This window comes from Enterobacter chuandaensis, assembly GCF_003594915.1.
In the GTDB taxonomy this organism is placed as follows: domain Bacteria; phylum Pseudomonadota; class Gammaproteobacteria; order Enterobacterales; family Enterobacteriaceae; genus Enterobacter; species Enterobacter chuandaensis.
On record NZ_QZCS01000005.1, the window covers coordinates 57,672 to 115,128 of the forward strand.

54 protein-coding genes (2 of these 54 only partly in view) are annotated in these 57,457 nt (G+C 57.2%); 10 read left to right on the plus strand and 44 right to left on the minus strand.

Annotation, left to right across the window (positions count from 1 at the left end; translation table 11 throughout):
- From nirB to nasR, 5 genes are all read right to left on the minus strand, one after another.
- A protein-coding gene (gene nirB, locus D5066_RS09845) for a nitrite reductase large subunit NirB (protein WP_119915831.1) crosses the window boundary here: on the minus strand, positions 1-2,535 show its 5' portion. Its footprint begins 1,452 nt before the window's first position; 2,535 of the gene's 3,987 nt are visible here — the first part of the coding sequence; the start codon lies at positions 2,533-2,535; its stop codon lies off the left edge, out of view.
- A gap of 13 nt (positions 2,536-2,548) precedes the next feature.
- Complete coding sequence (locus D5066_RS09850; RefSeq protein WP_006810903.1) at positions 2,549-3,337, minus strand: ABC transporter ATP-binding protein; 789 nt, start codon at positions 3,335-3,337, stop codon at positions 2,549-2,551.
- A 9-nt stretch (positions 3,338-3,346) separates the two neighbouring features.
- Entirely contained in the window at positions 3,347-4,225 is an 879-nt protein-coding gene (gene ntrB, locus D5066_RS09855) for a nitrate ABC transporter permease (RefSeq protein ID WP_119915832.1), read from the minus strand.
- A 2-nt stretch (positions 4,226-4,227) separates the two neighbouring features.
- Positions 4,228-5,475, minus strand: coding sequence for a CmpA/NrtA family ABC transporter substrate-binding protein (locus D5066_RS09860; RefSeq protein ID WP_119915833.1), 1,248 nt, complete (start codon positions 5,473-5,475; stop codon positions 4,228-4,230).
- Between the two features lie 228 nt (positions 5,476-5,703).
- On the minus strand, positions 5,704-6,888 hold the full coding sequence (nasR, locus tag D5066_RS09870) for a nitrate regulatory protein NasR (protein WP_119915834.1): 1,185 nt from the start codon (positions 6,886-6,888) through the stop codon (positions 5,704-5,706).
- A 71-nt stretch (positions 6,889-6,959) separates the two neighbouring features.
- Here nasR and D5066_RS09875 point away from each other — a divergent pair, with 71 nt between their 5' ends.
- From D5066_RS09875 to D5066_RS09885, 3 genes are all read left to right on the plus strand, one after another.
- Entirely contained in the window at positions 6,960-7,313 is a 354-nt protein-coding gene (locus D5066_RS09875) for a DsrE/DsrF/TusD sulfur relay family protein (protein ID WP_080329368.1), read from the plus strand.
- 106 nt (positions 7,314-7,419) lie between these two features.
- Positions 7,420-9,204 carry a methyl-accepting chemotaxis protein gene (locus tag D5066_RS09880; protein ID WP_119915835.1) on the plus strand — a complete coding sequence of 595 codons (1,785 nt, stop codon included), beginning with the start codon at positions 7,420-7,422 and terminating at the stop codon, positions 9,202-9,204.
- A gap of 195 nt (positions 9,205-9,399) precedes the next feature.
- Positions 9,400-9,639: a DUF1883 domain-containing protein gene (locus tag D5066_RS09885; RefSeq protein WP_010432930.1), complete on the plus strand. Its 240-nt coding sequence runs from the start codon at positions 9,400-9,402 to the stop codon at positions 9,637-9,639.
- Between the two features lie 29 nt (positions 9,640-9,668).
- Here the strand turns inward: D5066_RS09885 and D5066_RS09890 are convergent, their stop codons facing one another.
- Together D5066_RS09890 and chaB are read right to left on the minus strand one after the other, a co-directional pair.
- The gene (locus D5066_RS09890) at positions 9,669-10,364 is read right to left on the minus strand and encodes a gamma-glutamylcyclotransferase (RefSeq protein ID WP_119915836.1); all 696 of its coding nucleotides are present in this window, start codon (positions 10,362-10,364) and stop codon (positions 9,669-9,671) included.
- A 177-nt stretch (positions 10,365-10,541) separates the two neighbouring features.
- Entirely contained in the window at positions 10,542-10,772 is a 231-nt protein-coding gene (gene chaB / locus D5066_RS09895; RefSeq protein WP_014884191.1) for a putative cation transport regulator ChaB, read from the minus strand.
- 269 nt (positions 10,773-11,041) lie between these two features.
- Between chaB and chaA the strand changes: the two genes are divergently transcribed.
- The gene (gene chaA, locus D5066_RS09900; protein WP_080329370.1) at positions 11,042-12,142 is read left to right on the plus strand and encodes a sodium-potassium/proton antiporter ChaA; all 1,101 of its coding nucleotides are present in this window, start codon (positions 11,042-11,044) and stop codon (positions 12,140-12,142) included.
- A 94-nt stretch (positions 12,143-12,236) separates the two neighbouring features.
- On the opposite strand, the gene kdsA is transcribed toward chaA, so the two are convergent.
- The 6 genes from kdsA to hemA are packed head-to-tail and all read right to left on the minus strand — an operon-like array spanning position 12,237 to position 17,540.
- Complete coding sequence (kdsA, locus tag D5066_RS09905; RefSeq protein ID WP_119915837.1) at positions 12,237-13,091, minus strand: 3-deoxy-8-phosphooctulonate synthase; 855 nt, start codon at positions 13,089-13,091, stop codon at positions 12,237-12,239.
- A 36-nt stretch (positions 13,092-13,127) separates the two neighbouring features.
- A complete protein-coding gene (gene sirB1, locus D5066_RS09910; RefSeq protein ID WP_008499515.1) occupies positions 13,128-13,937 on the minus strand; it encodes an invasion regulator SirB1 in 810 nt (269 codons plus the stop codon).
- A gap of 3 nt (positions 13,938-13,940) precedes the next feature.
- Positions 13,941-14,333, minus strand: a complete 393-nt coding sequence (sirB2, locus tag D5066_RS09915) for an invasion regulator SirB2 (RefSeq protein WP_080329372.1) — start codon at positions 14,331-14,333, stop codon at positions 13,941-13,943.
- Positions 14,330-15,160, minus strand: coding sequence for a peptide chain release factor N(5)-glutamine methyltransferase (prmC, locus tag D5066_RS09920; protein WP_119915838.1), 831 nt, complete (start codon positions 15,158-15,160; stop codon positions 14,330-14,332). The genes sirB2 and prmC overlap by 4 nt, the downstream gene beginning before the upstream one ends.
- Entirely contained in the window at positions 15,160-16,242 is a 1,083-nt protein-coding gene (gene prfA, locus D5066_RS09925) for a peptide chain release factor 1 (RefSeq protein WP_021240360.1), read from the minus strand. The genes prmC and prfA overlap by 1 nt, the downstream gene beginning before the upstream one ends.
- Before the next feature lie 41 nt (positions 16,243-16,283).
- Complete coding sequence (hemA, locus tag D5066_RS09930) at positions 16,284-17,540, minus strand: glutamyl-tRNA reductase (protein ID WP_048208560.1); 1,257 nt, start codon at positions 17,538-17,540, stop codon at positions 16,284-16,286.
- Positions 17,541-17,741: 201 nt separating this feature from the next.
- Between hemA and lolB the strand changes: the two genes are divergently transcribed.
- The 4 genes from lolB (at position 17,742) to dauA (ending at position 22,096) form a co-directional block, all read left to right on the plus strand.
- The gene (gene lolB, locus D5066_RS09935; RefSeq protein WP_080329374.1) at positions 17,742-18,353 is read left to right on the plus strand and encodes a lipoprotein insertase outer membrane protein LolB; all 612 of its coding nucleotides are present in this window, start codon (positions 17,742-17,744) and stop codon (positions 18,351-18,353) included.
- Positions 18,350-19,219 (plus strand): 4-(cytidine 5'-diphospho)-2-C-methyl-D-erythritol kinase, encoded by an 870-nt coding sequence (gene ispE, locus D5066_RS09940; protein ID WP_119915839.1) that lies wholly within the window; start codon positions 18,350-18,352, stop codon positions 19,217-19,219. The genes lolB and ispE overlap by 4 nt, the downstream gene beginning before the upstream one ends.
- A gap of 125 nt (positions 19,220-19,344) precedes the next feature.
- Entirely contained in the window at positions 19,345-20,292 is a 948-nt protein-coding gene (prs, locus tag D5066_RS09945; RefSeq protein WP_003856663.1) for a ribose-phosphate diphosphokinase, read from the plus strand.
- Between the two features lie 124 nt (positions 20,293-20,416).
- Positions 20,417-22,096: a C4-dicarboxylic acid transporter DauA gene (dauA, locus tag D5066_RS09950; protein WP_119915840.1), complete on the plus strand. Its 1,680-nt coding sequence runs from the start codon at positions 20,417-20,419 to the stop codon at positions 22,094-22,096.
- On the opposite strand, the gene D5066_RS09955 is transcribed toward dauA, so the two are convergent.
- Together D5066_RS09955 and ychH are read right to left on the minus strand one after the other, a co-directional pair.
- The gene (locus D5066_RS09955) at positions 22,082-23,140 is read right to left on the minus strand and encodes a MerR family transcriptional regulator (RefSeq protein WP_119915841.1); all 1,059 of its coding nucleotides are present in this window, start codon (positions 23,138-23,140) and stop codon (positions 22,082-22,084) included. The two genes, dauA and D5066_RS09955, sit on opposite strands and share 15 nt — an antisense overlap.
- A 121-nt stretch (positions 23,141-23,261) precedes the next feature.
- Positions 23,262-23,537 (minus strand): stress-induced protein YchH, encoded by a 276-nt coding sequence (gene ychH, locus D5066_RS09960; RefSeq protein WP_008499505.1) that lies wholly within the window; start codon positions 23,535-23,537, stop codon positions 23,262-23,264.
- Positions 23,538-23,811: 274 nt separating this feature from the next.
- On the opposite strand from ychH, the gene pth reads away from it, so the two are divergent.
- Together pth and ychF are read left to right on the plus strand one after the other, a co-directional pair.
- A complete protein-coding gene (pth, locus tag D5066_RS09965; protein ID WP_119915842.1) occupies positions 23,812-24,396 on the plus strand; it encodes an aminoacyl-tRNA hydrolase in 585 nt (194 codons plus the stop codon).
- Between the two features lie 126 nt (positions 24,397-24,522).
- Positions 24,523-25,617, plus strand: a complete 1,095-nt coding sequence (gene ychF / locus D5066_RS09970; protein WP_010432886.1) for a redox-regulated ATPase YchF — start codon at positions 24,523-24,525, stop codon at positions 25,615-25,617.
- Positions 25,618-25,673: 56 nt separating this feature from the next.
- On the opposite strand, the gene D5066_RS09975 is transcribed toward ychF, so the two are convergent.
- The 29 genes from D5066_RS09975 to tssM form a co-directional block, all read right to left on the minus strand.
- Positions 25,674-26,093, minus strand: a complete 420-nt coding sequence (locus D5066_RS09975; RefSeq protein ID WP_119915843.1) for a hypothetical protein — start codon at positions 26,091-26,093, stop codon at positions 25,674-25,676.
- Between the two features lie 71 nt (positions 26,094-26,164).
- Entirely contained in the window at positions 26,165-26,953 is a 789-nt protein-coding gene (locus tag D5066_RS09980; RefSeq protein WP_119915844.1) for a macro domain-containing protein, read from the minus strand.
- Positions 26,910-31,268: an RHS repeat-associated core domain-containing protein gene (locus D5066_RS09985; RefSeq protein ID WP_119915845.1), complete on the minus strand. Its 4,359-nt coding sequence runs from the start codon at positions 31,266-31,268 to the stop codon at positions 26,910-26,912. The genes D5066_RS09980 and D5066_RS09985 overlap by 44 nt, the downstream gene beginning before the upstream one ends.
- 3 nt (positions 31,269-31,271) lie before the next feature.
- Entirely contained in the window at positions 31,272-31,712 is a 441-nt protein-coding gene (locus D5066_RS09990; protein ID WP_119915846.1) for a DcrB-related protein, read from the minus strand.
- Between the two features lie 76 nt (positions 31,713-31,788).
- Positions 31,789-32,865: an Ivy family c-type lysozyme inhibitor gene (locus tag D5066_RS09995; RefSeq protein ID WP_119915847.1), complete on the minus strand. Its 1,077-nt coding sequence runs from the start codon at positions 32,863-32,865 to the stop codon at positions 31,789-31,791.
- 3 nt (positions 32,866-32,868) lie between these two features.
- The gene (locus tag D5066_RS10000) at positions 32,869-33,423 is read right to left on the minus strand and encodes a hypothetical protein (RefSeq protein WP_244288138.1); all 555 of its coding nucleotides are present in this window, start codon (positions 33,421-33,423) and stop codon (positions 32,869-32,871) included.
- A 94-nt stretch (positions 33,424-33,517) separates the two neighbouring features.
- Positions 33,518-34,024, minus strand: coding sequence for a hypothetical protein (locus D5066_RS10005; RefSeq protein WP_244288139.1), 507 nt, complete (start codon positions 34,022-34,024; stop codon positions 33,518-33,520).
- A 1-nt stretch (position 34,025) separates the two neighbouring features.
- On the minus strand, positions 34,026-36,611 hold the full coding sequence (locus D5066_RS10010) for a type VI secretion system Vgr family protein (protein ID WP_119915850.1): 2,586 nt from the start codon (positions 36,609-36,611) through the stop codon (positions 34,026-34,028).
- A gap of 65 nt (positions 36,612-36,676) precedes the next feature.
- On the minus strand, positions 36,677-38,095 hold the full coding sequence (locus D5066_RS10015) for a serine/threonine protein kinase (RefSeq protein WP_119915851.1): 1,419 nt from the start codon (positions 38,093-38,095) through the stop codon (positions 36,677-36,679).
- A gap of 24 nt (positions 38,096-38,119) precedes the next feature.
- Positions 38,120-40,735 (minus strand): type VI secretion system ATPase TssH, encoded by a 2,616-nt coding sequence (tssH, locus tag D5066_RS10020; protein WP_119915852.1) that lies wholly within the window; start codon positions 40,733-40,735, stop codon positions 38,120-38,122.
- 35 nt (positions 40,736-40,770) lie between these two features.
- Positions 40,771-41,814, minus strand: a complete 1,044-nt coding sequence (gene tssG / locus D5066_RS10025; RefSeq protein ID WP_119915853.1) for a type VI secretion system baseplate subunit TssG — start codon at positions 41,812-41,814, stop codon at positions 40,771-40,773.
- A complete protein-coding gene (tssF, locus tag D5066_RS10030) occupies positions 41,811-43,682 on the minus strand; it encodes a type VI secretion system baseplate subunit TssF (protein WP_119915854.1) in 1,872 nt (623 codons plus the stop codon). Before tssF ends, tssG begins: the two co-directional genes overlap by 4 nt.
- 2 nt (positions 43,683-43,684) lie before the next feature.
- Positions 43,685-44,248 carry a type VI secretion system baseplate subunit TssE gene (tssE, locus tag D5066_RS10035; RefSeq protein ID WP_028013485.1) on the minus strand — a complete coding sequence of 188 codons (564 nt, stop codon included), beginning with the start codon at positions 44,246-44,248 and terminating at the stop codon, positions 43,685-43,687.
- Positions 44,241-45,053, minus strand: coding sequence for a type VI secretion system accessory protein TagJ (locus D5066_RS10040; RefSeq protein ID WP_080329388.1), 813 nt, complete (start codon positions 45,051-45,053; stop codon positions 44,241-44,243). The genes tssE and D5066_RS10040 overlap by 8 nt, the downstream gene beginning before the upstream one ends.
- A gap of 9 nt (positions 45,054-45,062) precedes the next feature.
- Positions 45,063-46,055, minus strand: a complete 993-nt coding sequence (locus D5066_RS10045; protein WP_119915855.1) for a hypothetical protein — start codon at positions 46,053-46,055, stop codon at positions 45,063-45,065.
- A 16-nt stretch (positions 46,056-46,071) separates the two neighbouring features.
- Positions 46,072-46,869, minus strand: a complete 798-nt coding sequence (locus tag D5066_RS10050; RefSeq protein WP_023336024.1) for a PP2C family protein-serine/threonine phosphatase — start codon at positions 46,867-46,869, stop codon at positions 46,072-46,074.
- Positions 46,866-48,626, minus strand: a complete 1,761-nt coding sequence (gene tagH / locus D5066_RS10055; RefSeq protein WP_119915856.1) for a type VI secretion system-associated FHA domain protein TagH — start codon at positions 48,624-48,626, stop codon at positions 46,866-46,868. Before tagH ends, D5066_RS10050 begins: the two co-directional genes overlap by 4 nt.
- A gap of 110 nt (positions 48,627-48,736) precedes the next feature.
- On the minus strand, positions 48,737-49,135 hold the full coding sequence (locus D5066_RS10060; RefSeq protein ID WP_119915857.1) for a hypothetical protein: 399 nt from the start codon (positions 49,133-49,135) through the stop codon (positions 48,737-48,739).
- 1 nt (position 49,136) lies between these two features.
- The gene (locus tag D5066_RS10065; protein WP_119915858.1) at positions 49,137-50,126 is read right to left on the minus strand and encodes a hypothetical protein; all 990 of its coding nucleotides are present in this window, start codon (positions 50,124-50,126) and stop codon (positions 49,137-49,139) included.
- Positions 50,127-50,176: 50 nt separating this feature from the next.
- Positions 50,177-50,530 (minus strand): T6SS amidase immunity protein Tai4 family protein, encoded by a 354-nt coding sequence (locus D5066_RS10070; protein WP_119915859.1) that lies wholly within the window; start codon positions 50,528-50,530, stop codon positions 50,177-50,179.
- Complete coding sequence (locus tag D5066_RS10075) at positions 50,527-51,018, minus strand: type VI secretion system amidase effector protein Tae4 (RefSeq protein WP_023330611.1); 492 nt, start codon at positions 51,016-51,018, stop codon at positions 50,527-50,529. The genes D5066_RS10070 and D5066_RS10075 overlap by 4 nt, the downstream gene beginning before the upstream one ends.
- Positions 51,019-51,098: 80 nt before the next feature.
- Positions 51,099-51,506, minus strand: coding sequence for a putative T6SS immunity periplasmic lipoprotein (locus tag D5066_RS10080; RefSeq protein ID WP_080329394.1), 408 nt, complete (start codon positions 51,504-51,506; stop codon positions 51,099-51,101).
- A complete protein-coding gene (locus D5066_RS10085; RefSeq protein ID WP_119915860.1) occupies positions 51,497-52,039 on the minus strand; it encodes a hypothetical protein in 543 nt (180 codons plus the stop codon). Before D5066_RS10085 ends, D5066_RS10080 begins: the two co-directional genes overlap by 10 nt.
- 57 nt (positions 52,040-52,096) lie before the next feature.
- Entirely contained in the window at positions 52,097-52,579 is a 483-nt protein-coding gene (locus tag D5066_RS10090; RefSeq protein WP_008502640.1) for an Hcp family type VI secretion system effector, read from the minus strand.
- Positions 52,580-52,953: 374 nt separating this feature from the next.
- The gene (gene tssC / locus D5066_RS10095; RefSeq protein WP_014884232.1) at positions 52,954-54,453 is read right to left on the minus strand and encodes a type VI secretion system contractile sheath large subunit; all 1,500 of its coding nucleotides are present in this window, start codon (positions 54,451-54,453) and stop codon (positions 52,954-52,956) included.
- A 3-nt stretch (positions 54,454-54,456) separates the two neighbouring features.
- The gene (gene tssB / locus D5066_RS10100) at positions 54,457-54,981 is read right to left on the minus strand and encodes a type VI secretion system contractile sheath small subunit (protein WP_008502644.1); all 525 of its coding nucleotides are present in this window, start codon (positions 54,979-54,981) and stop codon (positions 54,457-54,459) included.
- Between the two features lie 75 nt (positions 54,982-55,056).
- Complete coding sequence (tssA, locus tag D5066_RS10105; protein WP_119915861.1) at positions 55,057-56,073, minus strand: type VI secretion system protein TssA; 1,017 nt, start codon at positions 56,071-56,073, stop codon at positions 55,057-55,059.
- 11 nt (positions 56,074-56,084) lie between these two features.
- Entirely contained in the window at positions 56,085-56,801 is a 717-nt protein-coding gene (tagF, locus tag D5066_RS10110) for a type VI secretion system-associated protein TagF (RefSeq protein WP_080329397.1), read from the minus strand.
- A 16-nt stretch (positions 56,802-56,817) separates the two neighbouring features.
- Positions 56,818-57,457: the final stretch of a type VI secretion system membrane subunit TssM gene (gene tssM / locus D5066_RS10115; RefSeq protein ID WP_119915862.1), read on the minus strand. 2,981 nt of this gene lie beyond the right edge of the window; 640 of the gene's 3,621 nt are visible here — the last part of the coding sequence; its start codon lies off the right edge, out of view; it ends in the stop codon at positions 56,818-56,820.

Below are 57,457 nucleotides of genomic sequence, written 5' to 3' on the forward strand. Positions count from 1 at the left end.
CTGCTTAACAGCGCCGATATCCGCTGCACCCGCGCTCACCGCCCGGCAGATATCGCCTTTGCTGACGTTATGACACGAACAGATCTGCGCGCTCTCCGGCAGCGCCGCCACGCCCAGCGCTTTCGGCGCGCTGCCTGAAAACGCGGGTAAGATCAGCGTTTCCGGCTCTTTCGGCAGGCTGATGCCGTTAAGCATCATCTGCACCAGCGTGGCGTATTCGCTGGCGTCCCCCACCAGCACGCCGCCGAGCAGCGTTTTGCCGTCGTGGCTGACCACGATTTTCTTGTAGATTTGCTGCGGGCCGTGCGTCCACTGATAGCTCAGCGCGCCCGGCGTGCGCCCGTGAGCATCGCCGAACGAGGCTACGTCGACGCCGAGCAGCTTGAGCTTTGTGCTCATATCCGCGCCGGTGAAGATTTTATCTTCGCTCGCCAGCGCGGCGGCGGCCACGCGCGCCATCTGGTAGCCCGGCGCCACCAGGCCAAAGATTTTCCCCTCCCACAGGGCGCATTCACCGATGGCAAGCACGTCCGGATCGGAGGTCCGGCAGCCGTCGTCAATGCAGATCCCGCCGCGTTCGCCGACAGCCAGCCCGCTGCTACGCGCCAATGCGTCCTGCGGACGAATGCCCGCAGAGAAGACCACCATGTCCGTTTCGAGCTGTTCGCCGTCGGCGAAGCGCAGCACCAGCCCGCCGTCCGTCGAAGCAATTTCCGTGGTGGCTTTACTGGTGTGAACGCCGACGCCCAGCGCCTCGATTTTCCTGCGCAGCATCGCCGCGCCGTCGTTGTCGAGCTGCACCGCCATCAGATTGGGCGCAAACTCCACCACGTGGGTTTCCAGCCCGAGCTGTTTCAGGGCATTCGCTGCCTCCAGCCCGAGCAGGCCGCCGCCAATCACCACGCCGCGGCGTGAGCCCGCCGCGTGCGCCGCAATGTTGTCCAGATCGTCAAGGGTGCGGTAGACAAAGCAGCCCGGCAGATCGTTGCCCGGTACAGGCGGCACAAACGGATAGGAGCCGGTCGCCAGTACCAGCTTGTCCCAGTGGGTCTCATGCCCGCTGGCGGTACGCACCACGCGTGCATCGCGATCGATAGCGACGATCTGCTGCGAGAGCCGCAGCTCAATGCCGTTATCGACAAAGAACTCCCCCTCCACCAACGAGAGCGACGCCGCGCTGCGGCCGCCAAAATATTCTGACAGATGCACGCGGTCGTAAGCGGCATAACGCTCCTCGCCAAAAACGACGATCTGATACTGCTGATGCAGATTGCGGTTAACGCAGTCTTCGAGAAAATGATGGCCGACCATACCGTGTCCAACCACCACCAGAGTAGGTTTTGTCATAGCGTTCTGTCCTGCAACCTGCGGTTGCGTAGTGAAACGATCGAACAGCCAGTCCGCGCGTGCGGGCGCAGCCGTTGCCAGTAAATCGGAAAATGTTGCCGCGCTGCGGCAGTCGCCCATCAGCAGTACGCCTGCCAGCGCCCCCTGATGGATCAGTAAACGTCGATAGTGACGAGTCAGCGGATCCCATGAACTCCAGACCACGTCGCCTTCCTGCACCGCCGCGCGCCCGAGGCTGAACAGCTCCACGCCGGTTACCTTGAGGCGCACGCCGTTGTCGGCAAGGACAAACGGCGCGGTGACGTCCCCGGCCAGCCGCGCGGCGAGGATATCCGCCTGCGCCAGGCAGGGGGCGACCAGGCCAAACGTCTGGCCGTCAATTTCACAGCACTCGCCAATGGCGTAGACGTCCGGTACGGAGGTCTGCATCTGGCTATCCACCACGATGCCGCGCGCACAGCGAATGCCGCAGGCCTGCGCCAGCGCAACGTTCGGCTGCACACCGGTTGCCAGCACCACGCGCGCGGCGGCGATGCTGCGTCCGCTAAGCAGCATCACGCTATCCCCGCTAATCGCCGCGATGCCGGAGGCGAGTTCACAGCTAACGCCCCGCACCGCCAGCGCCTCTTCCAGCAGCACGCCCGCCTGCTGGTCCAGCTGCTGCTCCATCAGCCACGGGCCGCGATGGATAATGGTGACGTTGTCACCTTTGCGCGCCAGCGCTGCCGCCGTCTCAACGCCGAGCACGCCGCCGCCCAGCACCACCGCCGGACCAGTGATGGCCTGAATGGCGCGGGTATCCTCCAGGGTACGGAACGTGAACACGTGCGGCGCATCGCCGCCGGGGATCTGCGGAACAAAAGGCGTTGACCCGGTGGCAAACACCAGCGCATCCCAGACCAACGTGCGGGCGGTGGTGTGCACTTCCCGCGCGTCCACGTTCACGGCGAGCGCCCTTTCGCCCCGCAGCACCGTCACGCCCCGCTCCAGGTACCAGCCCTCATCCTGAAGGCTGATACCCGCAGCCGTTTTTTCCCCCCCCAGCACCGGCGAAAGCTGGATGCGGTTGTAAGCATGCTCCGGCTCGTCACCGATAACGGTGATAGCGAAACGACCAGAAGCACGCCCGGTGAGCGAGGCAATCAGCCGGGTTGCCGCCATGCCATTGCCGATAATGACCAGTCGCATCAACGCCACCTCGTTATGCCGCTTTCGGCTGTTTTTCGTAGAGGAAATGAAGGATCTGCTGGCGCATGTGGTGATAGCGGCTATCGTCCGCCAGCTGCACCCGGTTGCGCGGGCGCGGCAGGTCAACGCGCAGGATCTCCCCGACGGTGGCCGCCGGGCCGTTGGTCATCATCAACACGCGATCGGAGAGCAGCACCGCCTCGTCCACGTCGTGGGTAATGAGCACGATGGTGGTGTTCAGCGCCTGCTGGATCTGCATCACCGAGTCCTGAAGATGGGCGCGCGTCAGCGCATCCAGCGCGCCGAACGGTTCATCCATCAGCAGCACTTTCGGCTTCATCGCCAGCGCGCGGGCAATCCCGACGCGCTGCTTCATACCGCCGGAGATCTCCCCCGGACGCTTGTGCAGCGCGTGGCCCATCTGCACGCGGTCGAGGTTGTGCTCGATCCACTCTTTGCGCTCGGCCTTGCTCATGGTGTGACGGAACACCTGATCCACCGCCAGCGCCACGTTGTCGAAGCAGGTCAGCCACGGCAGCAGCGAGTGGTTCTGGAACACCACCGCGCGCTCCGGTCCCGGCCCGGCGATTTCGCGATTGTCGCAAATCAGCCCGCCTTCCGTCGGCAGCGTAATCCCGGCGATGAGGTTGAGCAGCGTCGATTTTCCGCAGCCGGAATGGCCAATCAGGCTGACGGTTTCGCCCTCGTGGATATCAAAAGAGACGTTTTGCAGCGCCAGAAATTCGCCGCTGGCGGTGGAAAAACGCTGGCTCACGGCCTGGACCTGAATTAATGGTTTCATGTTCGCTCCTTATTTTTCCTGCCAGCTAAAGCGGCGGGCGATCAGCATCAGCCCCTGCTCAAGCAGCAGCCCGACCACGCCGATGATGACGATGGCGATGAGAATGTTTTCGACGTTGAGGTTGTTCCACTCGTTCCAGATCCAGAAGCCGATGCCCAGCCCCCCGGTGAGCATCTCGGCGGCGACAATCACCAGCCAGGCGATGCCGATGGAGAGGCGCACCCCGGTCAGCACCGCGGGCAGCACCGCCGGGAAGAGAATGCGGCGCATGATGGTCCACTCGGAAAGCTGCAATACGCGGGCGACGTTAAGGTAGTCCTGGGGAATGCGGCGAACCCCTTCGGCGGTGTTGATCACCATCGGCCAGATGGAGCAGATAAAAATGGTCCAGCTGGAAGCCGGTTCTGCTTTCTGGAACAGCAGCAGGCCGATGGGCAGCCAGGCCAGCGGGCTGACCGGGCGCAGAAGCGCAATCAGCGGGTTGAACATGCGCGCGAAAAAGGTGAAACGGCCAATCAAAAAGCCCAGCGGAATGCCTGCCAGCGCCGCGAGCCCAAAGCCGATGGCGACGCGCTGCAGTGAAGCAAGCACGTTCCAGCCAATGCCCATATCGTTAGGCCCGTCGCGATAAAACGGATCGGCAAAAAGGGTAATGGCGGAATCAAGCGTGCTGAGCGGCGTCGGGAAGCCTTTGCTGTTTATCGCCGCCAGCTGCCAGAGCACAACCAGCAGCCCGAGGCCGAGCAGTGCCGGGATAATGCGCTGGAAAAAGTCGTTCATCCGGCGCGCAAACACAGGCGTGCGGCGGCGAACCTGTACCGGAGGCAGGACAATCACTTCCCCGCTCTCTGACGTATCTTGTGGTTTCGTGTTTTGCAGATGCGGCATAATCAGGCCCCTTTACGGTGAATGGCGAAACGGCTGGCGTACCCTTCCGGATCGGTACCGTTCCAGACGGTGCCGTCCATCAGCGTGCTGCTGCGGTACGGTGATGACGGCGTGGACATGCCGCCGACGGCGGTGGCGGCATCCTGCCAGACCGCGGTCTGGTTAATGCGCTGCGCGATGCCCGCGTAGTCCGGCGCGGCTTTGAGCAAACCCCAGCGGCGGAACTGGGTTAAGAACCACATGCCGTCGGAGAGATACGGGTAGCTCACGGCCCCCTCGTTGAAGAAGCGGATCGGGTGCGCGTCCTGCCAGCGCTGGCCCAGGCCGTTGTCGTACTCGCCGAGCATGCGTCCGGTGAGATACTGTTCCTTGCAGTTGAGCCACGCCCGGCGGGAGAGGATCTGCGCGGTTTCTCGTTTGTTTTCCGGGGACGCCTCGATCCAGCGCGCGGCCTCCATCACGGCGCTCACCAGCGCCCGGGCGGTATGCGGGTTTTTCTCCACCCAGTCGCGGCGCGTGCCGAGGATCTTTTCCGGATGGTCGGCCCAGATGGACTGCGACGTGGCGGCGGTAAAGCCGATACGGTCGTTAATCGCCCGCGCGTTCCACGGCTCGCCGACGCAAAAGCCGACCATGTTGCCGATGCGCATGTTCATCACCATCTGCGGCGGCGGCACCACCACCGTGCGCACGTCGTCAAAGGGATTAATGCCCGCGCTGGCCAGCCAGTAGTAGAGCCACATGGCGTGCGTGCCTGTCGGGAAGGTATGCGCGAAGGTGTAGGTTCCCGGCGCCTGCTGCCCGATCAGCGTTTTCAGCCCGTCGAGATCGCGAACGCCCTTCTCTGCCAGATCGCTGGAGAGTGTAATGGCCTGACCGTTCTGGTTGAGCGTCATCAGGTTCGCCATCTGCTGCGGCTTGCCCGCGATGCCCAACTCCAGCCCGTACAGCAGGCCGTAAAGAATGTGTGCGGCGTCCAGTTCACCCGCCACCAGCTTGTCGCGCACCGCCGCCCAGCTCGCCTCTTTGGTGGGAACGATGGTGATACCGTATTTTTTATCAAAGCCTTTTAAGGCTGCGATAACCACCGGGGCACAGTCGGTCAGCGGGATAAACCCGATGCGTACCGTCTCCTGCTCTGGTTTATCCGAGCCCGCCGCCCATGCGGCCTGCATGACACCCGGTAACAGCATTGCGCTACTCGCCAGCATGCTGGCCTGCAAAAATCGCCGTCTCGACAAATCCGCCATAACCGCTCCCGAAAAAAAAGCCAAAAAAAAGCGCCCGCCGTGCCGAAGCACCGCTGGACGCCTTTATCCCGAAGACTGATGCACCGCCGTTGGCGCACCGTCAAAAATGGTTAATTGTTAAATGCAAACTCAATGCCAGGTTTTAAGGCCTTGTTTCCGGAGCGATAGCCCATAATTACTCGCATTCTCGCACCTCAATCAGGCACTCAATGCCCACTGATTGTGCAGCTACTCCTTTGGTATTACCTGCCACACGCTCTTCACCGTAAGCAGCGCGCGGGCGATATCCACCATGCGCTGGTTCTTGTCCATTGCCATTTTGCGCAGCGTCGTCCAGGCCTGTTCTTCGCTCATGTTCTGGTGGGTCATCAGCACGCTTTTGGCTTTATCAATGGTTTTGCGCTCCTCAAGCGTATCGCGCAGCGACGCGAGCTGACGGGAAAGCTGCTCTATCTCGCGCGCCTGCTGGCGAACCAGAGTCAGCAGCGGTTTATCCGGGTAGTGCGCCAGCGGATCGTCCTGCTCATCCGCAGGACGCGGGTATGCCTCGTCGCGCTGAATGCGCTCATCCACCGCAACCATCAGATCGGCGATGATCGTCTCTTCCAGCGCGCGCAGATGCTCCAGCCGCGCCGTTTGCAGCGCAAACCAGGTCAGCGCGGTATGGCCATTGTCCGCGGCAGGCTGGCGGGTACAGGCCACGCGCCGGAGTTGCTCTGTCTCGCGGTCGGGCTGGCAGTTGAAGGAAAAGGTCGCCTGCAGGTCAGCCTCGCTGTGGGAGAGAAAGATCTCAAAGCAGGCCTGCTGACCGTCAATGCGGTCAACCAGCCGCTGGCGGGTAACATCATCGAAAAAGCCCTGCGTGAAGCCAATCGCCCCCAGCGCCCGCTCTTGTCCCGCCAGCTCTTTGCCCTGCATCAGGCTATAAAGGGCGACAAAACGGCCTGCAATTTGCGGATCGTCAATGCTGTCATTAAGCTGCGGCACAATACCGATCAGGTGGCGAAGCATACGGGAGTAGTGTTCCATCGCCTGCGGCGCCGTCAGCGTCTGCCGACTTACACCGTCACGCAGGGCGGGAAGCGTCTCCAGCGTGAGCAGCGCGCTGCCGATACGTTCGCAAACGGCGCTTCCGGGGATGGGGGACTGCTTACCAAGAACGTCATAAAGCGCTGCGAGGTTTTCGTCCACCAGCGCCCGGCTGGCTTTGCATTCAGGCGCATAGAGCTTACCCTGTGAACAGAGCCAGACGTTGGATGCCCCGCGCTCGCACTGTAGCATATGCATCAGCTGGCTAATGCCACGCACCAGCGCGCCAAGCTGTGCCAGTCTGCTGAGCTGCTCCCGGCGCATCAGTCTTGCGCGCTGGAGCCATTCGGTTGCGCCTGGCGAAATGCCGGCCTTTAATATCATGCTCACTCTCCCGGATAGCAAAACTTCCGGAAGAGAAGCAATATTCGTGCCTTAAAAGAACAGGAGTCAACATGCAGAAGATTGTGATCGTCGCCAACGGTGCGGCCTACGGCAGTGAATCCCTTTTTAACAGCCTGCGCCTGGCGATCGCGCTACGCGAGAAAGAGAGCGACCTGGCATTGCGGATATTTTTAATGTCCGACGCCGTGACCGCCGGGCTGAAGGGTCAAAAACCGGCGGAAGGCTACAACATTCAGCAGATGCTGGAGATCCTGACCGCGCAGGACGTGCCGGTAAAACTTTGTAAGACCTGCACCGACGGACGCGGCATTACCGCGCTGCCGCTGATTGATGGCGTGGAAATCGGTACGCTGGTCGAACTGGCGGAGTGGACCCTGACCGCCGATAAAGTATTAACTTTTTAATAATAAACCCGTAAAAATATTATTTTCTTATGGACGCGGTTTCAGCATCAAGTTTACCTGCGGGGTTGCCGATAGGCATGGAAACAACACAGCAGGTATTTCACTTATGTTCAGATCGATTCGCGCACGCATCATCGCCGCGACGACAGGCTGCCTCGTCGTCGCCCTTCTCCTCAACACCGTTATAAACTTCCAGGTCACGCGTCAGGATAACCAGCAGTCGCAGCGCGATATCCTGACCAGCACCAGCGCCAGCCACAACATGGCGATTGCCGACTGGGTGAAAAGCAAAATGACGGTGATTGCCTCCGCGCAGAGCGTTGCGCTGGCTGACGATCCGGTGCCGGTGTTTAAGCAGCTTGCCCAGGCAGGCGGCTTCACCAACGTCTACGTGGGTTATGCCAGCAAGACGGCGAAATTCTCCGATCCAACGGGCGTCCCGGCGGATTATGACCCGACCATTCGCCCGTGGTATCAGCAGGTAGTCAGCACCGATGGTCCGGTGGTGACGGCACCCTATGTTGACGCAGGAACCGGGAAGCTGGTAGTGACCTTTGCCGTGCCGGTGAAGGAGAATGGCGCTCTAAAAGCGGTGGTGGCAGGCGATGTCGCCATGGATAGCGTGGTGGCGAACGTGCGCGGGATCCACCCCACGCCAGCGAGCAGCGGATTGCTCCTGAACAGCGACGGCACGGTGATTGCCGCCAACGAGCCGGCCCTGACGCTGAAGCCGTTTGCCGAGACGATTAAAGGCATTGACTTTGCGGCGCTGAAAAGCGGCAATCCGGTCGACGGCACGCTGAATGACGAGGAAAAAACCTTCATCGCCGCAGTCGTACCGGGCACGAACTGGTTCCTGGTGGTCGCCCTCGACAACGGCGACGCCACCTCCGGCATGTGTTCCCTGCTGAAAGCATCGGCGATTTCGCTGGTGATCCTCGCACTCCTGAGCGGCGCCCTTGTTCACATTCTGATCGCCCGCTTGCTGAAGCGCCTGTCCGACATTCGCGACGCAATGCACAACATTGCCAACGGCACTAACGATCTGTCCCAGCGCCTGCCGGACAGCGGCGATGACGAAGTGGCGCAAATTGCGCAGGCGTTTAACGCCTTCAGCGATAAGCTCTCAGTGGTGATGGTCCAACTCCGTGATGCCAGCGCCTCGGTGAAAAACGCCGCGCAGGAGATTGCGGCAGGTAACCAGGATCTTTCAGGCCGTACCGAGCAGGCGGCGTCCAGCCTTCGCGAAACCGCCAGCGCCGTGGAGGAGATCACCGCCTCTGTGACGCAGTCGAATGAATCGGCAGCAGAAGCCAACGACCAGGCGAGCAAGGCCTCTGCGGCCGCAGCGCGCGGCGGTGAAGTGGTTTCTCAGGCCATCAGCACCATGCAGTCTATCGAAGTGGCGTCCGCTAAGATTGGTGATATCACCAGCGTGATTGACGGCATTGCCTTCCAGACCAACATTCTGGCGCTGAACGCCTCGGTTGAGGCGGCGCGTGCCGGTGAGCAGGGGCGCGGGTTTGCCGTGGTCGCGGGCGAGGTGCGTAACCTGGCGAGCCGCAGCGCTCAGGCGGCGAAAGAGATTAAATCGCTGATTGATTCCACCACCGACAGCGTGGCAACCGGCTCGCGTTACGTGCATCTGGCCGGGGAAAGCATGGATGAGATCCGCTCCAATATCGGCAGCGTCTCTGGCATCATGCGCGAAATTTCCATCGCTACCAGCGAGCAGATGAAAGGCATTCACGAAATCAACCACGCGGTGACCCATCTCGACAGAATGGTGCAGCAGAACGCCGAACTGGTGGTACAGTCCGCCGCAGCGGCCAGCGCGTTGCAGAGCCAGGCGGGCGACCTTGCTGAAACCGCCGGTCATTTCCGCATTTAATTTTCTCCCGGCGCGGGTTTACCGGGTAAAACCCGCGCCAGCTGAATTCTTTCAGGCATTTTGTCATTTTTGTTTAAACGTTATGCCATTTTTTGATCAAAATCATTATCCCATGCCCCCCACTTTGATGTTATGCAATGAGTAATTTGTGAACAATATCACGCTCGGGATGGGCAAAATCGACGGGGTAAATAAATGGCACTGGTGAAAACAAGTTTGAAACTGTTTGGCGGGGATACGGTGGTGGTGCGTTGCTCAGAGCGCTGTCGCATTCATCTCATGAGTTCAAAAGCGCAAAAGCAATCGCAGGCAGATATTTTGACGGTGCAGGATGACAAGGCGTGGCTGACCGTGCCGTATACCGGTACGTGGGATGTCCTGATCGACAGCCACAGCCAGTCGCTGGAGCATTCGGTCAGTTACGTAGCAGCGTAATTTAAACGCCCGGCGAGCCGGGCGTATTCTCAGGCAAAACCCGGTAGCAGCGTGCCGTTAAGCGGGTTCCCTTCCAGCAGCGCCTTCACCTTCACCACCAGCTCATTCAGACAATCGTCCTTCATGCCGAGGCGGGTCAGCTCCTGATCGAGAGAGAAGAGATACTGCGCGTTGGTGCCCAGCGGCCCGCTGGCGGCGGCAATTAACGGGGCAATTACCTGCGTGCGGGTGTCCGCTTCATACAGCGGGTGGCGCGGGTCCATAATAAACACCAGCGCGTTAACGGTGCGTCCGTCGTCAAGCTCCAGCTTGCACCAGCTCGGCATATAGCAGCCGGTGATCATCTCGCGCTTCCAGAGCAGTGTCAGCTCCTCTTCAAGCGTGGCATCCGGGAGACGATACGCCACGCCCGTGGTGCGTCCGCCCTCTTTCAGTGCAAGCATGCGTCCTGGCTGACACGCGCTGCCGCGTCCTGCCGTCAGGCGCAGGCAAAATGCGCGGTGCCAGCCGGGCAGCGTTCCCGTTGCCGATTCGACAAATTCCAGAGCCGGGTTCCACATCAGAGAACCGTAGCCAAAAATCCATACAGGGCCATCATCCGGGCGGCAGGCAAGCGTGGCAGCGAGCGACGCCGCACGTTGTTCAGCTGACCAGAGAAGCGATTCCTCAATAGCACCAAATGCCGTCTTACAATCTGCCTTCATTAAGAAATCACGCGTTAACACTTTACACCTCCGCCACTGCATGCTTCCTTGCGACATCTGTAATTCGCCTTCCCGGCATTCTGTGCTGGTCATTTTGCCAGCAGTTGAATTACGATAAGCAATTAGCGGACCAGTTGCAATACAACGGCAGTTCAACCGCCTGAAAAGTCAAAATGAAGGCAGCGAATAATTTCACGGCTATTTCTTTTTATGCCATTTATCATCGTCTCCTTTCTCGTAGTCATGTTTTACTGCGGCCCAGGCGACTTTATGCGCCGTCTCTTCCCGGCTGGCATCATCCCGGCGATCGTCCTTATCTTTGTATTGATCCCAGGCGCTGTTAAATGCCTCTTTGTAGATATCCTGGGCGTGTTCAGGCAGGACGTTTTTTACGTTATCGGGTAATTCGCGTTTCGTTTTATAGGGCATCGCTAACCTCTCTTTTGGTTAAAAAGATAAGTGTGGACGACGATGCGCAAGGCTGCCACCCGGCTATAAACAATGAACACAAACAAACAGCAACCGATTGTTATTTAACATTTATTTATTGAAAACAGCGCATTATACGCATCAAGCAAGAAAATCATGAAAAAGGGTAAAATTAAGTAAAAAATAAAGGGTAGTTAACAGATTTCTGTTAATTTAATGCCTTCAAAATCTATCTATAATTACAAGCACCTGCATTGATGGAGAAGCACATGACAGCAACACATGAGGCGGTAAAGACCCGCCACAAGGAGACGTCTCTCATTTTCCCGGTTCTGGCACTGGCTGTGCTGCTCTTCTGGGGAAGCAGTCAGTCACTGCCAGTGGTGGTTGGTATCAATATTCTTGCCCTGGTGGGCATTTTAACCAGCGCCTTTAGCGTCGTTCGCCATGCGGACGTATTAGCCCACCGTCTGGGCGAGCCTTACGGCTCGTTAATTCTCAGCCTTTCCGTTGTTATTCTCGAAGTCAGCCTGATTTCCGCGCTCATGGCAACCGGCGATGCCGCTCCGACGCTGATGCGCGATACGCTCTATTCCATCATTATGATTGTGACGGGCGGCCTGGTGGGCTTCTCTCTGCTGCTGGGCGGACGCAAATTTGCGACCCAGTATATGAACCTGTTTGGCATTAAACAGTATCTGATCGCCCTCTTCCCGCTGGCGATTATTGTGCTGGTCTTCCCGATGGCGCTGCCGGGCGCGAACTTTTCCACCGGACAGGCCCTGCTGGTCGCGCTGATTTCCGCAGCCATGTACGGCGTGTTCCTGCTCATTCAGACCAAAACGCACCAGAGCCTGTTTGTTTACGAACATGAAGATGACAGCGACGACGATGACCCGCACCACGGTAAGCCGTCGGCGCACAGCAGCGCGTGGCACACGGTTTGGCTGATCGTACATTTGATTGCGGTTATCGCGGTCACCAAGATGAACGCCAACCCGCTGGAGACGCTGTTAACCGAGATGAATGCCCCGGTGGCCTTTACCGGTTTCCTGGTGGCGCTGCTGATTCTCTCCCCTGAAGGGCTGGGCGCGCTGAAAGCGGTGTTGAACAATCAGGTGCAGCGCGCAATGAACCTGTTTTTCGGCTCCGTGCTGGCGACCATTTCCCTCACCGTACCGGTGGTGACGCTGATTGCCTTTATGACCGGGAATGAATTGCAGTTTGCACTGGGCGCGCCGGAGATGATTGTGATGGTGGCGTCGCTGCTGCTGTGCCAGATTTCGTTCTCTACCGGCCGCACCAACGTTCTCAACGGCGCGGCGCATATGGCGCTGTTTATTGCGTATTTGATGACGATCTTTGCGTGAGATTGATCCGGTGCGGCCTGATGCCCTCACCCCAACCCTCTCCCACAGGGAGAGGGAGAAAATATAAAAAAACCCGCCGAAGCGGGTTTTTTTATTAGTTGCTGGTATCCAGCTCGTCGAAGCTCTTCACCAGATCGTCGATCGCTTTGATCTGTTTCAGGAACGGCTCCAGCTTATCCAGCGGCAGCGCGGAAGGACCATCGCATTTCGCGTTAGCCGGATCCGGGTGCGCTTCAATGAACAGACCTGCCAGGCCGGTCGCCATACCAGCGCGCGCCAGCTCGGTCACCTGAGCACGACGGCCGCCCGATGCTGCACCAAACGGGTCGCGGCACTGCAGTGCGTGAGTCACGTCGAAAATCACCGGAGACTGGCCAGAGACGTTCTTCATTACGCTGAAGCCCAGCATGTCCACAACCAGGTTGTCGTAACCGAAGTTAGCGCCACGGTCGCACAGAATAATCTTGTCGTTACCACCTTCGATAAACTTATCAACGATGTTACCCATCTGACCTGGGCTCACGAACTGCGGTTTTTTCACGTTGATCACGGCACCGGTTTTCGCCATCGCGGCAACCAGGTCGGTTTGGCGAGCCAGGAACGCCGGAAGCTGGATCACGTCTACCACGTCTGCCACAGGCTGCGCCTGCCAGGACTCATGCACGTCGGTGATCACTTTCACGCCAAACGTCTGTTTCAGCTCCTGGAAAATTTTCATCCCCTCTTCCAGGCCCGGGCCACGGTAAGAGTTGATGGAGGAGCGGTTGGCTTTGTCAAAAGAGGCCTTAAACACGTACGGGATGCCCAGCTTCTGGGTCACGGTCACGTAGTGCTCGCAGATACGCATGGCGAGGTCGCGGGATTCCAGCACGTTCATACCGCCAAACAGCACGAACGGCAGGTCGTTTGCTACCTTGATATCACCAATGCTAACCACTTTTTGTTTCATAGGATCGCCTTATTCAGGTGTGAATCGGAATTAAGATTAATGCAGTGTAATTTGTTTGTGCGAGATCGCGTTGATCTGCGCGCGAATCATTTCGCTAATCGGATCTTCCGGGCACTGCTCAACGAAATAGCTCAGATCGTTCAGCGCCACGTGTTCACAATCGAGCTGGGCATAAATGAGCCCGCGGTCGCGAATTTCGTACGGATCTTCCGGATTAAACTGCAGCAGCACTTCACTGGCTCGCAGAGCCAGCTCCATCTGACGCTCTTCCATCAGCGCTGACTTCAGCGTATCCAGCAGCTTGCGGATGACTTCGGCGTTGTCGGCTTCGTCGAGATCTTCATTAAAGAGCTCGGCCACCGGGCTGATGTTGCCCTTCAGCCAGACGTCCAGCGTATGCTCATCCAGCGTGTCGCCGTTAAACGGATTAATGAGCCACATCTCACCGTCCAGCCACTCCGCACGCAGGATCATCTGCGTCGGGAAAATGACCGGCACCAGTGGAATATCCAGACGGTGCGCAACCCACAGCAAAATAGAGCCCAGCGCAACGGCGCTGCCCTGACGATTTTTTAAAACCTGGTCCAGCCATAATGCGTCAGACAGGCGATACACGCCACGCGTGTCGCAGAAACCCCATTCGCCGTAGAAAAGTTCCAGAAGCTTCTCTAATTGCCAGTCCTGCGGGCGCGCCTGATTAATCTCTTCACGCGCCAGGCTGACCAGATTCTCCAGCTCATCGTAGACGTACTGCGACGTAAAATCGTCGCGTATCATCTCCGAAATCAGGATCATGCCATCGCAAAGCGGCACTTTATTAAATTCGAAATCGGCTAAGGACTTCATGACTTACCCCAGTAACGGTATTCTAGTGGTGGCGAGTTTAATGATGATGTACAGCACCACCAGACCCAGCAGAAAGGCGATAAACCCGGTCTGCTGGCTGCGCGGACGACGACGCCCAAGCGCGATAAAACCCAAAACGATATAGATGATAACGCCAAACAGCTTTTCAGTCAGCCATGCGCCTTTATCAGTAAAAGGCAGATAGCCCGTCTTCCACATTAGCCCGGCCCCTGTCAGAAACAGCACCGTATCAATGCAGTGTGGTGCAATGCGCACCCAGCGTGCCTCAATCAACGGATTGTTGCTGTAGCGCCACCAGTAGCGGACGATGAAAAATCCTATGGTCAGCGCCACGGAAATCAGGTGAGCCGTTATCAGCACGCTAAACAGGCTCATCGCCACTGCCCCAGCGTCAGGCGCTCATTACCGCCGTAGTCGCGGCAGGTTTCCACGGCGGTATATCCCGCTTGCGTAAACAGCGCCCGAACGGCTTCGCCCTGTGTCCAGCCATGTTCCACCAGCAGCCAGCCGCCGGAAAGCAAATGTTGTCGTGACGTTGTCACAATGTGATCGAGATCGGCTAACCCTTCCCTGGCAGCGACCAGCGCCGTTAAGGGCTCGAAGCGAACATCACCCTGGGCGAGGTGCGGGTCTCGTTCGTCGATGTAGGGGGGATTACTGACGATCATCGCAAATGAACGGTTCTCCAGCGCGGTAAACCAGCTGCTTTGCAGCACGGTAACGTTGCGCGAACCAAGACGCTCAACGTTACGCTGCGCCAGCGCCACCGCGTCGGGCATCACATCCACTGCCGTCACATCGCAGTCTGGCCGCTCGCTGGCAAGCGCCAGCGCGATAGCCCCTGTCCCCGTTCCGAGATCGAGAATGCTGCAGGATGTAGCGGGTAAACGCGCCAGCGCCTGCTCTACCAGACACTCGGTGTCCGGACGCGGGATCAGCGTCGCCGCCGAGACGTAAAGCGGTAGCGACCAGAACTCGCGCTCACCGACAAGGTGCGCCACCGGCTCGCCCGTTTTACGGCGGGCAAGCAGCGCGGCGAGCCGAGCTTCCTGCTCAGCGGTCAGCTCAGTTTCGCCGAATGCCAGCAGGTACGTGCGGGCTTTACCCGTCACATGTTCAAGCAAAATTTCGGCATCGCGCTTCGGGCTTTCGCTTTCGGAAAGCTCACCGGCCGCCTCACGTAACCAGCGCTGAAAATCCATTATTCCTGCTCAGACAGCGCCGCCAGCTGGTCGGCCTGGTATTCCTGCACGATAGGCTCAATCAGCATATCCAGCTTCCCTTCCATCACCTCGTCCAGACGGTACAGCGTCAGGTTGATGCGGTGGTCGGTCACGCGGCCCTGCGGGAAGTTGTAGGTACGGTTACGATCGCTGCGATCGCCGCTGCCCAGCAGGTTACGACGGGTAGAGGCTTCCGCCTGCTGACGCTTCGCCATCTCCGCCGCGTGGATGCGCGCACCCAGCACGGAAAGCGCTTTGGCTTTATTTTTGTGCTGAGAACGTTCGTCCTGACACTCCACCACAATGCCGGTTGGCAGGTGGGTAATACGGATGGCGGAGTCGGTGGTGTTAACGTGCTGACCGCCCGCCCCGGAGGAACGGAAGGTATCGATGCGCAGATCCGCCGGGTTGATGTCCGGCAGTTCCGCTTCCGGCAGCTCCGGCATCACCGCCACCGTACACGCGGAGGTGTGAATGCGTCCCTGAGATTCTGTCGCGGGCACGCGCTGCACGCGGTGACCGCCGGATTCAAACTTGAGACGGCCATACACGCCGTCGCCGCTGATCTTGGCGATAACCTCTTTATAGCCACCGTGTTCGCCTTCGTTGGCGCTCATGATCTCCACGCGCCAGCGACGCGATTCGGCGTAGCGGCTGTACATGCGGAACAGATCCCCTGCAAAGAGCGCCGCTTCGTCACCACCGGTGCCGGCACGTACTTCTACAAACGCGTTACGTTCATCGTCCGGATCTTTCGGCAGGAGCAGCACCTGCAGCTGCTGCTCCATCTCTTCGGAACGCGCTTTTGCATCCTGTAACTCTTCCTGCGCCATCTCGCGCATCTCAGGATCGTCGAGCATCATCTGCGCGGTTTCAATATCTTCCTGAACCTGTCGCCAGTCGGTAAAGCATTTTGACACATCACTCAACTGCGCATATTCACGCGACAGCGCGCGAAAACGTTCCTGGTCCGCAATGGTCCCGGCATCGCCGAGCAGCGCCTGTACTTCTTCATGGCGCTCGTGCAGAGCTTCCAGTTTAGCGACGATAGAAGGCTTCATAGGCGTAAGTGCACCTTGTCTTAGAAAATGGGTATAGGGCGCTATTCCAGCCCGAGGCTGTTGCGCAGAATAGTCAGGCGTTCATCATCCCCGTCACGGGCGGCCTGTTGAAGAGATTTGGTTGGCGCATGGATCAGGCGATTGGTCAATTTCCATGCCAGATCCTGCATAATAGCCTGCGCGTCGCCGCCCTGTTCCAGGGCCGCTAACGCTTTGGCAGTCAGGTCATCACGCACCTGCTCCGCCTGTCCGCGGTACTCGCGGATGGTCTCGCTGACGCTTTGCGCGCGCAGCCAGGCCATAAACTCGCTGGTTTCCTGCTCAACAATGGTTTCCGCCTGCACCGCCGCCGCTTTACGCTGGGCGAGGTTATGCGAAATAATACTTTGCAGGTCATCCACGCTGTAAAGGTAGGCGTTAGCCAGCTTGCCCACTTCCGGTTCAACATCGCGCGGAACGGCGATATCCACCAGCAGCATTGGCTGATTACGGCGGGATTTCAGCGCACGCTCCACCATCCCTTTACCGATAATCGGCAGCGGGCTGGCGGTAGAACTGATAATAATGTCCGCCTCTTTCAGGCGTTCATCGATGTCGCTCAGCGCAACCACCTCGGCCCCCACTTCGTCCGCCAGCACCTGCGCGCGTTCGCGGGTGCGGTTCGCGATAATCATCTTTTTCACTTTATGCTCGCGCAGATGGCGCGCCACAAGCTCGATGGTTTCGCCCGCGCCTACCAGCATCACGGTGACGGTCGACAGGGATTCAAAGATTTGACGTGCGAGGGTACAGGCCGCGAAAGCAACAGAAACCGCACTGGCACCAATGTCGGTTTCGGTTCGCACACGCTTTGCCACGGAGAAAGACTTCTGGAACATGCGTTCCAGCTCGCTGGCCTTGAGATGCCCTTTTTGCGAATCCGCAAACGCTTTTTTCACCTGACCCAGAATTTGCGGCTCGCCGAGCACCAGCGAATCCAGACCGCTGGCGACGCGCATAAGATGGCTGACGGCATCGTTATCCTGATGCCAGTACAGGCTGTTGCGCAGCTCTTCTTCGTTGAGGTTGTGGTAATCACATAGCCAGCGGATCAGCGCCTCGTGCAGGTTATCCTGCTCTTCCACGCTTAAATACAGCTCGGTACGGTTGCACGTCGAAAGCACCACGCCACCCTGCACCATCGGTTGTGCAAGCAGGCTGTCCAGCGCCAGGTCGAGCGTATCCGGCGAAAACGTTACGCGTTCTCGCAGCGAAACCGGGGCCGTTTTGTGGTTAATGCCGAGTGCTAATAGGGTCATGTTGAGCGGGAGTAGTACCAGCGTTAATAAGGTTAGCAGGACGCATCATACAGGATGCGCGAGATCAATAAAAGGGACTGCCTCCTTTCGGAGTAATAGGTTACACAACGCTTTGAGATAATTTGAACGTAGACGGTGGCACTGCGGGACGCTAGCATTAACAGTTATAACTGCAACGTATCTCAAGGATTTGTCATCATTATGACCCGACTGATTCGCCTGCTGCCTCTGGCGGCCCTGGTTCTGACCGCATGTACTGTTACTCAGCCTAAAGGTCCAGGCAAGAGCCCCGACTCACCGCAGTGGCGTCAGCACCAGCAGGACGTCCGTAATCTGAAACAGTACCAGACGCGCGGCGCGTTCGCCTATCTCTCTGACGAACAAAAGGTTTATGCGCGCTTCTTCTGGCAGCAAACGGGCCAGGACAACTATCGCCTGCTGCTACTGAACCCATTGGGCAGCACCGAGCTGGAGCTGAACGCTAAGCCAGGCGAAGCGCAGATCACCGATAACAAAGGTCAGCACTATACCGCGACCGATGCCGAAGAGATGATTGGCAAGCTGACCGGGATGCCAATTCCGCTGAACAGTCTGCGCCAGTGGATCCTCGGCCTGCCGGGCGAAGCGACCGACTATACGCTTGACGACCAGTACCGTCTGAGCCAGGTCAACTACACCCAGAACGGCAAAACCTGGAAAGTGGTGTACAGCGCCTATGACAGCAAGAGTAAACCGTCGCTGCCATCGAACATGGAGCTGACCCAGGGCAGCCAGCGCATCAAGCTGAAAATGGACAACTGGATCGTTAAATGATGACCCACTGGCCTTCCCCGGCAAAACTGAACCTGTTTTTATACATCACCGGCCAGCGTGCAGACGGATATCACACCCTGCAGACGCTGTTTCAGTTTATTGACTATGGCGACACGATCGCCATCGAACCGCGTCAGGACGGGCAGATTTGCCTGCTGACGCCGGTCGACGGCGTGGAGCATGAGGATAACCTGATCGTGCGCGCCGCGCGCCTGCTGATGAAAGCCGCGGCGGAATCGGGGCGTCTGCCCGCGGGAAGCGGTGCGGATATCCATATCGAGAAGCGCCTGCCGATGGGCGGCGGTCTTGGCGGCGGCTCTTCCAATGCGGCAACCGTACTGGTCGCACTGAACCATCTCTGGGGTTGCGGGCTTTCGACGGATGAACTGGCTGCTTTAGGCTTAACGCTGGGGGCGGATGTCCCGGTGTTTGTTCGCGGTCACGCGGCTTTTGCCGAAGGTGTTGGCGAAATTCTTTCCCCGGTTGAGCCGCCGGAAAAATGGTATCTGGTTGCCCACCCGGGCGTGAGCATTCCGACTCCGGTCATCTTTAAAGATCCTGACCTGAAAAGAGATACGCCGGTACGGTCAATAGAAACGTTATTAAATTGTGAATTCAGCAACGATTGCGAGGATATCGCAAGAAAACGTTTTCGCGAGGTTGATGCGGTGCTTTCCTGGCTGTTAGAATACGCGCCGTCGCGCCTGACTGGTACAGGGGCCTGTGTCTTTGCTGAATTTGACACCGAATCCGCCGCTCGTCAGGTGCTTGAGCAAGCGCCGGATTGGCTGCATGGTTTTGTAGCGCGCGGGATGAACACCTCCCCCCTACAGCAGGCCATTCTGGCGCAGACTGAGTTTCGGTGACAACGTCACCCTGTTCCAGACGTTGCATCGCGCTCTTTAATACACCGCCTGGATAGCCTTCGCCTGGCCCGCACAGTTTTCGGCGAACGCTATCCACCACTGGACGCATGCCTGAGGTTCTTCTCGTGCCTGATATGAAGCTTTTTGCTGGTAACGCCACCCCGGAACTAGCACAACGTATTGCCAACCGCCTGTACACTTCCCTCGGCGACGCCGCTGTAGGTCGCTTTAGCGACGGCGAAGTCAGCGTACAAATTAACGAAAATGTACGCGGTGGTGATATTTTCATCATCCAGTCCACCTGTGCTCCAACGAACGACAACCTGATGGAACTGGTTGTTATGGTCGACGCCCTGCGTCGCGCTTCCGCAGGCCGTATCACTGCTGTAATTCCTTACTTTGGTTATGCCCGCCAGGACCGTCGCGTCCGTTCCGCGCGTGTACCAATCACCGCTAAAGTTGTCGCGGACTTCCTGTCCAGCGTCGGCGTTGACCGCGTACTGACCGTTGACCTGCACGCAGAGCAGATCCAGGGCTTCTTCGACGTCCCGGTTGATAACGTATTCGGCAGCCCAATCCTGCTGGAAGACATGCTGCAGCTGAACCTGGACAACCCAATCGTGGTTTCTCCGGACATCGGCGGCGTGGTACGTGCCCGTGCTATCGCTAAGCTGCTGAACGATACCGACATGGCCATCATCGACAAGCGTCGTCCGCGCGCTAACGTTTCTCAGGTGATGCACATCATCGGTGACGTGGCTGGCCGCGACTGCGTGCTGGTTGACGACATGATCGATACCGGCGGCACACTGTGTAAAGCCGCTGAAGCGCTGAAAGAGCGTGGTGCCAAGCGCGTATTTGCTTACGCGACTCACCCGATCTTCTCCGGTAATGCGGTAAACAACCTGCGCAACTCCGTCATTGACGAAGTTGTGGTATGCGATACCATCCCTCTGAGCGACGAGATCAAGGCACTGCCAAACGTGCGTACCCTGACCCTGTCCGGGATGCTGGCCGAAGCGATTCGTCGTATCAGCAACGAAGAATCCATCTCAGCAATGTTCGAACACTAATCGAACACGGCCAAAAAACCCGCTGCGGCGGGTTTTTTTGTCTCTGGGTTTTATTTGTATGATTAATGCCTCCTTCACCTGCCATTCACATGACAGATGATGCGCATACGGATGATAGATAATTGTGAAAAACGTAGCCTCCTCACATGTTCTGCCCTTTCGCGCCCTCATCGACGCCTGCTGGAAAGAGAAGTACACCTCGTCACGTTTTGTGCGTGACCTGATAGCCGGGATCACCGTCGGCATTATTGCCATCCCGCTGGCGATGGCGCTGGCGATTGGTAGCGGCGTTGCGCCACAGTACGGTCTGTACACCTCGGCGGTTGCCGGGATTGTCATTGCTCTGACGGGGGGCTCGCGCTTCAGCGTCTCCGGCCCGACCGCCGCGTTTGTGGTGATCCTTTACCCCGTTTCGCAACAGTTTGGTCTGGCAGGCCTGCTGGTTGCCACCCTGATGTCCGGCCTCTTTTTAATTCTGTTCGGTCTGGCCCGTTTTGGACGCCTGATTGAATATATTCCCCTTTCCGTGACGCTGGGGTTCACTTCGGGGATTGGTATCACCATCGGAACCATGCAGATCAAGGATTTCCTCGGCCTGCAGATGGCTCATGTTCCGGAACACTATCTGCAAAAAGTGGGAGCGCTGTTTATGGCGCTGCCGACGGCCAACCTGGGCGACGCCGCCATTGGGATTGTGACGCTCGGGACGCTGATCGTCTGGCCTCGCCTCGGTATTCGCCTGCCGGGCCATTTGCCCGCGCTGCTGCTGGGCTGTGCGGTGATGGCGGTCGTCAATATGTTCGGCGGCCATGTCGCGACGATCGGCTCGCAGTTCCACTATGTTCTGGCGGACGGTTCACAGGGTAGCGGCATTCCGCAACTGTTGCCGCAGCTGGTACTGCCGTGGGATATGCCGGGCTCCACTTTTACACTGAGCTGGGATTCGCTGCGCGCCCTGCTGCCCGCTGCGTTCTCAATGGCGATGCTGGGGGCGATTGAATCCCTGCTCTGCGCCGTGGTGCTCGACGGCATGACCGGTACCAAGCACAAAGCCAACAGCGAACTGGTCGGTCAGGGCTTAGGCAACCTCATCGCACCGTTCTTTGGCGGTATTACCGCAACGGCTGCCATCGCCCGTTCTGCGGCCAACGTGCGCGCGGGGGCAACGTCACCCGTTTCGGCGGTCATGCACTCCCTGCTGGTGATTCTGGCGCTGCTGATCCTCGCCCCACTGCTCTCATGGCTGCCGCTTTCCGCCATGGCCGCCCTGCTGCTAATGGTGGCCTGGAACATGAGCGAGGCGCATAAGGTAGTGAACCTGCTGCGTCACGCGCCAAAAGACGACATCATCGTGATGCTGATCTGTATGTCGCTGACCGTGCTGTTCGATATGGTTATCGCCATCAGCGTCGGGATCGTGCTTGCGTCCCTGCTGTTTATGCGCCGCATCGCGCAGATGACGCGCCTCTCTCCGGTTAACGTTGAGGTGCCTGACGATGTGCTGGTTCTGCGCGTGATTGGCCCGCTGTTCTTCGCCGCGGCGGAAGGTCTGTTCAGCGAACTGGAGTCCCGCATCGCGGGCAAACGAATTGTGGTTCTGAAGTGGGATGCCGTTCCGGTGCTGGATGCCGGCGGTCTGGATGCCTTCCAGCGCTTCGTTGCACGTCTGCCGGAAGGCTGCGAGCTGCGGGTGAGCAACCTGGAATTCCAGCCCCTGCGCACCATGGCGCGCGCGGGCGTACAGCCAATCCCTGGCCGACTCTCCTTCTACCCTAACCGAGAAGCCGCGTTAGCGGATCTGTGAGTTACCCGATGCAGAGAAACGTCTCTGCATCATCACCCCGATCGCCTGCTGGAGCCATCCCAGCACGGCAGGCGTCATCCACGTGCCTTTCATCAGATGCGGCTCCTGCTGCATGGCTGTGCGAAACTTTTGCTGAGTCTCAGGGTTCGTCCCTGCGTACGACTGGAACAACGCCAGCCAGTTTTCCGCCAGCTTTTGCGCCTCCTCCGAGGCAGGATCGCGATTTTCCCGCTGCGCCTGATGCAGCTTTGCCACCAGCGGCGGCCACTCCATCATGCGATCGAAGTAGTGCGCTCGGGTAAAGGCCATCTCTTCGACAGTGAGATACTTCTCCCAGATGCTGAGCTTAGATTCCGCAAACGCGCGCGTGATGTAATCGGTCATCTCCGGCGTGATGCCGGTCTGCTCGCGCATTTGAGGCTCCACGCTGTGCATCTCGTTCAGGCGTGTGAGAAACTCCGGCTTGCCCGCCGTGTCCTGTTCCAGGCGTTCCATCCAGCGCGTTGCCAGATCCATCGCCCGCAAGTCAGTTACGGGTATATCCTGTTCCAGCAGCGCGTTTGCCTCTGCCACCAGCCCTGACCAGATAGCCGCCAGCGCATCCTTCTGCACCGCAAACGGCAGCTGCTGTAACTCTTCTTTGCTAAACCAGCGATCGTACATATTCATTAACTCCAGAGTCTGTAGCCAGGACTCCAGATCCGGCGTCGCATCGTCGGTAAGCCCGGTACGCAGCTCCACCAGCCGGTCGCGCAGCGTGTGTATGCTGCGCAGCTGTTTATCCAGCAGCGTAATTTGCGCATCGAGTAATTCGCTTAACGTCAGCGACTCCTTTTCCAGAAAACCCCTTATTTCAGCAAGTTCCAGCCCCGCTTTTGCCAGCGCCTGGATCATGTGCAGACGCTGGACATCCGCCAGGTTGTAAAGCCGGTAACCTGCCGCGCTTCTGGCAGAAGGCAGCAACAGCCCTGTTTGCTCGTAGTGATGCAATGTCCGCACGGTGATACCGGCTCGTTTCGCCAGCTCACCCACCTGAATCAACATAACTGCTCCTTTTTACTTTGCCAGTGCCACCACTCTGGAGCCTTACGTTACGTGAGGGTCAATATGCTATGCAAAAAAAAACGACTCCGGATGGAGTCGTTTCGATGTTCTTAATCAGGCACTAGCTGTGCTTATGCTGGTCGCGACGACAGCGTTTGTCGTAGTGGCGCACCCACCAGTATTTATCGCAGACTTCCTCATGTCCGCTCACGCGCGCCCCGGCGAGCCACAACACCGCACCGAGGAAGATGCTCAGTACCGCGCCATGCGCGAAGTATTGCGGGAGATCAAGCTGCGGCAGCTGGTTTAAAATGGAATAACCTACGCCGACTACCATCACGAAGAGCCCCAACCCCATCAGCACGTTACCGAGTAACGAAGCGTTTTTGCGTTTCATGTGTCACCTCCGGAACTTTGGGTTGTCAGGGGAAAAGCCCCTAATCCTTGTGTGTAAAGTATAGACAACGCCCCTTTTATGAGTTGCGTGAATGATCACAATTACAGATAACTCCCAGACAAAAATTTACAAATAACATTTTGAACAGCTTGAAATTCTAATTGTTCAGGTAAGTAATTATTTGTATTCCGCTGTGACGCTCGCAGAATTTTGTCAAGCGGCGCGCCAGACAGTAAACTACGCGCCAGATCTGGAACCCATTAGGAATTAAATCGTGACGATTAAACTGATTGTCGGCCTCGCCAACCCAGGCGCAGAATATGCGGCAACCCGCCACAACGCCGGGGCATGGTACGTCGATCTGCTGGCCGAGCGGTTACGTGCTCCCCTGCGAGAAGAACCCAAATTCTTCGGCTATACCTCACGTATCAACCTCGCTGGCGCGGATGTTCGCCTGCTGGTGCCCACCACCTTTATGAACCTGAGCGGCAAAGCGGTGGCGGCGATGGCAACGTTTTATCGCATCAATCCGGATGAAATTCTGGTGGCTCACGATGAGCTGGATCTTCCGCCCGGCGTGGCAAAATTCAAGCTGGGCGGCGGGCACGGCGGTCACAACGGTCTTAAAGATATCATCAGCAAGCTGGGCAATAACCCGAATTTCCACCGTTTGCGCGTGGGAATCGGCCATCCGGGCGATAAAAACAAAGTTGTCGGTTTCGTTCTCGGTAAGCCCGCGGTTTCTGAGCAGAAACTGATTGACGAAGCGGTAGACGAAGCGGCGCGCTGCACCGAAATCTGGCTGAAAGACGGCTTAACTAAAGCGACAAACCGCTTACACGCTTTCAAAGCGCAATAATCCGCCCGATACGGCTTTTTTACCGCGCGTCATGCGGGTTACGTGTATAATAGGCGTAGTTATTTACTTTTCATCAATCGGTTATCGTTAACGGATTGATTACCAAGATATTAAGGTGATTTAGAAATGGGATTCAAATGTGGTATCGTCGGTCTGCCAAACGTGGGCAAATCCACCCTGTTTAACGCGCTTACCAAAGCGGGTATCGAAGCGGCGAACTTCCCGTTCTGTACCATCGAACCGAACACCGGCGTAGTGCCAATGCCGGACCCGCGTCTGGACCAGCTTGCGGAAATCGTGAAGCCGCAGCGCATTCTGCCAACCACCATGGAGTTCGTGGACATCGCGGGCCTGGTAAAAGGCGCCTCCAAAGGCGAAGGTCTGGGTAACCAGTTCCTGACCAACATTCGTGAAACCGAAGCGATCGGCCACGTTGTGCGCTGCTTCGAGAACGACAACATCATCCACGTAAACAACAAAGTGGATCCGGCTGATGACATCGACGTCATCAACACCGAACTGGCGCTCTCTGACCTCGACACCTGCGAGCGCGCGATCCACCGCGTGCAGAAGAAAGCCAAAGGCGGCGACAAAGACGCGAAAGCTGAACTGGCTGCGCTGGAAAAATGTCTGCCACAGCTGGAAAACGCGGGCATGCTGCGCGCGCTGAAAAACCTGACTGAAGAAGACAAGGCAGCTATCAAATACCTCAGCTTCCTGACCCTGAAGCCAACCATGTACATCGCCAACGTTAACGAAGACGGTTTCGAGAACAACCCATACCTGGACAAAGTTCGTGAAATCGCAGCGGCTGAAGGTTCTGTGGTTGTAGCCGTGTGCGCTGCCGTTGAATCCGACATCGCCGAGCTGGACGACGCTGACCGTGAAGAGTTCATGGCCGAGCTGGGTCTGGAAGAGCCGGGCCTGAACCGCGTGATCCGCGCGGGCTACGAGCTGCTGAACCTGCAGACCTACTTCACCGCTGGCGTGAAAGAAGTGCGTGCGTGGACCATCCCTGTGGGTGCGACTGCACCTCAGGCGGCCGGTAAGATCCACACCGATTTTGAGAAAGGCTTTATTCGCGCGCAGACTATCGCGTTTGAAGACTTCATCACCTACAAGGGTGAGCAAGGCGCGAAAGAAGCAGGCAAGATGCGTGCGGAAGGGAAAGATTACATCGTTAAAGATGGCGATGTGATGAACTTCTTGTTTAACGTTTGATTGGTTTTGAATGAAAAAAACCACGCTCTGGCGTGGTTTTTTTTAAGTTAACGAACTTATCCCCTCTTGCGCAGATAGAACTCCAGATATTTTTTAGGTCTATCCTGAAACGCACGCTCTTTGCCGTAGTTATAAGCATCGTTAAAATATTTATACGCTTCCTCGAATTGATTCAACTCATAACAGACCATGCCGAGATCGATTAAGGGTGCAGTGTCTATATCCGATCCACGTGTCCGTAATGTCGTCTCTCCCCATTTCTTCGCCTCAGCGTAATCCGCGAGATCAAAATATGCGCTGTATATGCAGTCAGAGATCCAGTTGGCGAGCTCCCATTCGAGCTTTGGCTCAGGAAGCGTTTGCCAGGCTTTTTGGTATTGCTCTAAAGCCTCGGCGTATTTTTGGTTGCCGTGTAACTCGTTTCCTTGTTCAATTGTATTTGTTATAGATATTTGCATACTAAAGCCCTTATCCATTTAGATAAAAACACCCTTTCTTAAACAACAACCAAATATAATAAAATGCATTGCTAAATTTTGATTGCAGATTATAAAGTTATTACATTGCAATCAATCATCTTATAGCATATAGTTTTTAGTATTAATGCCTCTATAACATTCCAATCACCTCCGCCGAGGCCTGCCCCTATTCTTGGCATTTGTATTGAAAGGCGGTGCACCAAAGCAAAGTCAGATAATTTTTCAAGACAAACAGCCAAGGATGAATAACATACATATTGATTTTTGTCATTGATATTTTTCTTTATACCATCCTGCGCATACATATTAGCAATAAATATTTGTTCTTGCTCATCAATCTTGACAAAATCAACCACCCCTAATTCTGGAATGTTATTTTCTTTGAAGCTACTGAGATAGTGTTTCTTTGCAGCAGGATATTTATTTGAAAGGGACAGAACAAAACCTTTACCCCATTTCCCTTTATTATTCACAATATGAGCAATAACTGTGGATTTTTTCAAAGGTTCCACAGCATCTCCAGATAAGTAATTTATTCTCTTTTTTTCTTGCAATGAAGCCGTTGATCTTTCCCAGATTGTTTCAAATTCATCATTCGAAATTTCTTCGGCGTCACTTAAGTCAAGTTCGCTTTTCTTACCGTCATACAGCAGGAAACCAACTTTTTCATTTTTATCTAGCAAAGAGGAAGAAGCATAATAATCACCATCTATAATATTTATTTGTCGAGTGGCCACCTCTCCTATGAATTCATTGAGGATAATCCCTTCACCTGCAATAAAATCAACATTTCCTTTATAATATTTTTTCACCTCAACCACAACTCCTCCCACTTTTAACAATTCTTTTAGAGACATCGAGATCTTTTGTGTTTAAGATCAAAAATGTATTTTTCCGAGGTTCAATTACATCTAAGCCAGTAACATCTATTTCGACAAAATGGCTTATGCCTTTTAATTTCCTCGCGTCACCATATATATCAGCTGCTAATTGACCCAGAGACATTTTTCCAGTTCCTCCAACATCCTTGAGTGTTCGTCCGCCAATCATTTCAGGTCTGATATTAGTGAAGTATTGTCCATCCCCGAAGCGGGCGTGTATATCTCCTGATGAAGGTCTTATTACACCACTTTCCGTGATACCTTTCATCCCTTCTTCAGTCGTGTAGTGAATTAATGTTTTAGGCGTCAACCCCCACGGATCCACCCACCCCAGCGCATTCGGCGCATACTGGTAAAGGTTTATCCCCCCCGCCAGCCCTATCGGGTCCTGCTGCGTAAACCTTCCGCAGTCCGGGTCGTAATACCGGAACAGATTGTAGTGCAGCCCTGTCTCACGGTCCAGGTATTGCCCCTGCATGCGCAGGTTCTGAGAATATCCTGATACCTGCGTCTCGCTTTCCCGCAGCAGCTTGCCCCAGGCGCTGTTCACACCTTCCCAGCGCACCTGCCCTTCGATATCCGTCATCCGCTCCGGCGTGCCGTTCGGCTGGCAGTGGAACCAGAAGATCTCCGGGGCATCTACGCCGTCAATACGCGCCAGCGGGTCATAGCTGTTCTGATCGCTGTAGACGTAGGTGAGCGGCACATCCCCGTGCACCTCCTGCAGTAGCCGGAACCCTTCCCAGACAAACTGGGTGGTGACCGGCTTGCCGGTTGGCTGTCCGCCCAGTATCTGGCGTCGCGTTTTGCTGACGCGCCGACCGAGCGGATCGTAGCGGAAGCTGACCTGCGTCTGCGACCTGTTGCGATCCCGCGGCTGGCTGATGACCTCCGTCAGGCGGTGCTCACCGTCGTAGCGGTAGTGCCAGCGGGTCTGTCCGTTATCCTTCTCAACGGTGCGGCCGTGGATGTCATACCGCCAGCGAATGCCGTTCAGCTGCGTCAGGCGGTTGTGCGTGACCTTCTCAGCAGAACCTTCCAGCGGGTTACCGGCTGCATCCCAGCGCCACTGCTCCTGTCCGGGCAGCGTACCGTCCTGAACCAGCAGACGCCCGGCGCTGTCGTACTGCCAGCGGTACCAGCTGAACGGGTTATCGTCCCGCTCTTCCCGTACCAGGTTATTGCGGTAATCGTAATCCCAGCGGCGGGACCAGCGGCGCGGCGACGGGCGCTGGGCATTGCCGGTAAAGACGTCACGGCGATGCAGGCGACCAAGACGATCGTACTCGCTGCGGGTGGTCAGCAGCCCCTGGGTGCGGCTGGTCTCGCGGTGAAGCTCGTCGCGGGTAAAATCAGAGACCGACAGCTTATCGAGGGCGATGCTGAGCAGATGCCCGCTGCCGTAGTAGAACTGCTTCAGCTCGCGGCCATCGGGCAGCGTGACGGAGGTGCGGTTGCCCAGCGCGTCATACTCCCACGCCAGCTCTCCGTGCTCACCCGTTTCGCGCGTGACGCGACCAAGCGCGTCATACTCAAAGGCAAGCTCCTGCTCTGCCTCAGTGGTCCAGGCGTCGGCTGAAAGCGCCGGGTGCAGCCCAATCCGGCTTAACAGCCCGGACGGAGTGTAGTGGTAGCGGGTCTGGCCTTCCGGCGTGGTGCGGGCGACCAGCTGGCCGCTCGCGCTCCAGGCGAAGGCGTGGGTGATGGCCTCCGGATGACCGGCGGCGAACGTGCGCGCTATCGTGCGTCCGCAGGCGTCGTAGCGGTACTGTGAGGCCACGCCATCGAGCCCTATCTCTTCCAGCAGCAGCGAGTCCGCGCCCCAGCGGAACTGGTACGCTTCGCCGTTTTCGTTTTCCAGGGCAATCAGACGCCCGCGGCTGTCCCAGCGGCGGTGAACCTCTTCGCCCTGGGTATTGCGCGTGGCGATTAAGCGCCCGACCTCATCGTATCTGAACTCACTTTCTTTTCCGTCGGCGCCAGCATGCTTCACCGGCAGGCCACGTTCGTTCCATTTGAGCGATTCCGTCCAGCCTTCCGGGCGATCGAGCTGCACAGGACGCCCCGCGGCGTCGTAGCGGTAACGCGTCTCTTCACCGTCGGCGCTAATCTCTGCCACCAGCCAGCCCAGCGGGTGATAGCGATAGCGGGTAATACGCCCCGAACAGTCCGTCGCCCGCACAATCTGTCCGGCCTCGTTGTACTCCTGGTAGCGGCTGTTTCCGGCGGCATCGACCTCCTCAACAACCTGCCCAAACTCGTCCCGGCGCAGCAGCGTCGTCTGCCCCATCGGGTCCACCACGCGCTTCAGACCGTGGTGTTCGTCGTACCAGAAGCGGGTGGCGCTGCCGTCGGCTTCGATAATGGCCGAGGGAAGCGCGCGGTGTTCCAGCCAGGCGGTGGTGCGGACATTGCCGTCGGCGTCGATTTCCTGAACCCGGTTGCCCATTTCGTCGTAGACGAAGGTGACGGCATTGCCGAGCGGATCGATGCGACGCGTCAGAAGCTCGTTGTCATCCCACTCGTAGCGCCAGTTTTCACCGCGCTCGTCAACATAGCGGATAATCAGATTTTGCGCGTTCCAGTAGTGGCGGCGCGTCTGACCGTCATAGTGCTCGACGGTCGTCAGCCCGGCGGCTAAATCGTAGCTAAAGCGGCAGCCGTCGCCGGTACTGGTGCGGTTTTCCACCACGCGCCAGTGGTCGAACTGTTTCCAGCGGTATTCGCTCTCCAGACCGCCCGGCATGCGGTGCCAGACCATCAGCCCGTGCTCGTTATAGCGGTATTCACGCGTCACCACGCCGGAGGCATCCGTCGCGCTCGCAAGCTGGCCGCGCGCGTCGTAGCCCCACTGCATCAGCGGCCATGTCTGGTTGCCGTCGAAATGGCTGGCAGCGGTAACGCGCTGCGGGAAACGTGCATCCTCATAGCGCAGGGTGACGTCGATTGCCCGCGGCTCGTCGTGCAGACCGACCAGCCTGCCGTGCTCGTCCCACTCCGTCAGCAGCGCGTTGCCGTATTCATCGCTGAGGGAGGCCAGACGCAGGATGGATGGATTCGCCCGGGTCGGTTTATACAGACGCCACACCGCGCCGTCGTCGTCTGCAATTGCCACGTCGCCGCTCTCATTGCGGCGGATAATAATGCCTTCGCTGATGCTGTAAAATGCGCGGTCGACAGGCGGCAGCTCGAAGCTCAGCTCGCGCCCGGTTTCGTCAAACCAGGTGGCATTGTTTTCTTCCAGCGTCAGATAGCTGTCAAAGGTGGTTGCCCAGCCCAGACCGAACAGTCCTTCGCGGGTTGTCAGGCTGTTGTAGCTGCGCTGCCAGCGAAGCGGGAAGCGCCCCGGCAGCGAGAAATCGAGTTCGTCGTCGTCATTCAGCACCTTCACGCCGGTGGCGGCGTGAACCGGGTGCGAGGAGCCAAAAACGGCATTCACCGCCATATCGGCCAGCATCCCGCCGCCCGCCGCCGCCAGCGCACAGGGCATGTTTTTGAGAATTTTGCCCGGACGCCCGCGCAGCAGGGAAAGCGCAATCATCCCCAGCGCCAGGCCCGGCGTTTTACCGCTTTTGATATCGCGGACCGTGAGCGTCTCCCCGCCGATGATCACGTTCGGGGAGACGTCGTCGGAAACGGTACCTTCACAGGTGGTGCGATCTTTCGCGCGAACCGCGGGCTGCCCGTTGATAAAGACGCTTTTAGAACCTTCCGCCAGATACTGCGGCCCGGAGTGCTTTTCGCACGCCACCTTGTCTTCTTCCAGCGGTGAGGTTCCCGCGGCGGCAGAGGCCACGCTCGGCTGCCACATTTCGCTGCCAAACTGTCCGGCGGCGGAAAGCAGCATGCCCGCGTAATCGGCAAAGCTGCCCGGCGACTGCGGCTCAGGGGACGGCGTATCGGCGGGCGTCAGCGTGCCTGCCGCGCGCGCGGCAGGGATTGCGTTGGTCAGAACGTTATTCGAACCGGTAGTGATTTTGCCCGCAGGCGACGGCGGGAAAAGCGCGTTGCCTAACCCTTCCGCGGCGTTGCTGATATCGTCGGTGATCCCCGCCACGTTCGCCAGCACGCCACCGATAATTCCGCTTAACAGACAGCTGGATCCAATCGCCGCCACGCCTGCAGCTGCTGCCCCCGCCCCCAGCAATGGCGCCGCTACGGTTGCTGCTGCGCCTACCGCCGCACCGATCACCGCATAGGCGGCACCTTCCGCCACAATGCTGGTGATGTCAGCAAAAATGCTGGAGTGAATAATCTCGTCGCCCTTACGAGCCGCGTTGTTATCGCTCATGCCTTACACATTCCGGTTGTCGTTTAGCGTCAGACTCTGCTTAAGCGCGCTCCAGCGCACCTCGTCCTCTTCGGTGAATGCTCTGAGTGCCGAGAGGGTAAAAATCATCAATACCGGTTTGCCCGGCGTCTGCACGACCAGCTGTTTTTGCCACAGGCGCTGCCCGTTACGGTCAAACGTCGTCTCAACTTCCAGCCCGTTAATTTTTCCGTCAGGCCCGGCCTTTACGTTCCGGAATTCACTCTGGGCAATTTCGCCCATCTGAGGACGCAGCACATCCCACTGGCGGTGAAACTCTTGTTCGTAGTCGCTGCCGTCCGGGATAACGCCGCGGCTGACCACCACGGACAGCCCGCTTTCGTCATCGCGAATAATGTTCATGCTGTTATCCTGCCAGGCAGCAGGAAATAGGGAAAACGAACCTTCCTGGAGGGTGTATTTCATAAGTGAACTCGGGATGATTAATATGATGAGAAACAAAAGAGGCCAATCCATGCTGGCCCTTTGGCTGGCTTTTTTGTTATTTAAGCCACTGGCCTGACTGTTCGACTAAAACATGGCTGCCTTTACTGACAACCAATTTCACGGGTGCATACGTCACGGTATAAGCGATCTCGCCATTCTTGTACGTTGAGCCGATTATTTTACCTGCGGAGTCGCGCAACGTTTTTCCCATTAAGGAGATCGTACTGTTATCGCTTTTGCGCACGCCGAGATAAACCATCTGGTCACATTCGCTCTCGAAATGGCCGCACTTGTTTATAAGAGAAATAACGAACTTTTCGGTGTCTAGTTTTCTGGATTCAGCGTGTTGAACCGAAGCGGCTTTACGTAACGTATATCGCAGCGGAGCATAGTAATTTCCTTTTTGAGGAGGAGTAACTAAACGCCATTCCATTTCACGCCCCTTTATTTCCAGAACAGCCCGTCCACCTACGCCGCCAAACGATGAGTTGAACTCAACGCTGGCACGATTGCCTGCGATCGTACCGCTAAGATTACGCTCATCATCTTCCGGGCAATCAATGCGGTTTCCTTTCTGGGAAATATAGCAATAAGAACCGGTGATACGGTTGTCTGATTCAGCTAACCGCAGGGTTAACGTCGAGTCGTTCTCGGATTCGCCAACCCAGTCCCCGTCAAACGCGAGTTTTGATTGGCCGAACGTTGCAAAATGCATCGTATTGAATCTGACGGCCCATTGCTGAATATCGGCATGAATAACCGGGCTATTCTCTGAAGACTGGTAATGAATAACGTCCGACGTCGGAACCACCCAGGCTGAAAAGATTTTGCCGTCAGGATTGATGACCATCGCGGATGCATTCTCCTGATAGAGATCTTTTAGCCAGCCTTCAACAAACAATCCGCCGCCTGTGGTGGTATGCGGTTCACCGAAGACATCAAAGTTATCAATAAAGGTCTGGTAATGATTTCCCAGCGTTTTCCTGAGATTGTCTGTCACTTCGCTGTCGTTAACAATGTGACTGACCGTGTCGAGCTTGTTGTATTGGGATAATTCAAGCGCTATTGACGTTTCAACGCCCCCTGTCAATAAAGCGGTGAACAATACAACTGCCATATATTTCTTGGTCATAAATTACTCTGAAGAGCCATTTTTGTAATTCATGGTTATTTTCAAAACGTTGCCGTCTTTCATCTCAAACGAGAGCGCTTTTTTACCCAACTCGTAGGTAATCCACTGTTCCCCCGAATCATTGTCTACCTGACCGGTACCGTATGCGCTATTCAGTTCCTCTCTCGTTGAACCCACATGGACACCACGCGGCGTTGCGAAGTCTTCGGCAGTCAGCGTAATTTGAGACACGATATAATCATCAACGCTTCTTTCCGCTTTATCCCACCAGAGATTGGAACTGAATATAGCTAACCCAGCCCTTTGATGCTGGAAGAATTTATAATTAGTTCCGTCAAAAGTAACCTCACCGGTAAAACGGCCTTCCATCGGTACGTCAATTTTACGGGCAATATCATGAGTCCATCTGTCGCCCAGGGCGATGGACTGGTCTTTGACCTTCACGGAAAAATCCTGTTTTGTCAGAACGAGCGGCATAGCTTCTGCCAAAACCACATTGCTACTCAGACAACTAAACATCATGGAAAAACAAAGAAATATGGGCGTGTATTTTTTCACGTTAATCGTCACTGACTTGATGTAAATTACGCTTATCGCGGATGCTGCAAACCGGCAGCGAAATACCCGTACCGGCAGGAAAACACAACACCTATTAACGATCGTAACGTGACATAACGACTCGATTTAGGCATTCCTGGTTCATTACAGGAAAACTAAATGCCCATGCCAGCCCACGCTCATCAGTGGCGGTTCGATATCCCACAGATTGCCCTGCGGTATTTCCGCGAGGAATATTAGATACCTTAACATCTGGGAAATGCACTTTGACCTGGTCGAGCGTAATGCAAGGCTGTTCGATTACAAACGAGACAAGTGAAACGCTATTATCTCCGTTCCCCCATAAACGAACATCTACATCGCTGATGCGTGTTCCATCAGATAATGTGAATGGAACTGACGTATAACGGTCTTTAGCTTCTGGATTTTTTGGGACCAGTGGTTGATGGAAAAGTTTACTGACATCCTCGGCCTGTTTTCCCCAGACTGTTTTGAGTTCTTTAACAATATGCCATAAAGAATCTTGGTTCATGTTTGTTTGTCCTGCGTAAGAAAAAGTTGAAAATAGTGGGAGCAAAAAGAGGATGGTATTTTTTGTCATTCTACTTACCATAGAAACCCCCGTAATAATCGCTGTAATTGAGATCGGTACCAGAAGCTATTTCGCCTTTACCGTAGACTTTACCTATAGCTTTTGCAGCGTCAACCCGCGACAGCTCTCCACTTACCATTTTATCATAGGCTGCATTGTAAGCTTTGAGATTTTCCGGGCTTCCTGCTATATCAATATCAATACCGCCATTTCCCAAAATTTCACGCTGTATTTTGATATTATTCAAGGTTGCACCGCCTTCATCCATAAGCTGGCTGTTAACGAAGTTTTCTTTACTAGAATAGTCCGCTGCAACAGGATATGTTGCATGCCCTGCTTCATGAGCCAGTGTTTGTACTGTATTGGCTGTGTCTTCCATGTGTTCGGGATCCATAACGATCAGTTTATTATCCGAATCAGTATAACTTCCCCCACCAGTCGCTCCTGGTTGAATCGCCCATCCCTTGTCTTTCAAATCTTTTAACTGAGTTTGAAGGGTAGGCGACTTATTGATTTCTTTTACAACATCGTCATTGAAAGGCATAACATCTGAGCTATTCGGATTATTTTTGTAAACATAATTCCCTTTCAAAGGCGGGGCTGTTGTTGACGCCGAAGCTGGAGCAGGTTTCGATTGGCCTGCTGCTGGAGCCGCAGCGGGGGCAGGACGACTAGCGCTCTCTTGCGGCGAAAACTTCGCCTGCACCGCCGCATCAATATCTCCTTTATGCCCCGACCCTGGAGCCGTTGTGCCCGGCTTTGTGCCAGAGGTATTCAGATGCAGCTTACCGCCAGTGGTGATATGTCCATCCCCTTCCACAAAGAAATTAAACTCTTTGCCGATCAGGTTAATCTTGCCGTTAGCGTTCAGCTCAATCGCGCTTTCACCTGAGACCAGCCGCAGCTTCGTCCCGGAAGCAATGACATACTGCTCCACCGCCGCATCCAGTTTGCCTTTCCCCGTCAGGATCTCGGTTCCGCCTTTCACCGCCTGAGTTTGGTTCGCTTCCACGCGATGCAGTTCGTTTTTCTTCACATAATGGCTGCGCGCTCCGCCGACGCTGTGCGTTTCATCATTTTTAACGCTGGTGTCCATGTTGCGTTCGGCCTGGATCCACACCTGCTCCGCGCCCGCCTTGTCCTCAAAGCGCAGGGCGTTGGCGTTATCCACGGAGCCCCCCTTAGAACGGCTCATAAAGCCCATCTGCGTCGCCGCGGCCGGAAGCGCCCACGGCGGCATGCTCGCGTCGTTGTACACGCGCCCGGTTATAATCGGACGGTCCGGGTCACCGTTGATAAAGTCCACCACCACCTCATCGCCGACGCGCGGGATCTGCACCCCGCCGTAGCCCTGGCCCGCCCACGCGCTCGACACGCGCACCCAGCAGGAGCTGGTGTCATCCCCCTTCGCCAGCCGGTCCCAGTGGAATTTCACCTTCACCCGGCCATATTTGTCCGTCCAGATACTCTCGCCCTTCGGCCCCACCACTTTTGCAGTCTGCGGGCCGTAGGTGCGCGGCCACGCCGTGCTCTGCGCCGGACGGTACACCACCGCTGACGGGATGACCGTGAAATCAGTGCGGTGAATGGTCTCCCCCTCGCCGCTCGCGTAGCGGTTCTCTTCGAAGTGGTAGCCCGCCGCCGTCACCAGATATTCGCCGTTGTCGCTGAAGAACGGCGCGTTGGTTAACGTGAAGGTGTGCCCCGGCGCTATTCCCGCCGCCGTGGCGGTGGCCTGAATCTGCTGGTGCTCAACCTGCCAGCGCTCCTGACGGATACGGGCATAGAACTCCCCGTGACCTTTGTCCACAAAGCGTCCCGGCCAGTCGTACACGTCGATGCTCCCCGGCTTCGGCGACGCCGGGTTCTGCTGGGCCTGGAACAGCCACGCGTTCGGCTTGCGGAAGTCATAGTCGTCGAGGCTGTAAATCCCCGGCGTCACGCTGTCCTCCAGCGCCCACTGGCTGATGCCCTCTTCGTCCGTACTGCCGCCGGACGGCGTCTGGTGGTAGGGAATGACCTCATAGCCGCTGAACGGCTGATGCTGCGTGGCGGCGTCGGTGAGCACCAGGGTGTGTTTGCCCGCCTCGTGGCTGAAGTGATACGCAATCCCCTCCAGCTCCATCAGGCGGCTGATGAAGTCCAGGCTCGACTCCTGATACTGCACGCAGTAGTCCCACACCCGGTAGCTGCCGGTGAGTTTATCCTCAACGTTAACCTGATGCTCGCCCAGCAGGGTTTTCACAATCTGCGGCACCGTCTGCCCCTGGAAAATACGCAGGTTGCGGTCGCGCTTCATCGGCCACAGGTCCGGCTCAACCGTCAGCTGGTACACCGCATAGCGCGTGCCCGTCAGCTCAACGGCACTGACCGCCACGCGGGTAATCTTGCCGTTAATGTACCGGGAGGTCAGCAGGTTCTGCGTCGGGATGGTCACCGTGACCGGCTGGCCAAGCAGCTTACTGCGGTCAATGCGCGCGTCCGTGCCGAGCACGGTCAGCGTCAGCGCGAACGACTCGGACATCGCCTCGCGGCCCGTCAGTTTCCAGAACAGAAGCCCCTCCACCGGGAGCTGAACGGTAATTCGGTTGAGCATAATCTTTATTCCATCTGGCTTATGCGATTCAGAAAAGAGGTTCACATCTGTGACTGAGCGTAATTCTACGGATTCACCAGCCAGGTACCCGGCTTGGTGATTTCCAGCGTCTGGCTGCGCGTTCTCCCGTTGCCCTGCAGTTCAATCTTCGTCTCACCGGCTGGCAGCTTGAGCGAGGCATAGCCGTTGGTTGCCGGACGCAGCGCTTTTGGCTCGCCGTTCACTTTCAGGGTTTCGCCGTCGAGAATGCGGATATAGACCAGCGCAACAGGGCTCTCGACAGGCGGTGGCGTCTGTTGCGCCGTCGCCTGCTCGCTCGCCTTCGCCGCTTGTGGCTTCACGTCCGGCGTGTTCGCAGCGGTTTCAGTCGGACGCGTCTCTGACGGGGTCTGTGCAGCCTGCTCAGGCGTATCATTGCCGCCGCTGAACAGCATCGCGCCGGCGACAACGCCAACCAGCACGCCCGCGGCAACCATGCCCGGGATCTTGTAGCGACGCCAGTCGAGTACCGAAGCCGGTTTCTCTTCCTCAACCGGAACAAGCATGGTGCCGGTCTTTTTAGCGGTCAGCACGTCGTTGATCCCGGCGACAGGCATCTCAATCAGCGCGGCGAATTCGTCGATAGACTGCGGACGGTCCTCCATGTGCAGCGCCAGCGCGCGGTCGATGGCCTGCAGCAGCGGGATGGAGTAGCCCTGCGGCATGATTTCCACCAGCGGTTTGCAGGTGTCCTGAATGGAGCGCACCACGCTGACCGGCGGCGGAGAGCCCACAATCAGGGTACGCAGCACCGCGCCGAGGGCGTAAATATCCGTCCACGGGCCCTGCTCGCTCTCGTTGTCGTCGGTGTACTGCTCAATCGGCGCAAAGCCCGGGCGCAGCATGGTTTCCGTTTCGTCGGAGAGGTTACCGATGGTACGGCGCGCGGAGCCGAAATCGAGCAGTACCGGCAGGCCGTTATCCTGAATCTGAATGTTATCCAGCGAGATATCGCGGTGCAGGTAGCCTTCGTCGTGGATGGTCTTGATCGCGCCGAACAGCATCGGCAGCGTGCGGCGGATCCAGGCTTCGTTGATCAGCTCCGGTTTTTCTTCGCGCAGGCGCGAAAGCGTAGTGCCACTGTAAAACAGCGTCCCCATGTAGGCCGTGTCGTTTTGCACCCAGAAACGCAGGACGTGCAGCAGGTTCGGGTGGTTAAAACGCGCCAGCAGACGCGCTTCCTGAATGAAGCTGTTCAGGCCCGCGGAAAACGCTTTGCTAAAACGCTCGCTGCGCAGCACGAGGGTCATGTCGTCGCCGCGCACGGCAAGGGAGGAAGGCATAAATTCTTTGATAGCGATAGTGCGTTCGAGCTGGTGATCCCACGCGCGATAGACAATGCCAAAACCGCCGCCGCCGATCACCTCTTTGATTTCAAACTCGTTGAAGCGGTACCCGACCGGGAGCGCGTTTGGGACAGTCCGATTGTTATCATTATCCGTCATCTTTTACAGTTCTCTTGATGATTATTACGCGGCAAACTGACAGTGAAACTCGCCCTGCTTGCAGGTGACGTGCAGACGTCGGTACTGCTCGTCGCTGCGGCTGGCGGTAAGTAAGATCTGGCTCATCTGAGGCAGCAGGGTGTTGGTCAGAATAGCGTCCACCATGCGGCCGCCGGACTCCACCTCGGTGCAGCGCTGAACAATCTGTTCCACCACGCTGTCGTCAAACTCAGAAATGATGCTGTGATTCTCTTCCAGACGACGCTGAATGCGCTTAAGCTGCAGGCGAACTATCAGCCCGAGCATCTCGTCGCTGAGCGGGTAGTACGGGACGACCAGCAGACGGCCCAGCAGCGCTGGCGGGAATACCTCCAGCAGCGGCTGGCGCAGCGCGCCGCTTAAGGCCTCCGGCTCCGGCATCAGATCCGGATCGGCGCACATGGCGCTTATCAGCTCGGTGCCGACGTTGGAGGTCAGAATAATAATAGTGTTACGGAAATCAATGTGACGCCCCTCGCCGTCCTCCATCCAGCCTTTGTCGAAGACCTGGAAGAAGATCTCATGTACGTCCGGGTGCGCTTTTTCAATTTCGTCCAGCAGCACCACGCTGTACGGGCGGCGGCGCACGGCCTCAGTTAACACGCCGCCTTCACCATACCCTACGTACCCCGGAGGCGCACCTTTTAAGGTGGAAACGGTGTGCGCTTCCTGGAACTCGCTCATGTTGATGGTGATAACGTTCTGCTCGCCGCCGTACAGGGATTCCGCGAGCGCCAGCGCGGTTTCGGTTTTCCCGACGCCGGACGGGCCGCAGAGCATAAAGACGCCCACCGGTTTGTTGGGGTCGTCGAGCTTCGCCCGGGAGGTTTTCACGCGACGGGCAATCAGGTCCAGCCCGTGACGCTGGCCGATGACGCGCTGGTTGAGCGTGTCGGCAAGGTTCAGCACCGCGTCGATCTCGTTTTTCACCATCCGGCCCAGCGGGATCCCGGTCCAGTCAGAGACGACCGCGGCGACCACGTTTTCATCTACCGCCGCAAACAGCAGTGGCTCGTCACCCTGTAAGGCGTTCAGCGCCTGCTGCTGCTCCGCCAGCTGACCGCGCAGCTCGGCGGTATCGTCATCCCCTGCCGCAAACAGCGCGGCGCGCAGGCGGATGATCTCCTGCACCAGGCTGCGCTCTTCTTCCCAGCGCCGGGACAGGGCTTCGCGTTTTGTTTCATACGCGTCGCGTTCGGCGCGTAATGTCGCTACGCGCTCTGCGTCACCGGCTCCGACGCGGGCTTCGCGTTCAGCAATTTCAATTTCCACGTCCAGCGCGGCAAGATGGCGCAGGCAGTCTTCCAGCTGCGCCGGCGGCGCGCTCTGGCTGACGGCCACGCGGGCGCAGGCGGTGTCGAGCAGCGCAACGGCTTTGTCCGGCAGCTGACGCGCCGGGATGTAGCGATGCGAAAGCTTCACCGCCGCGCTGACCGCTTCGTCGAGTAGCAGGACCTGGTGGTGCGTCTCCAGCGGCGACACGGTGCTGCGCAGCATCAGAATGGCTTTTGCTTCGTCCGGCTCGTGAACCTGTACGGTCTGGAAACGACGTGTCAGCGCCGGGTCTTTCTCAATATACTTTTTATATTCTGCCCAGGTGGTGGCCCCGATGGTGCGCAGCTGGCCGCGCGCCAGCGCGGGCTTCAGCAGGTTTGCCGCATCGCCGGTCCCCTGCTGGCCGCCTGCGCCAATCAGAGTGTGGATTTCATCGATAAACAGAATAATCGGCGTGGCGCTGGACTGGACTTCATTAATGAGCGCCTGCAGCCGGGCTTCAAACTCGCCTTTCATACCTGCGCCAGCCTGCAGCATGCCGATATCCAGCAGCCACAGCTGGATGTTTTGCAGCGGCTCCGGCACGTCGCCGTCGGCGATACGCAGCGCCAGCCCTTCCACCACCGCCGTTTTCCCGACTCCGGCTTCCCCGGTCAGCAGCGGGTTGTTCTGACGGCGACGCATGAGGATATCGACCATCAGGCGGATCTCCTCGTCGCGCCCGACAACCGGGTCAATCTTCCCGTCGCGGGCGCGGGCGGTCAGGTCCTGGCCGTACTGAGCCAGCGTCCCCTGCGCCGCCGGTACCGCACCCGCTGGCGCGTCGACGGCGGCAGCGGCCTGCTGCGTCTCTTTGCTGTTGGCGCAAATTGCATCGAACTGCTCAATCAGCACCTCGACGTTAAGACGGGTGAACTGCGCCGAGATGCTTTTCAGCACGTTAGCCAGATTCCAGGTTTTGAGAATGCCGATCAGCAAATGGCCACCGCGAATGCGGCTGACGCCAAACTTCAGCGAGCCGAAAACCCAGGCGCGCTCCACGGCGCTGTCGATATGTTCGGAGAGATCGGAAACGGAACTCGCCCCGCGCGGCAGCGCATCCAGCGCGGCCACGATATCGCGCGTCAGCTGCTGTTCATCAAGGCCAAAGTGGCGGATGACCTGCTGCAGATCGCCATCCTGCTGCTGCATCAGCTGATGCAGCCAGTGCACCAGCTCAACGTAGGGGTTGCCGCGCAGCTTGCAGAAGGCAGTCGCGCTTTCCAGAGAGGTAAATAACAGCGTATCCAGTTTGCCGAAAAGCACGGCACGGCTAATTTCTGACATGTTCGGTTCCGTTGATAACAATGCGTTAGAAAAATTTATCGCTCTGCGCGATACACCAGATCGCCACGCGGGACAGGCTGCGGCTGAAGGCCCAGCCAGGTGTTGTAGCCTAAACGCCCGGTGCCGCCGAGCGTGGCGCCCTGCACCGCGTCTTCACGCAGGATCACCCGTGTTTCCCATTCAAATTCAATTCCAACGTACTGGCGCACCCAGTCGCGCAGCTCGGTGACCCACGCTTCGCCCGGCAGAAAGCGGTTGTACTCCTCCGCGCCCAGCGGGCCAATTTCGATGCGAAACTTATGCTGCACGTCGCGGACGGCGACGCCGAGAAAAGCGGATTCCCCCATGCGCGGCATGCGGCGTCCTGCTCCCAGCTGCGCCTGCTCGCGCGTGGAGAGGGGCATCCACTGCGGCACGTTGCTCACCAGCTTAACCGGCGCTTTAAAATAGCGGCGCAGGATCTTCTCCAGCCCCTCCGGATCCCGCCCGTGGCGGGTCAGGTGCCCGGCGTGGGTAAAGCGGGCATGGGCGCTCAGGCTGCCTTTGTTCATCTGGCCCGGCTGCCCCATGCCAATCAGCGACGACAGGTAGCCTTCAAAGCGCCTGTTGTCGGCGCGATCGAGGGAAACGGCGGGCTGCGCGTCCGCCCAGGCGCGGTAGAACAGCAGCGCCAGACGATGATGGAACAGATCGGCAAACGCGCTGAGGCTGGTGTCCTGGTGATGATGAATCCGCTCGCGGGCGTACTCGGTCATGTGTACCGGCAGCGGGCCGTTCGGGCCAAACAGACCGAAGCTGAGGATAGACACCTCGTGCAGCCCGCCTTCCTCACGCTGTCGTACCTCGGCCAGCGTCGACGGCGCAAAGCTCATCGACGGCTGCTGGCCAATGCGCAGCGGCTCAAATTTCGGCAGCGGCGCGCGCCCCAGCGGGTAGCGCTCGCCGCCCTGGGCATCGATGCGCCTTAACAGCTGAAACAGATCGTAGCGCCAGGGCGTCTCACGGACCCCGTGCCAGAACGCATCCGGCAGCTTCGTCAGGCGATGCACACGCAGCGGTGCGGTGGTGGCGTCACTCATACCAGCGCCCTTTTACCCATGCGCGGCGCCCAGTAGCCAATCTCGCCGCGCTGCTGGCTCTTCAGGGTGAACTCGGTGAAGCTGTTGATGGAGACCAGCCGGGCAAAGAGGCGCTCCAGTACGCTGCCGAAAAGCCAGGGGCTGGCACCGGAAAACGCCCGTTCGTCTACGGTCAGGGTGATGCCAATTCCTCGGGCGAAAACGACCGGGCCGGGCTCGGGCACGCGGCGGTGAACCGGCTCCAGTACGCAGTGGCGAACCCCCTCCACCTGCCGCGCAACCGGCGTTTCGGCCAGGTTGGCGTACAGCCCTAACAGCTGGCGCAGCGCCGCCGCGCCTTCTTCATTCTCGCTGTCCATCAGGCTGAGGTAGTTCATTTGCAGTTGGCTGATGAGCCGCCAGGTGCTGAACCCTTCCGCCAGCGCCGGACGCGGCGGCGTCGGGCCTTTGCGCAGGGTCAGGGATTTCACCGGCATGGAGTCGGCCATAATGAACTGCCCAAGCTCCTGCTGCAGCATCAGCGGCAGGTCGCGGCTGGTGCAGAGCACCTCGGCAGAGATATAGCGCAGGTTTTCCTGCCACGGCGCATGCTGCTCATCCACCAGCGAGACAAACACCTCCGAGCCGATATAACCGGTACGGGTGCCGTAGCGCAGGGCGTGCTCAGAGAGCACGCGCTGTTCCCGGCGCAGGGAAAAATAGGCCCCGTAGTTGCCCGCGTCGCCGCTCCAGGTGCTCCAGAAGGGACGAAACGTCTGGTCGTCGCGCTGGCCATCGGCGCTGCCGAAGATTTTTTTGACCGCGTAAATTTCATAGTCCAGCGGACGGATGTTATCCACCACCAGATGGTATTCATGCTGGCCATCGTTCAGCTTCTGCCGGGCCGCCACTTTCGGGAACAGGTTGATGACCGGCGTACAGTGCAGCGCCAGATGGCTGGCATCGACCACGCGCTCCAGCTGTTCATCCGACTTATCGAGCAGAATGAAAATGTCGAAGGCTTTTTCGTTTTCGCAACGCTGGATAAGCGTACTCAGACCGCTCAGGCTGATAAAGCGGAAACGGGCCGGAAATGCAAAATACTCCTGCAGCAGACGGTAGCCGTCAAAGTTGCGCAGATCGTCCGGGAGCAGCGCCTGGTCCGGGGCAAAGCCCTCCTGACGCAGCGCATCCGTTGCCAGCAGCTGTCGCTGCGGCTGCGGGCTGACCGTCTGGCAGACGATCCCGGCGTGGTGCTCCATGACCAGCTCCAGCAGCTTCAGCGCCTCAATGTCCGGGCCGCTGAGGAAAAACTCCAGCCGATCAAAATTCAGGTGCCCAAGGTTTTGCGGGCCATCGCAGGCAATGCGGATCCGCAAGGCGCTGTTGATCCCCTGCTGGCCTAAGCCGAGCTGCGCCAGCGGCAGGTCAGCGGGCACGCCGCCGAGCTCCACTTTATCGATTTTCAGCGGCAGCAGATTGACCTCGTGCGCCGTGGTGTAGCTGCAGGTTACGCCGGTTTTTTTCAGCGCCAGGCTGTCCATCATGGTGCCGCGCGGCACAATAAAGCCGTTGCTCAGATCGCCGCGGCTGCTGTCGGGTTCAATTTCCGCAATCGCCATCGAGGGCGTGGGCGCGAGGTAGTTTGGCGCGATCATCTCCAGAAGACGCTGGGAGAAGCGCGGGAACTCCGCGTCCATTTTCATCTGCACGCGGGAGGTCAGAAACGCGAAACCTTCCATCAGGCGTTCGGTGTACGGGTCCGCCACTTCGATGCCGCGCATGCCCAGCCGTCCGGCAACTTTCGGGTAGCGTTCGGCAAATTCGGCCCCCATTTCGCGCAGGTAGGCCAGTTCACGGTTGTAATATTCGAGCAGTTTACTTTCCATGATTACCCCGCATCTTTCAGTTCAAAATGGCCGTTTTCCAGATCGACATCGGTGCGAAACAGAAACTCCAGCGGGTACGGCACACACCATAAGCGCCCTTTGATCTCGATGGAGAGCACGTTGTGCAGATCCAGCGAGGAGGTATCCGACACGCAGCGGACCTGCAGCCCCTGCGGCAAAATGCGCGGTTCGAAATTGATGATGGCCTCGGTGAGCTTGCGCTGAATGTCGTGCCATTCGATATCCGACATTCTCTTCCCGGCGAGCGGCGCGACGCCGAAGTTGACCACCGAGCGGCTCACGTGCGGCAAGGCGCTCAAATCCCCGGACGCATCATGGTTGATGGTGTTAAACAGCCACTGCAGATCGCGCAGTACGTTACGACGCAGCGCAGCGTGGGTGATCAGGTTGCTGTTCGCCGGCTCGCGCTTTTTTTCCGGGTCGTTATCGGTGAGGCGATCGAGCAGCGAGGGCTGCATTTTGTCGCGCGCCCCCACCTTCTCCTGCCTGCTGCGGGCTTGCCAGCCGCTGCGCAGCAGATCGCCTTCGCCAGCGGGATTACTCATCGGCTCCATCCGTCGCAAACGTCACGAGGCTTAAGGAGAGCAGCGGGCTTTCGCTTTGCTCGCTGAGCCAGGCTTTCTGGCCCGTACCTTCGTAAAGGGTGCCGTCCTCGTCGAGCGGCTGCCATTCGGTGGTGCGGCCCAGTTTGACTGCATCAGTGGCATCGGCAGCAAACGGGTAGCGCGCCGGGATCTGACACACCTGCTCCGTACCGTCGGTCAGGCGCACCAGCGCGTGACGCCAGACCAGATCGGTGACGCTGGCCGGTGCCTGGAAGCGAACCTCGGCGATAGCGTTAAACGGCAGCCAGAAATAGCGGCCGTTCACAATGGTTTCGCACACCGGTCCGAGACGGGCATCGCCGTCCATCAGCCAGTCAAACGCCTGAGCTTCATCGTTTTCGTGGATGATGTGACCCGGGGTGGCCTGCGCCTGGTCAAGCGCTTCAAGGCGCAGCGACCGGGCACGCTCGCCCTCCTCGCTCAGCGCCGCGGCCAGCGTAGTCAGCCAGGGCCACTGGGTTTCAGGCATAGCCGGACGCGCCTGCCCCGCCATCACCTGCGCGCGCTGCAGCTCGCCCTGAATGGATTGCTCCAGCAGCGTGACGGTTGGCTTCGCCTGTGGCTTTAGCGCCAGCCAGCTTTTCAGTTGGGTCAGGGCACGGGTCCAGTTGCCGCTGAGGGTTAAAAACTGCACGAACGCGGCGCGGAGGTCGGCATCTGCCGGACGGGCTTTGATCTCCGCTTCAAGGCGCGCCAGCGCGTCGTTGAGCGTTTCACCCGCCAGGTGTTGATAGAGCGTATTCATAGCCATTCCTTAATTCGCCGCGCGCCATGCGCCCACTGCCGGATCGCGCAGCTGAGGGCGCAGGGTATCAATCAGAACGATATTCAAATGAGTGCCGGGTGCGACCCAGGCGCTCCAGGTCTTTTTCACCGCCGCAATACGCGCCTGCAGTTTTGCATCGTCGCTGGCGGTCTCGCGGGAAATTTCTACCGCTACGGTGCCGTTGCTCTTCCAGCTGTTCAGGGTGTTATCGTAAGGCAGGATCATCCAGCTCTGATCGCTGTTTGGGGTGCTGAATACCATGCGCTCTTTGTTGACGGAGGTGATCAGCGCGTTTTCCGGGTCGGCGCTTTGATTCAGCCCCATCACCGGGAAGCCGTGGATATAGGTCACCGCCATCTCTTTCTGTCCGCCGTTGCGGGACTGGGAGATAACGGTGTGACCGCTCAGCCAGCTGCCGTTACCGCAGCGGGTGGTGTCAGAATCCGGAATAAAGAGCGCCGGAGCAGACGCGCCGCCTTCCCAGAAGGTGCGCAGGTGGCAGCCATCCTGAAGGGTAAATTCCTGCCACGGCGTGCGGTCAGCGGCGACGGTTTGCGATGCGACATTCTGATCCGGTGGCAGTAATGCGCCGCTGGCGGTAGTCGTGTCGAGGGCTGGCGCAGCCTGCTGCTGTTTCACCACCAGCGCCCACTCCTGCGCTTTGGCTGCCGTGCCCTGCGCCAGCGTCATTCCCGCCGGATCGTTAAGCGTCCAGCTGAGCTTATTCACTTTGCTGCACTGGTGTTCCAGCAGCGAGCCAAGACGCGGCACAAAGTTTTCCAGCACGGAGACATCTTTCTTGCCGTTCGCCACAATGCGCAGCGCCACTTCTGGCTTACACCAGCTTTGCGGCGTGTTGTCTTTGATGTTGTCGATCCAGATATCCAGCTTCTGTGCAGGAGACTGCACGATACGGAAATTCTCAGCCTGCGCGGTGGAGGTGACCGCCAGAAGTGCCAAACCCGATAGCCAAAGTTTCATATCGTTCCTTGTGTGTCTAATCAGTTCCGCAGGGAAGAAATTGTGCTGCGTCAGAGAGGGTGTGCAGCAAAGTGGTGTCCTGAGGGTTGCCCATCCATACCGCCAGGGCAGTATAGTTATCCTGGGCATTCCCCTCCTGTTCGCCATTCTTTTGAATGATTTGGTTCATTAAGGTCAGCCACTCCTGCGGCGTATTGACCATGTGCAGCGACTGCTTCATTTGCTCTTCGCTGACGCCGTGCCAGAACCCGTCGGTGCAGAGTAAAAAGGCATCGCCGTCTTCAACCTGCACCACGTCGCTGTAGCTCGCTTCCGGTCCGCCGTTTTCAATTCCCAGCGCCAGATACAGCAGGTTGCTGTTGAGATCGTCCGTCTGATGCCCCGCATCCTTCATCTGCTGCACCAGGCTGTGGTCGGTGGTCACGTGCCACAGCCATCCCCGGCGAAACAGGTACAGGCGGCTGTCGCCGGCATGCGCCCAGTACGCCAGCCCGTAGTCCCGGTCTATGAACAGGCTGACCAGCGTCGTGCCCATCCGGCGATAGTCCTGAACGGCCTGCTGTTCGCTCAGAATGGTGCGGTTCGCCGTCTGCACGTAGTCGCGAATATGCTGCGCGTTGAGGTGTTTGTCGCCATCGAAGCGGGAGATAATGCTGTTGCGGGCCAGTTCCGCGGCGACTTCACCACCGGGCAGCCCCGCAATGCCGTCACAGACGACAAAGCAGGCCGAGCGTTCCCCTATGGTTTCTCCCGTCTGATCCTGGTTGCTGGCGCGCGTCCCCTGGCGGGAGAGAGAAGCGGTTGCGATATTCATTTGTCTTCCGATCCGCTCTGTGAGTCTTTGTACTGATTCACCTCCATGTCATACGCATGAAGGAAGGCTTCGCCGAACAGAGTGTGGAAGTCATCCTCAATCTCGCCCGCCGTCTCGCCATAGCTGCGAACAAAATAGTCCCACAGGGCGGCTTTGCGGCTCCCCGGCAGCGCCAGACGAGAGGTCATGCCGTTCTGCTTCGCCTGCTCCTCCAGCTGTTCCGGGTTAAAGGACTGCAGCATCGCGGCGATGATGGCGCGGATACCGGAGATCATCCCCAGCTGGTGCGCCTGAAGGTCGATTAGCGCGTCGCGCACCGATTTGGTCGGCGGCATAAAGCCCGGCATCGGCGTGCCGAACATCTGGATCAAGACGGTTTTGCCGGTCGGCAGCAGCTTGAACGGGTTGTTGGCATCGTCCAGCACCATGGTCATATCGGCTTTTACGCCGCGTTTGAGTATGGAGCGAGACGAGAGCAGCGCCACGGTGCCCTGCGAGAACATGCCGAGGATCTGCCCCAGCTGACGCATATTTTCCCGGTCAAACTGCGGAACCGGCTGCATTTCGCTGAGGCCCATGCCTTCCAGCAGCGCCTCCAGCAGTTCGCCCTGCAGCACCTCTCCCTTCTCGCCGTTATTCGCGGTGGCGGTTGATGAAGCGGCGTTATTGACCGGGTCGATGCGCAGACGCCCCTTCGGCGCCTGAGCGCTGCTGCGCGCAACGGCCTGCGGCGTAGGCATGGTGAAGCCTGCGTAATCAGGCCGCGCGGGCTCTTCTTCACGCGGAGCTTCCTGTGGCTCGGGGGCAAACAACGGCGAACCGGCAAGCACGTCCTCTTCCTGCTCCGGTTCAGGTACTGGCGCGGGCTTTTCGTCAATAATGTCATCCGGATGGGTTAACGGCGCGCCGCCCATCAGGCCGAGCGGGTCATCATTGCGCGCGGCTGGGGCACTGGCCGAGCCACCGAACAGCGCTAACGGGTCGAGCTCGTCCGCCGCGTCTTCTTTAGGTGCGGGCTGCCCCTCAACCGGCGGCACCAGCGTGGAAGGCGTCACGTCGTCAAAAATGCTCTCTTTTTTGAACAGCGCTTCGTCGCTGAACAGCGTGTCCGGGTCGACGTTCTTACGCTCAAGCGTTGGATCGCTGTCGTTGAACATCGCCAGCGGATCTTCGGCATTACGCTCCGGCGCTGCGGGCTGGGAGAACGGATCGTGCGATGCCGCAGGCTGCGGTTTTGCGCGGTTGCTGGAGATGCTGTCGGAGATGGAGAACTCCTGCATCAGGCTGTCCCAGATTTCCGACGGCACGGCGGTCGGTTCAGCCTTGCCGCGTGGCGCAGGGCTCGCGGCCTTAGGTTGCGCTGCGGGCGCAGCGGGTGCAGCTGTTGGACGCGCCTGCTGCTGCATGCTGGCCGCCATACGGCTCACCGGCTGCGTATCGTGGATCAGTTCGGTGACTTCGATACGGTAGTCATCAATACCGAGGATGTCGCCATCCTGAAGTTCAACCTGACGTCCCCGCTCCAGCGGAATATCATTTAATACCACGCGGGTAACGCTGCCACGGTTGGTGACGCGGCATTCGCCCTGAGCGTCAACGTGGACAATGGCCTGCAGACGCGAGATGGTGCGGTCATTGTCAGGCAATACCAGATTGTTATCCGTACCGCGCCCAATGGTGCCGCCCGGGGCGTAAAAATCACAGCTGCTCTGCGGCGGCTGATGACCGGGTTTCGTAGAAATAATCGTGAATCGCATGGCGTATTCCTGCTGGTATGATTAGCGCTCAAACGCTGCCGCTCTCGGGGATGAGAACGGCGGCGTTTGGGGTCAACCCAAAAAGCATTATTTAAATCTTCAATGTAAAATTATATTTCATTAACGCTTGCTAGTATTAAAAGTAGTACAAACAAAGCCGTAGCAACTTTAACCTTTCTTTTATATGAATTAATCCAGGATAATTCGAAGTTAGATAAAACAATATTGCAAGATTGAGGTTCAAGCCAGCGTGATTCCGTCAGTTTTATACGTTCACCCCGCAGAAGCCTTGATAAAATTGTGGTGCGAAAACCAAACCCCCAAAACCCAAGATTTTTCCAGGTCTGATAATCCTCTTCCTTGAGCAAGTTTATCTGAATTAGCAACTCATAGATTTTATCAACTTGACCGGAATGTTTCTGGTAATCAACATAGAACGTTAGCACAAGGATTATAAATATTGCAAAAACACAGATAATAAAAGCAGAATATATATTATCAGCAATCACGCTATTCACCGCTAAAGATTAAATTATTCATTTGTTCTCCTACAAATCCTCCAACCTTTGTGCCCCCCGCGGCCCCCACTGCGCCGACGACCAGACCACAAACGAGGGTGCCTGTCCCCGCTGTTGGTACGCCTAATGCAAGACAAACAGGAGCAGCAAGTGAGGAGCCTAACGCTGCACCAGCAACACCGCCCCCAAATTTGCTATATTCACTCACTGCAACCTTGCCACATTCATGTTCTCTACCTAGAGTGCATGCGTAATAGACTTCGTTAGTCGTATTCGCAAAAGAAAAACCTAATGCAACCCATCCACCTGCTTTCATATAAACTGCAATTCTGGACGCCCGGTCGATATATGTTGAGTACCCAGGAATCGCACCAATACCAACCGTACTCCATTCATGAACAATTGATTTTGTAGAAAGTCCCAATGCTCTTTTAAGATCCGCATAATCTCTAAATTTGAGCTGTTTTTTCGTAAGTTTGTTTAATAGTGGTTTGAGTTGTGCAAGAAGAGCATTACGTTCTGCATAAAACTGCTGCCCAATAAGAGCACCTTGTGTTCGATACTGATTTTGATACGTCTTTTCGATTTTAATCAAAATACTTTCAATTTGTTTAAAGTAAGACACCCCCGCACTGCTTGCATTCCCTACTAAGGTATCACCCCATGCAGTGATGGCGGCAATATTATCAAAATTATTCTTTAAAAATTCAGCGGTAGAGCCATCAATAGTTGCAAGCGCGTTGTTTACTTTCTGTTTAGCAATAGCTAACCCATTAATCTGATGTGATTGATTATCATTATGTGGATCCGCAACAATTAATATCTGTCCAGGTTTGACCCAAGCTGTATCTTTGTTCAACTGCATGAAATACTCGGATTTTTCATTGCGTGAACTACCAAACAGTTGTCTTGCCTGAAAATCCAGCGTACCCGGTTGCTGTACTACACAGTAGCCCGGAGCAACCTTTGATTGATTTGCCATGAAAGAACTCCCTGTATCTCAACTAAAACGCATAATTAAACGGTGAAATGCTATTTTTGGGCTTTCAGCGGACGAATCGCGTCGCTATTGACGATTAAGCTGCACTTCAATACCTGATAATGACCCGACTGAGTACCGCCCACGTTCTCTTTCAGTAAAGTTGCAATCACCTTGTCAGCTTTTTCAAAATTTTCAGCAGGCAGATCGCTTGCTTCCAGCCATGCGGCCGCGCTGGCCTCTGCATCATCTTTCAGACTTTTACTGTCCGCGATCTTACTGATGCACCGATTTTGCACCCAGTTTTCAAAAATTTGTTGCTGAGAAAAAGCGCTGATGGCAGGCAGCGTTTGGGCATAAACAACAGAGGCATTTAATGCCAATACGAACAGCAGTAAACGTTTCATTTCAGGCTCCAGAATGTGGCGTTGGTAGGAATAAATGAACCATTACCCGGCGAACCAAGGAAATGACAGTCATCAGAACAAATATTACCATTCCAGAGTGTTACATGACCGGTTGCGTCGCTCCAGCCATGCCCGGTAAAGATGATAATGCCTTGCTTGCCTGCAAATTGCGCTGGCGTTGGGGAAGAGACCGACATATCTGCATTGCCCAGTACCGTGGGTAGAAATGCAATCATATCTTTAACGCGGAACATATAGCGCTTTTTGTCGTTTCCGGTCACTGTCGCATATTTACTGTTAGAAGGAATTGGAATGCCACAGTAATTTAAAACGTAACTCATACGAATTGGGCAGGCATTTTTAAAGATACCGGCGTCGATATTATGCTGAACTTTTCCACCCAATAATTTGCCAACCTGTTCTACGTTTACGTTCACTTCTCTGAAACGGTTCCAGGCGGCACCAAAAGCAGGACGCATATGAGACATCAAGTTCTCCCTGGTAAGATGCTCAGGATGGTGCTGCCGTTCTCGGGGCGGGAACGGCAGCGTTGGAGGGGCAATACATTCTATTCAGTCTGCGTAAGCCTAAACTGGCCTGCAGAATCTTCTATTAAGATGAAGCGGGCCGCATAACGAACAGAATCGCTTTTACCCGACACTCTCAGGGCAACATCATATTCTCCGGCTTGCCACGCAACACCATTCCACTGGTGACACTGTTGGGTCGTTAACGTCACCTCAGGGCTAAACGTAGAGGGCGGCGATATCGTTTTCCATTCATTTCCGGCGCGTTTCATAACGGTGGGCGAATGGCTGGTAACAGGCATTTCTAACCCAGAGTTAGCGGGAATAGCAAAGCAGGGTTCATTGTTTTTAAGCGTAACCTCAAGCGATCGATATTGTGCAGGATGAGACACACAAGCGCTTGCCATTAACGTGACCGCCAAAACACCGTAGAGCTGTTTCATAACCATACCCGCCGATCCTTAGGATTTTTGAAATACAGAGATAACACCTGCTGATATTTATCCTTGAGATCCGGCCCGATAATCCCTTCAAACCCGGCAATGTTTCGAAAATCACCCAGACCGTAATTTATCAAATAATAAAAATCTGAAATGATGGAGGCCTGCTGCTCCATGCCAAAGTCCGAGAGCTTTTTATCCGGGGGCAAAGAGTAATTATAACTGGCAGCCCAACTGAATGCGCCTCGGGTTCGGACATTCATTCCAACCTGATGCTGTAGCACATGCACCATCTCGTGAATAAACCAGTGTTTATATCGTGGAACTTCTATAGAGAAATCATCCCGATAATGCGGCTCACGAAAATACAACTCACCATTGGGTGTCATCGCGACATCTGTGGACTGCATATTAAATGGCAAATAGCTTTTATTATGGACTTTAACTACTGAATATTTTATTGCGTCACCAAAAACCGAGCGAGCCAATGCTATTTCGCCAATGGTGAGAGGACGGGCGCCTCCTTCCTGCAAACTTGCCATGCTATCTTCCTTGCCGGTAGATGATGACCGGGGAAAACTCCCCGGTCACATACGCAATTATGCTTCTTTGTTTTCTTTGATGTTCCAGCCAGCGCTGCTTTCAGCACCTTTACCACCAGACGTGGTCTGCTCCCAGTACTGCTGTTTCACTTTCGCAGCCTGGAATGCGTAGGTCACACCCACGGTGTCGCCGTTGTCAGCCCCGGTGTACTGAACAGAGGTTACCAGTACATCTTCCAGCGTAATACGGGAGTATTCCACCTGCTGGCCGCCCGCTTTACAGACGGACAGTTCAACTTTCGTCAGGTGTTTACCGCTAGCGCAGTGTTTCAGGATAGCGGTGGTGGATTTGTCGATCAGTGCGTTAACGTGCAGGTCGTTAAAGTTAACTTTACCGGCACCGCCGCCACCGCCAACGCTCATATTACCTGGCTGGGAAGCGCCCCAGGAGAAGGAGGTAATATCAGTCCAGCCGGTGTGGTTAGAATCTTTAGATTCGCCCGTAACACCCTCGACCTTCAGAAACATATCAATAGCCATAATATCTACTCTTCGTGGATGAACAATATTGCTTTCGAAAAAGCACTTATATGGCAAACAGGAAAGCATGGGGCTGAATAAAACCGTCCATATTTTACCTCTGCCTCATATCAAACGACCCGTGTCATTTGACAGTCTTACATTCCCCCGAAATAACGGAATGAATGTGAAGTCTTTATTACCGTGCGTTATTGTGGAACCAGTTAAGGACAGCATTAACAATTTAGCCGTCTTTCTTGCCGGGTGGCGCTTTGCTTACCCGGCCTACATTGCGCAACGATATCAATAAATTGCACGCTTCATTGTAGGCCCGTGCAAGCGTAGCGCCGCCGGGCGAAACTCACAAAACGCACGTTGTCAGCAGGCTGACGCTCTTACGCGTCTTTCGTCTTCAGCGACGGCAGTTTAGAAACCAGACGCAGAGAAACGGTCAGACCTTCCAGCTGGTAGTGCGGACGCAGGAAGAACTTCGCGGCGTAATAGCCCGGGTTGTCTTCGATCTCCTGCACCTGCACTTCCGCCGCCGCCAGCGGTTTACGGGACTTGGTCTCCTGAGAGGAGTTAGCCGGGTCGCCGTCGACGTAGTTCATCACCCAGTCGTTCAGCCAGCGCTCCATCTCTTCGCGCTCGCGGAAGGAGCCAATTTTGTCGCGCACGATGCACTTCAGGTAGTGGGCAAAGCGGCAGCAGGCGAACAGATACGGCAGACGAGAGGCCAGACGCGCGTTGGCGGTGGCATCCGGATCGTGGTACTCCGCCGGTTTTTGCAGAGACTGCGCGCCGATGAAGGCCGCGAAGTCGGAGTTTTTGCGGTGCACCAGCGGCATAAAGCCGTTTTTCGCCAGTTCCGCTTCACGACGGTCGCTGATGGCGATCTCGGTCGGGCACTTCATGTCCACGCCGCCGTCATCGCTCGGGAAGGTGTGGCACGGCAGGTTTTCCACCGCCCCGCCGGACTCCACGCCGCGAATCGAGGTGCACCAGCCGTACTCTTTGAAGGAGCGGTTGATGTTGGCCGCCATCGCGTAAGCGGCGTTCGCCCACGAGTAGCTGTTGTGGTTCGCGCCGTCGGTCTGCTCTTCAAAATCAAAGCTGTCCACCGGGTTGGTACGAATGCCGTACGGCAGGCGCGACAGGAAGCGCGGCATCACCAGCCCCAGATAGCGGGCGTCTTCAGATTCACGCAGTGAACGCCAGGCGGCGTATTCGGTGTTCTGGAAGATTTTGGTCAGGTCGCGCGGGTTAGCCAGCTCCTGCCAGGACTCCATCTGCATCACGCCCGGTGCGGTACCGGTGATAAACGGACAGTGGGCCGCAGAGCCGATACGCGCCATTTCGCCCAACAGCTCAACGTCCTGCGGGCTGTGGTCGAAGTAATAGTCGCCGACGATGCAGCCAAACGGCTCGCCGCCGAACTGACCGTACTCCTGCTCGTAGATTTTCTTGAAGATCGGGCTCTGGTCCCAGCCCACGCCCTTGAAGCGCTTCAGGGTGCGGCCCAGCTCCTGTTTGGAGATGCTCATAAAGCGGATCTTCAGCATCTCGTCAGTTTCAGTGTTGTTCACCAGGTAGCTCAGACCGCGCCAGGCGCTCTCCAGCTTCTGAAACTCTTCGTGGTGAATAATCTGGTTTACCTGCTGCGACAGCTGCTCATCGATACCGGCGATCAGGTTCTGAATGGTGCGGTAGGTGTCGTTGGAGAAGGTCACGGTATTTTCCAGCGCCTGCTGCGCCAGGGTTTTGACCGCGCTCTCCACGGCGGAACGCGCCTGGTCGGTTTTCGGGCGGAACTCTTTGTTCAGCAACGCACTGAACTCATCCTGGCTGAACGCCTGACCCGCCTGCTGCTCATGTTGTTGAGTCTGGTTGCTCATCGATTATTCCTCGCTACCTTTCGCGCTTTCGTCATTTTTCGGCAACTGGCTCAGGGATTTGAGCAGCGTCGGATCCTGCAGAATTTTTGCGATCAGCTCTTCCGCACCGTTTTTGCCGTCCATATAGGTCAGCAGGTTGGAGAGCTGTGTACGGGCTTCCAGCAGCTTGTTGAGCGGCTCAACCTTGCGGGCTACCGCATCCGGCAGGAAGTCGTCCATGCTGTCGAAGGTCAGATCCACGTTGAGCTTACCTTCGCCGGTCAGGGTGTTATCCACCTGGAACGCCACGCGCGGCTTCAGCGCCTTCATGCGTTCGTCAAAGTTGTCGATGTCGATTTCAAGGAATTTACGCTCGTCGACGGCCGGCAGGTTTTCCACCGGTTTGCCGACCAGATCGGCCATAACGCCCATCACGAACGGCAGCTGAATCTTACGCTCTGCACCGTAGATCTCTACGTCGTACTCGATCTGCACGCGGGGGGCACGGTTACGTGCGATGAATTTCTGCCCACTGTTACTCATTGCCATGATGTTCTCCATCAAAGATGCGCGGTGAAGGTGAAACGGCAGGCTCCATGCCTGTCGTCATAATGCCTGGACGCGTTATTCGCGGCGTCCAAAGATGTTTTCCAGTTGGTTAACGCCGTCTGGCGCCAGGTCGCGAATAATGTCCATAAAGTTAAGTTCTGACAGCCGCTGCACCCGTTCAATCATCAGCGGTGCGGGGTGGCTCGGTTCGTACTGCGCAAAATACTGCTTCGCTTTTTCCAGCATCAGCTGCGCGTCGGCGCGGCTGGTGACCTGCACGCTGCGCCAGTCGGTGACCGGCTGAACGGGCTGCGCTGCCGAAGGCTGCGGCTCGGCGTGCTGTTCAGCCTGCGCCTCACGGTTCGGCAGCAGCTTGCTGATATCGGTCACCTGACAGGCGCTGGCGACCAGCCCCACGGTTTTCAGCAGCTGTTCCATTTCCGGTACGCCGCTTTCTCCGAGATGCCCGATGAGCAGCTCGCGGATAGCCAGCAGTCGTTCGTTAATGACGATAACCGCTGCGGTCCCCGGCTGGTCGCCGCGGGCCAGTTCGTCAATCAGTCTTGGACGTCCACCCGGATAGTCCGGGCACTCGGTTTTACTGCCGTCCAGCAGCGCCTGGGCGTCACGCAGCGAAATTTCATCGCCGTTTGAACGCAGCAGCGAGGCGTTACGTACCGCGACGGTGAGCTCGGATTTATCGCTCAGCCCTGCCAGAGCGTTAATGCGATAGAACGGGTCGGTCTCTCCATACTCTTCCAGCAGCGGATAGAGCGGCTCCCAGTAGCGTGCAATCGCTTCCTGCACCAGCAACAGCCCGTCCGCGTAGCCCGCAAGGCCGCGACGGCGTGTCCAGGCGTGGGTTAACGCCAGCATCACGCGAAGATCTTTAGTACGGCTCAGCAGGCTGGTAGCGAATTTTTCTACCGTGTTCCAGTCCGCTGGCTCTGCCGGGATGATGGTGTCGCCAAACTGCTGTTCCGCTTTCCCAAGGCTTGCCTGGTTCATCGCCTGGAAGTCAGCGTCGTACTCCAGATTGTCGCCACAGGGCTTGTCGGAGCTTACTGGCGCGAGAAATTCTTCGATGTTCATACGTTCCCTGCTTATTCAAACATGGGCGGATAAAGGCCGTGACGTCCCGGACGGGCGCCCCCTGCCGGGTCGAACAGCAGGGTGAAAAGCTGCCCGGTGAAGTTGCCGCTATGAACGTGGGTGTACAGCGGGTAACCGTCGCAGCGGTTGGTCCACCAGTAGCTGGTCTGACGCAGCGGGTCAAAACACTCTGCCGCCTGCGGCCAGCCCAGCGTGTTCTGGCCGTCCTCGTCGTAGCCAATCACGTCGAGGATGTCGGAACGCTTCTGCGGCTCGACGGGCTGCGGCGCCGGAATGGACATCAGCATCTCATCCAGCTGCGAGGCGGAAAAACTGTTGCGCACCGCGTGCAGGCCCAGACGTCCAATCTGCTGATACCAGCTTTCCGCCTGGCTGAGCAGGCTGGTCGACCACTCTGACGGGGCAAAGCTGAGCTGAATGCAAACCGGGTAGTGTCGGCCAACGCTGTCGCGGCCGGGCAGCAGGCAACCCATCTGGATCATCTGGCTGCCCAGCATCGGCGGGACGACGAAATTCCAGACCGGTGCTTTGGTGAACTGGCGTTCGCCGCTGCGCTGCTCTTCCTGCTGCCAGGCCAGCAGGCCAACCTGAAACCAGTGCGACCACTGGCGCTGTAAAGTGTCAGGAAAGCGACGCTGCAAAAAATCTCCGGCGCTGGGTAATTTGCCATACCAGCTGTAGCGGTTCATCGCAGGGGTATTCGTCATACGGCTGTCCTTGCGGTTATGGGCATGAGAAACGGGGAAGCTGGAACGGGTTGCGAATGCTGTTTGGCGCGAACTCCAGCGTGACCTGATGACCGTCGACGTTGAAGGTGGCCTGACGGCTCAGGCTTCCCGCGCCCGGGCTGGTGCGCGCTTTATCGAAAAAGCGATTGAGCGCCCAGGCACCGTTGGTGACCAGCGTCGCGGTGCTGCCGTTAGCCAGACCCAGCTGCATACGGACCTGGTTGGTGCCACCCGGCCCCGGCCAGTTCATGATCTGCACGGCCTGCGGACCGTGGCTGTAGCGCAGCAGCTGGCCGTCAACGTCCAGCGTCAGGTTCAGAATGGTGTTATCCATCCTCACGGTGCGTACCGTTACCTTGAAAGACGGCGTGGTCGCGCCGTTAGCAAAGAAGGCGTCGCGAATCGACTGGGCCTGCTGGAACGGTCTCAGCAAACCTTCGCTGCCCGGCAGGGTTTTACCGTCGATGCCCGGCATAAAGCGCCAGTTTGCCTGGGTGGTATCCACTTTGCTGGTCAGGTTGTCGCGAAAGAAGGTGTCCATCAGCCCGGTGCCCGGCGCAAACATGCGGGCGAGATCGTCCGGAGTGACCTCGGTGCTGGCGCTGCGCACCAGCGGGTAGCGACCGGCGATCGCC

Excerpts from the sequence above, each read along its gene's own strand:
- D5066_RS09850 (WP_006810903.1), bottom strand. The coding sequence starts at position 3,337 with ATGAAACCATTAATTCAGGTCCAGGCCGTGAGCCAGCGTTTTTCCACC.
- ntrB (WP_119915832.1), bottom strand. The coding sequence starts at position 4,225 with ATGCCGCATCTGCAAAACACGAAACCACAAGATACGTCAGAGAGCGGG.
- D5066_RS09860 (WP_119915833.1), bottom strand. The coding sequence starts at position 5,475 with ATGGCGGATTTGTCGAGACGGCGATTTTTGCAGGCCAGCATGCTGGCG.
- nasR (WP_119915834.1), bottom strand. The coding sequence starts at position 6,888 with ATGATATTAAAGGCCGGCATTTCGCCAGGCGCAACCGAATGGCTCCAG.
- D5066_RS09875 (WP_080329368.1), top strand. The coding sequence starts at position 6,960 with ATGCAGAAGATTGTGATCGTCGCCAACGGTGCGGCCTACGGCAGTGAA.
- D5066_RS09880 (WP_119915835.1), top strand. The coding sequence starts at position 7,420 with ATGTTCAGATCGATTCGCGCACGCATCATCGCCGCGACGACAGGCTGC.
- D5066_RS09885 (WP_010432930.1), top strand. The coding sequence starts at position 9,400 with ATGGCACTGGTGAAAACAAGTTTGAAACTGTTTGGCGGGGATACGGTG.
- chaB (WP_014884191.1), bottom strand. The coding sequence starts at position 10,772 with ATGCCCTATAAAACGAAACGCGAATTACCCGATAACGTAAAAAACGTC.
- chaA (WP_080329370.1), top strand. The coding sequence starts at position 11,042 with ATGACAGCAACACATGAGGCGGTAAAGACCCGCCACAAGGAGACGTCT.
- kdsA (WP_119915837.1), bottom strand. The coding sequence starts at position 13,091 with ATGAAACAAAAAGTGGTTAGCATTGGTGATATCAAGGTAGCAAACGAC.
- sirB1 (WP_008499515.1), bottom strand. The coding sequence starts at position 13,937 with ATGAAGTCCTTAGCCGATTTCGAATTTAATAAAGTGCCGCTTTGCGAT.
- sirB2 (WP_080329372.1), bottom strand. The coding sequence starts at position 14,333 with ATGAGCCTGTTTAGCGTGCTGATAACGGCTCACCTGATTTCCGTGGCG.
- prmC (WP_119915838.1), bottom strand. The coding sequence starts at position 15,160 with ATGGATTTTCAGCGCTGGTTACGTGAGGCGGCCGGTGAGCTTTCCGAA.
- prfA (WP_021240360.1), bottom strand. The coding sequence starts at position 16,242 with ATGAAGCCTTCTATCGTCGCTAAACTGGAAGCTCTGCACGAGCGCCAT.
- hemA (WP_048208560.1), bottom strand. The coding sequence starts at position 17,540 with ATGACCCTATTAGCACTCGGCATTAACCACAAAACGGCCCCGGTTTCG.
- lolB (WP_080329374.1), top strand. The coding sequence starts at position 17,742 with ATGACCCGACTGATTCGCCTGCTGCCTCTGGCGGCCCTGGTTCTGACC.
- ispE (WP_119915839.1), top strand. The coding sequence starts at position 18,350 with ATGATGACCCACTGGCCTTCCCCGGCAAAACTGAACCTGTTTTTATAC.
- D5066_RS09955 (WP_119915841.1), bottom strand. The coding sequence starts at position 23,140 with ATGTTGATTCAGGTGGGTGAGCTGGCGAAACGAGCCGGTATCACCGTG.
- ychH (WP_008499505.1), bottom strand. The coding sequence starts at position 23,537 with ATGAAACGCAAAAACGCTTCGTTACTCGGTAACGTGCTGATGGGGTTG.
- ychF (WP_010432886.1), top strand. The coding sequence starts at position 24,523 with ATGGGATTCAAATGTGGTATCGTCGGTCTGCCAAACGTGGGCAAATCC.
- D5066_RS09975 (WP_119915843.1), bottom strand. The coding sequence starts at position 26,093 with ATGGATAAGGGCTTTAGTATGCAAATATCTATAACAAATACAATTGAA.
- D5066_RS09980 (WP_119915844.1), bottom strand. The coding sequence starts at position 26,953 with ATGTCTCTAAAAGAATTGTTAAAAGTGGGAGGAGTTGTGGTTGAGGTG.
- D5066_RS09985 (WP_119915845.1), bottom strand. The coding sequence starts at position 31,268 with ATGAGCGATAACAACGCGGCTCGTAAGGGCGACGAGATTATTCACTCC.
- D5066_RS09990 (WP_119915846.1), bottom strand. The coding sequence starts at position 31,712 with ATGAAATACACCCTCCAGGAAGGTTCGTTTTCCCTATTTCCTGCTGCC.
- D5066_RS09995 (WP_119915847.1), bottom strand. The coding sequence starts at position 32,865 with ATGACCAAGAAATATATGGCAGTTGTATTGTTCACCGCTTTATTGACA.
- D5066_RS10005 (WP_244288139.1), bottom strand. The coding sequence starts at position 34,024 with ATGACAAAAAATACCATCCTCTTTTTGCTCCCACTATTTTCAACTTTT.
- D5066_RS10010 (WP_119915850.1), bottom strand. The coding sequence starts at position 36,611 with ATGCTCAACCGAATTACCGTTCAGCTCCCGGTGGAGGGGCTTCTGTTC.
- D5066_RS10015 (WP_119915851.1), bottom strand. The coding sequence starts at position 38,095 with ATGACGGATAATGATAACAATCGGACTGTCCCAAACGCGCTCCCGGTC.
- tssH (WP_119915852.1), bottom strand. The coding sequence starts at position 40,735 with ATGTCAGAAATTAGCCGTGCCGTGCTTTTCGGCAAACTGGATACGCTG.
- tssG (WP_119915853.1), bottom strand. The coding sequence starts at position 41,814 with ATGAGTGACGCCACCACCGCACCGCTGCGTGTGCATCGCCTGACGAAG.
- tssF (WP_119915854.1), bottom strand. The coding sequence starts at position 43,682 with ATGGAAAGTAAACTGCTCGAATATTACAACCGTGAACTGGCCTACCTG.
- tssE (WP_028013485.1), bottom strand. The coding sequence starts at position 44,248 with ATGAGTAATCCCGCTGGCGAAGGCGATCTGCTGCGCAGCGGCTGGCAA.
- D5066_RS10040 (WP_080329388.1), bottom strand. The coding sequence starts at position 45,053 with ATGAATACGCTCTATCAACACCTGGCGGGTGAAACGCTCAACGACGCG.
- D5066_RS10045 (WP_119915855.1), bottom strand. The coding sequence starts at position 46,055 with ATGAAACTTTGGCTATCGGGTTTGGCACTTCTGGCGGTCACCTCCACC.
- D5066_RS10050 (WP_023336024.1), bottom strand. The coding sequence starts at position 46,869 with ATGAATATCGCAACCGCTTCTCTCTCCCGCCAGGGGACGCGCGCCAGC.
- tagH (WP_119915856.1), bottom strand. The coding sequence starts at position 48,626 with ATGCGATTCACGATTATTTCTACGAAACCCGGTCATCAGCCGCCGCAG.
- D5066_RS10065 (WP_119915858.1), bottom strand. The coding sequence starts at position 50,126 with ATGGCAAATCAATCAAAGGTTGCTCCGGGCTACTGTGTAGTACAGCAA.
- D5066_RS10070 (WP_119915859.1), bottom strand. The coding sequence starts at position 50,530 with ATGAAACGTTTACTGCTGTTCGTATTGGCATTAAATGCCTCTGTTGTT.
- D5066_RS10075 (WP_023330611.1), bottom strand. The coding sequence starts at position 51,018 with ATGTCTCATATGCGTCCTGCTTTTGGTGCCGCCTGGAACCGTTTCAGA.
- D5066_RS10080 (WP_080329394.1), bottom strand. The coding sequence starts at position 51,506 with ATGGTTATGAAACAGCTCTACGGTGTTTTGGCGGTCACGTTAATGGCA.
- D5066_RS10085 (WP_119915860.1), bottom strand. The coding sequence starts at position 52,039 with ATGGCAAGTTTGCAGGAAGGAGGCGCCCGTCCTCTCACCATTGGCGAA.
- D5066_RS10090 (WP_008502640.1), bottom strand. The coding sequence starts at position 52,579 with ATGGCTATTGATATGTTTCTGAAGGTCGAGGGTGTTACGGGCGAATCT.
- tssC (WP_014884232.1), bottom strand. The coding sequence starts at position 54,453 with ATGAGCAACCAGACTCAACAACATGAGCAGCAGGCGGGTCAGGCGTTC.
- tssB (WP_008502644.1), bottom strand. The coding sequence starts at position 54,981 with ATGGCAATGAGTAACAGTGGGCAGAAATTCATCGCACGTAACCGTGCC.
- tssA (WP_119915861.1), bottom strand. The coding sequence starts at position 56,073 with ATGAACATCGAAGAATTTCTCGCGCCAGTAAGCTCCGACAAGCCCTGT.
- tagF (WP_080329397.1), bottom strand. The coding sequence starts at position 56,801 with ATGACGAATACCCCTGCGATGAACCGCTACAGCTGGTATGGCAAATTA.